This is a genomic window from Silanimonas sp. (genome assembly GCF_044377035.1).
In the GTDB taxonomy this organism is placed as follows: Bacteria; Pseudomonadota; Gammaproteobacteria; order Xanthomonadales; family Xanthomonadaceae; genus Silanimonas.
The window spans coordinates 1-54348 of the sequence record NZ_JBILJW010000018.1 but is presented as its reverse complement, the minus strand read 5'-3'; the positions used below and the strand labels follow the sequence as shown (position 1 = coordinate 54348).

Annotated in this window: 56 protein-coding genes and 1 tRNA gene (1 of these 57 only partly in view); 41 read left to right on the top strand and 16 right to left on the bottom strand. The window is 69.2% G+C overall.

The features are described 5' to 3' along the window. Both aroB and ACIQ6S_RS10930 read right to left on the bottom strand, forming a co-directional pair. Nucleotides 1-329 carry the start of a 3-dehydroquinate synthase gene (gene aroB / locus ACIQ6S_RS10935; RefSeq protein WP_397608396.1) on the bottom strand. 745 nt of this gene lie to the left of the window's left edge, so the window shows 329 of its 1074 coding nt (coding positions 1-329); the start codon lies at nucleotides 327-329; its stop codon lies off the left edge, out of view. Further along, nucleotides 329-868 carry a shikimate kinase gene (locus tag ACIQ6S_RS10930; RefSeq protein WP_397608395.1) on the bottom strand — a complete coding sequence of 180 codons (540 nt, stop codon included), beginning with the start codon at nucleotides 866-868 and terminating at the stop codon, nucleotides 329-331. Before ACIQ6S_RS10930 ends, aroB begins: the two co-directional genes overlap by 1 nt. A gap of 55 nt (nucleotides 869-923) precedes the next feature. On the opposite strand from ACIQ6S_RS10930, the gene ACIQ6S_RS10925 reads away from it, so the two are divergent. Next, a complete protein-coding gene (locus ACIQ6S_RS10925) occupies nucleotides 924-1739 on the top strand; it encodes an NAD-dependent epimerase/dehydratase family protein (RefSeq protein WP_397608394.1) in 816 nt (271 codons plus the stop codon). Nucleotides 1740-1819: 80 nt separating this feature from the next. Beyond that, complete coding sequence (locus ACIQ6S_RS10920; protein ID WP_397608393.1) at nucleotides 1820-3595, top strand: acyl-CoA dehydrogenase; 1776 nt, start codon at nucleotides 1820-1822, stop codon at nucleotides 3593-3595. Nucleotides 3596-3598: 3 nt separating this feature from the next. On the opposite strand, the gene ACIQ6S_RS10915 is transcribed toward ACIQ6S_RS10920, so the two are convergent. Both ACIQ6S_RS10915 and pdxH read right to left on the bottom strand, forming a co-directional pair. After that, nucleotides 3599-4510, bottom strand: coding sequence for a neutral zinc metallopeptidase (locus tag ACIQ6S_RS10915; RefSeq protein WP_397608392.1), 912 nt, complete (start codon nucleotides 4508-4510; stop codon nucleotides 3599-3601). A gap of 10 nt (nucleotides 4511-4520) precedes the next feature. After that, complete coding sequence (gene pdxH, locus ACIQ6S_RS10910; protein WP_397608391.1) at nucleotides 4521-5117, bottom strand: pyridoxamine 5'-phosphate oxidase; 597 nt, start codon at nucleotides 5115-5117, stop codon at nucleotides 4521-4523. Nucleotides 5118-5200: 83 nt separating this feature from the next. On the opposite strand from pdxH, the gene ACIQ6S_RS10905 reads away from it, so the two are divergent. Further along, nucleotides 5201-6031: a kinase gene (locus tag ACIQ6S_RS10905; protein WP_397608390.1), complete on the top strand. Its 831-nt coding sequence runs from the start codon at nucleotides 5201-5203 to the stop codon at nucleotides 6029-6031. A gap of 66 nt (nucleotides 6032-6097) precedes the next feature. Here ACIQ6S_RS10905 and ACIQ6S_RS10900 read toward each other — a convergent pair whose 3' ends face one another. Both ACIQ6S_RS10900 and lexA read right to left on the bottom strand, forming a co-directional pair. Continuing rightward, nucleotides 6098-6307, bottom strand: coding sequence for a hypothetical protein (locus tag ACIQ6S_RS10900; protein WP_397608389.1), 210 nt, complete (start codon nucleotides 6305-6307; stop codon nucleotides 6098-6100). 71 nt (nucleotides 6308-6378) lie between these two features. After that, nucleotides 6379-7038: a transcriptional repressor LexA gene (gene lexA / locus ACIQ6S_RS10895; RefSeq protein ID WP_397608388.1), complete on the bottom strand. Its 660-nt coding sequence runs from the start codon at nucleotides 7036-7038 to the stop codon at nucleotides 6379-6381. Nucleotides 7039-7252: 214 nt separating this feature from the next. On the opposite strand from lexA, the gene ACIQ6S_RS10890 reads away from it, so the two are divergent. Continuing rightward, nucleotides 7253-8059: a DUF3313 family protein gene (locus ACIQ6S_RS10890; RefSeq protein ID WP_397608387.1), complete on the top strand. Its 807-nt coding sequence runs from the start codon at nucleotides 7253-7255 to the stop codon at nucleotides 8057-8059. On the opposite strand, the gene ACIQ6S_RS10885 is transcribed toward ACIQ6S_RS10890, so the two are convergent. Continuing rightward, nucleotides 8046-8711 carry an energy transducer TonB gene (locus ACIQ6S_RS10885; protein ID WP_397608386.1) on the bottom strand — a complete coding sequence of 222 codons (666 nt, stop codon included), beginning with the start codon at nucleotides 8709-8711 and terminating at the stop codon, nucleotides 8046-8048. The two genes, ACIQ6S_RS10890 and ACIQ6S_RS10885, sit on opposite strands and share 14 nt — an antisense overlap. Before the next feature lie 73 nt (nucleotides 8712-8784). On the opposite strand from ACIQ6S_RS10885, the gene ACIQ6S_RS10880 reads away from it, so the two are divergent. The 9 genes from ACIQ6S_RS10880 (at nucleotide 8785) to ACIQ6S_RS10840 (ending at nucleotide 16695) form a co-directional block, all read left to right on the top strand. Next, on the top strand, nucleotides 8785-9252 hold the full coding sequence (locus ACIQ6S_RS10880; RefSeq protein ID WP_397608385.1) for a copper resistance protein NlpE N-terminal domain-containing protein: 468 nt from the start codon (nucleotides 8785-8787) through the stop codon (nucleotides 9250-9252). After that, nucleotides 9249-9641, top strand: coding sequence for a GFA family protein (locus ACIQ6S_RS10875; RefSeq protein WP_397608384.1), 393 nt, complete (start codon nucleotides 9249-9251; stop codon nucleotides 9639-9641). Before ACIQ6S_RS10880 ends, ACIQ6S_RS10875 begins: the two co-directional genes overlap by 4 nt. An 84-nt stretch (nucleotides 9642-9725) precedes the next feature. Then, nucleotides 9726-11210, top strand: a complete 1485-nt coding sequence (locus ACIQ6S_RS10870; RefSeq protein WP_397608383.1) for an MFS transporter — start codon at nucleotides 9726-9728, stop codon at nucleotides 11208-11210. A gap of 13 nt (nucleotides 11211-11223) precedes the next feature. Then, a complete protein-coding gene (locus tag ACIQ6S_RS10865; protein ID WP_397608382.1) occupies nucleotides 11224-12021 on the top strand; it encodes an ABC transporter substrate-binding protein in 798 nt (265 codons plus the stop codon). Between the two features lie 19 nt (nucleotides 12022-12040). Beyond that, complete coding sequence (gene dusA, locus ACIQ6S_RS10860; protein ID WP_397608381.1) at nucleotides 12041-13042, top strand: tRNA dihydrouridine(20/20a) synthase DusA; 1002 nt, start codon at nucleotides 12041-12043, stop codon at nucleotides 13040-13042. Next, nucleotides 13039-13950 (top strand): arginine deiminase-related protein, encoded by a 912-nt coding sequence (locus ACIQ6S_RS10855; protein WP_397608380.1) that lies wholly within the window; start codon nucleotides 13039-13041, stop codon nucleotides 13948-13950. The genes dusA and ACIQ6S_RS10855 overlap by 4 nt, the downstream gene beginning before the upstream one ends. A 106-nt stretch (nucleotides 13951-14056) precedes the next feature. Then, on the top strand, nucleotides 14057-14578 hold the full coding sequence (locus ACIQ6S_RS10850; RefSeq protein ID WP_397608379.1) for a PepSY domain-containing protein: 522 nt from the start codon (nucleotides 14057-14059) through the stop codon (nucleotides 14576-14578). A 38-nt stretch (nucleotides 14579-14616) separates the two neighbouring features. Next, nucleotides 14617-15297 carry a response regulator transcription factor gene (locus tag ACIQ6S_RS10845; RefSeq protein WP_297865358.1) on the top strand — a complete coding sequence of 227 codons (681 nt, stop codon included), beginning with the start codon at nucleotides 14617-14619 and terminating at the stop codon, nucleotides 15295-15297. A 6-nt stretch (nucleotides 15298-15303) separates the two neighbouring features. Then, nucleotides 15304-16695, top strand: coding sequence for an ATP-binding protein (locus ACIQ6S_RS10840; RefSeq protein WP_397608378.1), 1392 nt, complete (start codon nucleotides 15304-15306; stop codon nucleotides 16693-16695). A gap of 13 nt (nucleotides 16696-16708) precedes the next feature. Here the strand turns inward: ACIQ6S_RS10840 and ACIQ6S_RS10835 are convergent, their stop codons facing one another. Both ACIQ6S_RS10835 and ACIQ6S_RS10830 read right to left on the bottom strand, forming a co-directional pair. Further along, nucleotides 16709-17527 carry a zinc-dependent peptidase gene (locus tag ACIQ6S_RS10835; protein WP_397608377.1) on the bottom strand — a complete coding sequence of 273 codons (819 nt, stop codon included), beginning with the start codon at nucleotides 17525-17527 and terminating at the stop codon, nucleotides 16709-16711. A gap of 18 nt (nucleotides 17528-17545) precedes the next feature. Then, a complete protein-coding gene (locus ACIQ6S_RS10830) occupies nucleotides 17546-17821 on the bottom strand; it encodes a hypothetical protein (protein ID WP_397608376.1) in 276 nt (91 codons plus the stop codon). A 164-nt stretch (nucleotides 17822-17985) separates the two neighbouring features. Here ACIQ6S_RS10830 and ACIQ6S_RS10825 point away from each other — a divergent pair, with 164 nt between their 5' ends. The 8 genes from ACIQ6S_RS10825 to ACIQ6S_RS10790 all read left to right on the top strand — a co-directional run bounded on the left by ACIQ6S_RS10825 (nucleotide 17986) and on the right by ACIQ6S_RS10790 (nucleotide 23989). Next, nucleotides 17986-19836 (top strand): DegV family protein, encoded by a 1851-nt coding sequence (locus tag ACIQ6S_RS10825; protein ID WP_397608375.1) that lies wholly within the window; start codon nucleotides 17986-17988, stop codon nucleotides 19834-19836. Next, nucleotides 19833-20462: a glycerol-3-phosphate 1-O-acyltransferase PlsY gene (gene plsY / locus ACIQ6S_RS10820; protein ID WP_397608374.1), complete on the top strand. Its 630-nt coding sequence runs from the start codon at nucleotides 19833-19835 to the stop codon at nucleotides 20460-20462. The genes ACIQ6S_RS10825 and plsY overlap by 4 nt, the downstream gene beginning before the upstream one ends. Next, on the top strand, nucleotides 20455-21225 hold the full coding sequence (locus ACIQ6S_RS10815) for a biotin--[acetyl-CoA-carboxylase] ligase (RefSeq protein WP_397608373.1): 771 nt from the start codon (nucleotides 20455-20457) through the stop codon (nucleotides 21223-21225). Before plsY ends, ACIQ6S_RS10815 begins: the two co-directional genes overlap by 8 nt. Then, nucleotides 21212-21967, top strand: a complete 756-nt coding sequence (locus tag ACIQ6S_RS10810; protein ID WP_297875536.1) for a type III pantothenate kinase — start codon at nucleotides 21212-21214, stop codon at nucleotides 21965-21967. Before ACIQ6S_RS10815 ends, ACIQ6S_RS10810 begins: the two co-directional genes overlap by 14 nt. Nucleotides 21968-22012: 45 nt before the next feature. After that, nucleotides 22013-22666: an SPOR domain-containing protein gene (locus ACIQ6S_RS10805; RefSeq protein ID WP_397608372.1), complete on the top strand. Its 654-nt coding sequence runs from the start codon at nucleotides 22013-22015 to the stop codon at nucleotides 22664-22666. 40 nt (nucleotides 22667-22706) lie between these two features. After that, nucleotides 22707-22782, top strand: a tRNA-Thr gene (locus ACIQ6S_RS10800). A gap of 54 nt (nucleotides 22783-22836) precedes the next feature. Then, nucleotides 22837-23757, top strand: coding sequence for an arginase (gene rocF / locus ACIQ6S_RS10795; protein WP_397608371.1), 921 nt, complete (start codon nucleotides 22837-22839; stop codon nucleotides 23755-23757). Nucleotides 23758-23848: 91 nt separating this feature from the next. After that, nucleotides 23849-23989: an entericidin A/B family lipoprotein gene (locus ACIQ6S_RS10790; protein ID WP_298337258.1), complete on the top strand. Its 141-nt coding sequence runs from the start codon at nucleotides 23849-23851 to the stop codon at nucleotides 23987-23989. 7 nt (nucleotides 23990-23996) lie between these two features. Here ACIQ6S_RS10790 and ACIQ6S_RS10785 read toward each other — a convergent pair whose 3' ends face one another. After that, nucleotides 23997-24794 carry a hypothetical protein gene (locus ACIQ6S_RS10785; protein ID WP_397608370.1) on the bottom strand — a complete coding sequence of 266 codons (798 nt, stop codon included), beginning with the start codon at nucleotides 24792-24794 and terminating at the stop codon, nucleotides 23997-23999. A gap of 97 nt (nucleotides 24795-24891) precedes the next feature. Between ACIQ6S_RS10785 and ACIQ6S_RS10780 the strand changes: the two genes are divergently transcribed. From ACIQ6S_RS10780 to ACIQ6S_RS10760, 5 genes are all read left to right on the top strand, one after another. Beyond that, on the top strand, nucleotides 24892-26220 hold the full coding sequence (locus tag ACIQ6S_RS10780; protein WP_397608369.1) for a tryptophan--tRNA ligase: 1329 nt from the start codon (nucleotides 24892-24894) through the stop codon (nucleotides 26218-26220). Between the two features lie 25 nt (nucleotides 26221-26245). Next, entirely contained in the window at nucleotides 26246-26560 is a 315-nt protein-coding gene (locus ACIQ6S_RS10775) for a hypothetical protein (protein WP_297875542.1), read from the top strand. Between the two features lie 159 nt (nucleotides 26561-26719). Next, a complete protein-coding gene (locus ACIQ6S_RS10770) occupies nucleotides 26720-27295 on the top strand; it encodes a Crp/Fnr family transcriptional regulator (RefSeq protein WP_397608368.1) in 576 nt (191 codons plus the stop codon). 121 nt (nucleotides 27296-27416) lie between these two features. Next, nucleotides 27417-27605 carry a DUF2892 domain-containing protein gene (locus ACIQ6S_RS10765; protein WP_298337245.1) on the top strand — a complete coding sequence of 63 codons (189 nt, stop codon included), beginning with the start codon at nucleotides 27417-27419 and terminating at the stop codon, nucleotides 27603-27605. 102 nt (nucleotides 27606-27707) lie between these two features. Further along, the gene (locus tag ACIQ6S_RS10760; protein ID WP_297875545.1) at nucleotides 27708-28061 is read left to right on the top strand and encodes an HPF/RaiA family ribosome-associated protein; all 354 of its coding nucleotides are present in this window, start codon (nucleotides 27708-27710) and stop codon (nucleotides 28059-28061) included. A 21-nt stretch (nucleotides 28062-28082) separates the two neighbouring features. On the opposite strand, the gene ACIQ6S_RS10755 is transcribed toward ACIQ6S_RS10760, so the two are convergent. The 4 genes from ACIQ6S_RS10755 to ACIQ6S_RS10740 form a co-directional block, all read right to left on the bottom strand. Continuing rightward, nucleotides 28083-29546 carry a dihydrolipoamide acetyltransferase family protein gene (locus ACIQ6S_RS10755; RefSeq protein WP_397608367.1) on the bottom strand — a complete coding sequence of 488 codons (1464 nt, stop codon included), beginning with the start codon at nucleotides 29544-29546 and terminating at the stop codon, nucleotides 28083-28085. A 17-nt stretch (nucleotides 29547-29563) separates the two neighbouring features. Continuing rightward, nucleotides 29564-30562, bottom strand: a complete 999-nt coding sequence (locus ACIQ6S_RS10750; RefSeq protein ID WP_397608366.1) for an alpha-ketoacid dehydrogenase subunit beta — start codon at nucleotides 30560-30562, stop codon at nucleotides 29564-29566. Next, the gene (gene pdhA / locus ACIQ6S_RS10745) at nucleotides 30559-31635 is read right to left on the bottom strand and encodes a pyruvate dehydrogenase (acetyl-transferring) E1 component subunit alpha (protein ID WP_397608365.1); all 1077 of its coding nucleotides are present in this window, start codon (nucleotides 31633-31635) and stop codon (nucleotides 30559-30561) included. The genes ACIQ6S_RS10750 and pdhA overlap by 4 nt, the downstream gene beginning before the upstream one ends. A 150-nt stretch (nucleotides 31636-31785) precedes the next feature. Continuing rightward, complete coding sequence (locus ACIQ6S_RS10740; protein ID WP_397608364.1) at nucleotides 31786-35412, bottom strand: lamin tail domain-containing protein; 3627 nt, start codon at nucleotides 35410-35412, stop codon at nucleotides 31786-31788. Between the two features lie 173 nt (nucleotides 35413-35585). On the opposite strand from ACIQ6S_RS10740, the gene ACIQ6S_RS10735 reads away from it, so the two are divergent. The 3 genes from ACIQ6S_RS10735 to ACIQ6S_RS10725 all read left to right on the top strand — a co-directional run bounded on the left by ACIQ6S_RS10735 (nucleotide 35586) and on the right by ACIQ6S_RS10725 (nucleotide 39775). Next, nucleotides 35586-36452, top strand: a complete 867-nt coding sequence (locus ACIQ6S_RS10735; protein WP_397608363.1) for a tryptophan 2,3-dioxygenase — start codon at nucleotides 35586-35588, stop codon at nucleotides 36450-36452. A 73-nt stretch (nucleotides 36453-36525) separates the two neighbouring features. Beyond that, nucleotides 36526-38097 (top strand): AbgT family transporter, encoded by a 1572-nt coding sequence (locus ACIQ6S_RS10730; protein WP_397608362.1) that lies wholly within the window; start codon nucleotides 36526-36528, stop codon nucleotides 38095-38097. A gap of 175 nt (nucleotides 38098-38272) precedes the next feature. Further along, nucleotides 38273-39775, top strand: a complete 1503-nt coding sequence (locus ACIQ6S_RS10725; RefSeq protein ID WP_397608361.1) for a peptide MFS transporter — start codon at nucleotides 38273-38275, stop codon at nucleotides 39773-39775. 79 nt (nucleotides 39776-39854) lie between these two features. On the opposite strand, the gene ACIQ6S_RS10720 is transcribed toward ACIQ6S_RS10725, so the two are convergent. Further along, nucleotides 39855-40340, bottom strand: a complete 486-nt coding sequence (locus ACIQ6S_RS10720) for a MarR family winged helix-turn-helix transcriptional regulator (RefSeq protein ID WP_297875555.1) — start codon at nucleotides 40338-40340, stop codon at nucleotides 39855-39857. A gap of 103 nt (nucleotides 40341-40443) precedes the next feature. Between ACIQ6S_RS10720 and hppD the strand changes: the two genes are divergently transcribed. From hppD to maiA, 4 genes are read left to right on the top strand one after another with little or no spacing between them, the layout of a single operon-like run. Beyond that, entirely contained in the window at nucleotides 40444-41547 is a 1104-nt protein-coding gene (gene hppD / locus ACIQ6S_RS10715; RefSeq protein ID WP_397608360.1) for a 4-hydroxyphenylpyruvate dioxygenase, read from the top strand. 10 nt (nucleotides 41548-41557) lie between these two features. Further along, nucleotides 41558-42853: a homogentisate 1,2-dioxygenase gene (gene hmgA / locus ACIQ6S_RS10710; protein WP_397608359.1), complete on the top strand. Its 1296-nt coding sequence runs from the start codon at nucleotides 41558-41560 to the stop codon at nucleotides 42851-42853. Continuing rightward, nucleotides 42850-43848 carry a fumarylacetoacetate hydrolase family protein gene (locus tag ACIQ6S_RS10705; RefSeq protein ID WP_397608358.1) on the top strand — a complete coding sequence of 333 codons (999 nt, stop codon included), beginning with the start codon at nucleotides 42850-42852 and terminating at the stop codon, nucleotides 43846-43848. The genes hmgA and ACIQ6S_RS10705 overlap by 4 nt, the downstream gene beginning before the upstream one ends. 46 nt (nucleotides 43849-43894) lie before the next feature. Continuing rightward, a complete protein-coding gene (maiA, locus tag ACIQ6S_RS10700; protein ID WP_397608357.1) occupies nucleotides 43895-44563 on the top strand; it encodes a maleylacetoacetate isomerase in 669 nt (222 codons plus the stop codon). Here the strand turns inward: maiA and ACIQ6S_RS10695 are convergent, their stop codons facing one another. Then, nucleotides 44564-45685 (bottom strand): PilT/PilU family type 4a pilus ATPase, encoded by a 1122-nt coding sequence (locus tag ACIQ6S_RS10695; protein ID WP_397608356.1) that lies wholly within the window; start codon nucleotides 45683-45685, stop codon nucleotides 44564-44566. Nucleotides 45686-45772: 87 nt separating this feature from the next. Between ACIQ6S_RS10695 and ACIQ6S_RS10690 the strand changes: the two genes are divergently transcribed. The 8 genes from ACIQ6S_RS10690 to ACIQ6S_RS10655 form a co-directional block, all read left to right on the top strand. Then, complete coding sequence (locus ACIQ6S_RS10690) at nucleotides 45773-46144, top strand: hypothetical protein (RefSeq protein ID WP_397608355.1); 372 nt, start codon at nucleotides 45773-45775, stop codon at nucleotides 46142-46144. Between the two features lie 4 nt (nucleotides 46145-46148). Further along, the gene (locus ACIQ6S_RS10685) at nucleotides 46149-47120 is read left to right on the top strand and encodes an OmpA family protein (RefSeq protein WP_397608354.1); all 972 of its coding nucleotides are present in this window, start codon (nucleotides 46149-46151) and stop codon (nucleotides 47118-47120) included. Between the two features lie 327 nt (nucleotides 47121-47447). Beyond that, on the top strand, nucleotides 47448-47666 hold the full coding sequence (locus tag ACIQ6S_RS10680) for a YdcH family protein (protein ID WP_297865388.1): 219 nt from the start codon (nucleotides 47448-47450) through the stop codon (nucleotides 47664-47666). 126 nt (nucleotides 47667-47792) lie between these two features. Continuing rightward, entirely contained in the window at nucleotides 47793-49169 is a 1377-nt protein-coding gene (locus ACIQ6S_RS10675; RefSeq protein WP_397608353.1) for a pyridoxal-phosphate dependent enzyme, read from the top strand. 29 nt (nucleotides 49170-49198) lie between these two features. Continuing rightward, on the top strand, nucleotides 49199-50356 hold the full coding sequence (locus ACIQ6S_RS10670) for a cystathionine gamma-synthase (RefSeq protein ID WP_397608352.1): 1158 nt from the start codon (nucleotides 49199-49201) through the stop codon (nucleotides 50354-50356). Between the two features lie 70 nt (nucleotides 50357-50426). After that, nucleotides 50427-51233 (top strand): ABC transporter permease, encoded by an 807-nt coding sequence (locus ACIQ6S_RS10665; RefSeq protein ID WP_397608351.1) that lies wholly within the window; start codon nucleotides 50427-50429, stop codon nucleotides 51231-51233. Next, nucleotides 51223-52566 carry an ABC transporter ATP-binding protein gene (locus ACIQ6S_RS10660; RefSeq protein WP_397608350.1) on the top strand — a complete coding sequence of 448 codons (1344 nt, stop codon included), beginning with the start codon at nucleotides 51223-51225 and terminating at the stop codon, nucleotides 52564-52566. Before ACIQ6S_RS10665 ends, ACIQ6S_RS10660 begins: the two co-directional genes overlap by 11 nt. Next, nucleotides 52560-54348 (top strand): hypothetical protein (locus ACIQ6S_RS10655; RefSeq protein ID WP_397608349.1); only part of this gene is annotated, 1789 nt, incomplete at its 3' end. The genes ACIQ6S_RS10660 and ACIQ6S_RS10655, both read left to right, overlap by 7 nt.

Below are 54348 nucleotides of genomic sequence, written 5' to 3'. Positions count from 1 at the left end.
CCGGTCATGTCGCCGATGACGCCGCCGCCGAGGGCGATGAGGGTCGCGTCGCGGCTGGCCCCGAGGGCGGCCAGCGCCGACATCAGTTCGCCGAAGCGCGCCAGCGTTTTCTCCTGTTCGCCCGGCGGTAGCACGTGGCTGGCGACGCGCTTTCCGGCGAAGGCAGCCTCGACCTGCGCCAAGTAATGCGGCGCGACGTTCGCATCGCTGACGATGAGTACATGACGGCCCGGGACGAGTGCTGCGAGGCGCGGTGCGTCGTCGAGCAGCCCGGGGCCAATGTGGATCGGGTAGCGGCGTGCGCCGAGTTCGACATCGACCGTGCGCATCACGCGGCCCTCGCCCGCAGCCAACGGTCTCGCAATTGAGGCACCAGCTTTTCGCAGGCCTGCGAGGGCGTCAGTCCGCTGGAGTCGAAGCGCAAGTCGGCCACTTCGTCGTAAAGCGGCGCGCGCGTGGCGGCCATCGTGCGAAGCACGTCTTCGCGGTCGGGCCGTTGCAGCAGTGGGCGAACGCGGTCGTTGGCGAGGCGCTTGAGCTGCTCCTCGACCGACACCGCGAGGTGCAGCACGTAGCCGCGTTCGCGCATCAGGCGCCGGCTCTCCTCGCGCAGCACGGCGCCGCCGCCGGTGGCGACCAGCTTGTCCTCGCCATCGAGTTCGATCGCCAGCTGACGCGCCTCGCGCTCGCGGAAGCCCGCCTCGCCTTCGCGTTCGAAGATATCGGCCACGCGCACGCCGGTGGCCGCCTCGATGGCGTGGTCGAGGTCGACGAAGGCCAAGCCGAAGCGCTCGGCGAGGCGCTTGCCGATGGAGGTCTTGCCGGCGCCCATGGGGCCGACGAGCACGAGGTTCACCGCGGGATTCATTCGCGAACGGTAGCATCGGCCTCCCGCCAATTCATCGCCGAGCGATCACATCCGCATGCCTGCCCTGCATGACACCCGCCGCAGCCTGCTGATCGCCGGTGCGGGCGACACCGGCTCGCGTCTTGCCGCCCTGGCGGCCGCGAATGGGTTCGACGCGCTCGCGCTGCGCCGCCGGGATGTATCGATGGGGCCCGGCATCCGCGCCCTGCGCGCCGACCTGCGCAGCGGCGAGGGCTTCGCGGCGATCCCCAAGCGGCTGGACGCCTTGGTGTTCTGCGCCGCGCCCGACGAGCGCACCGAGGCTGCCTATCGCACGCTGTATCGCGACGGCCTGCGGCGCCTGCTGGATCGCGGCGAGATCGCTCGCGTGCTGTTCGTGAGCAGCACGGCCGTCTACGCCGAGGATGCCGGCGGCGTGGTCGACGAGGGCACGCCCGCCGACGCCACCGCCTTCAACGGCCGCGTGTTGATCGAGGCCGAGCGTGAACTCGATGCCCATCCAGACGCCGCGGCCTTCCGCGCCTCGGGCATCTATGGCCCGGGCCGCGAGCGGATGTGGAACCGCGCTCGCCGGGACGAACCCGGCGAGCCGCGCTGGACCAACCGCATCCATGTCGAGGACGTCGCCGGCGCGCTGCTGCATCTGCTTCAACCGCCGCGCATCGCCCGTGTTTACTGCGGTAACGACGACGCCCCGGCGCTCGAGCACGAGGTGGTCGATGGCCTGCGCGCGCGCCTCGGCCTGCCGGCGCTGGGTGCTGCTGACGGACCCACGACCGGCAAGCGGGTGTCGAACGCGCGGCTGCGCGGCAGCGGCTGGCAGCCTCGCTACCCCACGTGGCGCGAGGGCTACGCCACGCCCCCCGCCTGATCGGCGATGCTCGCGATGCCTTCGCGCCGCGCTCCCCAGACTCCGCGGTGCCCCTGGCCCGCCTTTACCGGAACTTCCCCATGCTCCCACCCCGCGACGATCTGCACTTCTGGCTCTACGACTGGCTGAAGGCCGACACCTTGGCCGCGATGCCGGCGTTCGCCCATGTCGACCGCGAGACCGGCGTCGCCATGCTCGATGCCGCGCTGGATCTCGCCGCATCGCATTTCCTGCCGCACGCCGCCGCGTCCGACCAGAATCCGCCGAAGCTCGTTGACGGCAAGGTCGAACTGATGACCGCCATCGCCGAAGCGCTCGCGGCCTATCGCGAAGCGGGCTTCTTCGGCATGGAGGCGCCAGCGGAGGAGGGCGGCCTCGGCCTGCCCTACACTTTCGTCGCCGCGCTGGGTGGGCTCTTCAGTTGCGCCAACGTCGCGACCAATGGCTACGCCTTCCTGACCCAGGCCGCGGCCAACCTGATCCGTGAAGTGGGCAGCGAGGACCAGAAGCGCCGCTTCCTGCCGGCCATGAACGAGGGCCGCTGGTTCGGCACGATGTGCCTCTCCGAGCCGCAGGCCGGTTCCTCGCTGGCTGATCTGCGCTGCGTCGCCGAACCGCTGCCCGACGGCCGCTACGCCATCCGCGGCAACAAGATGTGGATCAGCAGCGGCGACCACGAGATCGCCGAGAACATCGTCCATCTCGTGCTGGCCAAGATCCCGGGCGGCCCGGCGGGCACCAAGGGCATCTCGCTGTTCATCGTTCCGCGCCGTCACGTCGATGCCGAGGGCAAGGCCGGCGCGCGCAACGGCGTGCGCCTCATCGGCCTGAACCACAAGCTCGGCACGCACGGGCAGGTGAACTGCCTGCTCGGCTTCGGCGAGGAGGAACCCGCCATCGGCGAACTCGTCGGTTCCCCGCACGACGGCCTGCGCGGCATGTTCGTGATGATGAACGAGGCGCGGATTGGCGTAGGCATCGGCGCGGCCATGACCGGCTACGGCGGCTACCGCGCGGCACTCACCTACGCGAAGGAGCGCCGGCAGGGCCGCAAGCCCGGCGAGCGCGACGCCACCACGCCAATGGTGCCGATCATCGAGCACGCCGACGTGCGCCGCATGCTGCTGAAGGCCAAGAGCTTCGCGGAGGGCGGCCTCGCACTGTGCCTGTACGCCGGGCGCCTCGTCGACGAGGCTAAGCACGGCAGCGATGCGGAAGCGCAGGCGCTGGTCGATCTGCTCACCCCGATCGTCAAGGCCTGGCCCTCGGACTACGGACAGGAGGCGAACTCGCTGGCCATCCAGGTGCACGGTGGCGCCGGCTACACCCGCGACTTCCCGGTCGAGCGCCTGTGGCGCGAGAACCGCATCAACGCCATCCACGAAGGCACCAACGGCATTCAGGCGATGGACCTTCTCGGCCGCAAGCTGTTGGGTGATGGTGGCAAGGCCTTCGGCCTGCTGTCGAAGCGCGTGGAGGCGACGCTCGCCGCCGCGCGCGACGACGCCTCGCTCGCGCCCTTGGCCGACACACTGGCGGCACGCTGGAACGCGCTCGGGCCGGCGGTGTTGAAGGCCGGCAAGGTCGCCGCGACCGACCTCGAACTCGCGCTCGCGAACGCCTACCTGCTGCTCGACGCGATGGGCCACGCGGTGGTGGCTTGGCTGTGGCTCGACCAGGCCTTGGCTGCGAAGCGCGCGCTGGCGAACGGCGACGTGCGTCGCGCGATGCTCGAAGGCAAGGTCGCCGCGGCGCGCTACTTCATCGATTGGGAACTGCCGACCAAGGACGCGGTGCTGGCACGTTTCGCCAGCGTCGATCCGCTGTGCCGAGATCTCGATCCGGCGGTGCTCTGAGGACTACAGCGCCGTCGCCCCGAAGGTGTCGCAGTCGTTCGGCTGGCCGCCCTCGAAGCCACGGGTGAACCAGCGCACGCGCTGTTCGCTGGTGCCGTGCGAGAAGCTGTCCGGCACCACGACGCCGCGCGCCTGCCGCTGCAATGCATCGTCGCCGATGGCGGTGGCGGTGTTGAGTGCCTCTTCGATGTCGCCCGGCTCCAGCCACTGGTGCCGCGCCTGCGCGTGGTGTGCCCAGACGCCGGCGTAGCAGTCGGCCTGCAGTTCCTGCCGCACCAGCAGGCCGCCATCGCCCTCGACGTTCTCGCCGCGGCGCCGCGCGGCGTTCACCCGTGCCGACACGCCGGTGATCGTCTGGATGTGGTGGCCGACCTCGTGCGCGATCACGTAGGCCTCGGCGAAATCCCCGCCGCCGCCGAGCCGGGCCTGCATCTCCTTGAAGAAATCCAGGTCGATGTACACCTGCCGGTCGCCCGGGCAGTAGAACGGCCCGACCGCCGACGTCGCCTGCCCGCAGGCGCTTTGCACCGCGCCGCTGAAGAGCACGAGCCTTGGCGCGGGATAGGACTGGCCGTTCTGCTGGAACACCGCGCCCCACACGTCTTCGGTGTCGCCGAGAATGCTGGCGACGAAGGCGCGCTGCGGGTCCTCCGGAAGGGTCGCGGGGCCGTTCGCCGCGTCGGGGTCCGATGGGCGTTCCGGCGCGGATTGCGCAGGCAAGTCGCCTTGCTGCTGGTTGAGGAGCCCGAGCATTTCTATCGGGCTGATGCCCAGCATCCAGCCAATCAGCACGACCGCGATGAGGCCGCCGATGCCGAGGCCGCCGCCACGCACGGGAAGTCGGCCACCGCCGCGCCAGCCGCTGCCGCGGCGATCCTCGACGTTCTGGCTCTGCCGCGCGCGCTGCCACTTCATGGGGGGCTCCTCAGGGGTAGAGCATCCGCTTGGTCCAGCGGCCGTCCACGCGAGCATAGCGCTGGCGCTCATGCAGTCGGTACTTCGCGCCGTACCAGAGCTCGATCATCTCCGGCACCACGCGGAAGCCCGACCAGTGCGGCGGGCGCGGCACCGGGCCGCCGTCGAACTTCGCGGTGAATTCGGCGATGCGCGCTTCGAAGGTCTCGCGCGAATCCAGCGTCTGCGACTGCAGTGAGGCCCAGGCGCCGATCTGGCTCTCGCGCGGGCGGCTGGCGAAGTAGGCGTCGGCTTCGGCGGCCGTGACCGGCTCGACCGTGCCTTCGATCTTGGCCTGCACCTGCTCGCGCAGCGTCTTCCACAGGAACAGCAGGGCGGCCTGCGGGTTCGCCGCGAGCTGGCGGCCCTTGCGCGAATCGAAGTTGGTGTAGAAGACGAAGCCCTGTTCGTCGACATGCTTCAGCAGCACCGTGCGCGCGGAAGGACGACCCTTCGTATCGGCAGTGGCCAGCGTCATCGCGGTGGGGTCGGGGTCGCCGGCCGCGCCGGCTTCGGCCAGCAGCGCCTTGAAGGTGTCGATGGCTTCGGCGAGCAGGGGGTCGGTCACGGCGTTTCCTCGGGGACGATGGTGGGCCGCGCTATTCTCGCCGGCCCCGCGCGATGCGCGCATGACCTCGCTCAATCCCCTGCATGGCCGTGCTGAAACCCGTCGGAACCGGCTACCCCGACGCCTTCGTGGCGACGGTCCTCGAGCGCGCGCTGGCCTTGCCGGGCCCCTGCCGCGTGTTCGGCATCACCGGCCTGCAGGGCACGGGGAAATCGACGCTGTCGGCGCAGGTGGCGGCCTTGGCCGAAGCCCGCGGCCTGCGCCCCGTGGTGCTCTCGATCGACGACCTCTACCTGGACCAGCCGGAACGCCAGCGGCTCGGACGCGAGGTGCATCCGCTGCTGGCCACGCGCGGCGCGCCGGGTTCGCACGACCTCGCTCTCGGGCGCGCCACCGTCGACGCGCTGCGCGCGGGCCGCGCGCGGCTGCCGGCCTTCGACAAGATCAGCGACCGGCGCTTGCCCGAATCCGATTGGGCGCGCATCGACGGCGTGCCGGACCTCGTGCTCTTCGAGGGCTGGTTCCACAAAGTGCCGCCGCAGGCCGAAGCCGATCTGGCTGCGCCGATCAATGCGCTGGAGCGCGACGAAGACGCGGGTGGCACGTGGCGCCGTTGGTGCAATGCGGCTCTCGCCGACTACGCGCCGCTTTGGGCGGAGCTGGGCGCGCTGCTGTTCCTGCAGGGGCCGGGTTTCGAACAGGTGCCGGAGTGGCGTTGGCAACAGGAAGTCACGCTGGCTGCGGCGAACCCGGGCCGACGCACGATGACGCAGGCCGAGATCGAGCGCTTCGTACTGTTCTTCGAGCGCGTGTCACGCCAAGCCTTGGCGACCTTGCCCCGCATCGCCGACTGGACGGTGCGTGTGGATGCCCGGCGGCACGTGATTGAAAGGGTGCCCGGCGCGGAATCCTGATCCGCAGGGCCCCCATGCGGGGACGAGGCCGCATGGGGGCCGCTGCGGGCCAAGACGTTCCAAGGTTCAGTGCGGTGCGTGGGCCTGCCAGCGGCGACGCGACCCCGGCCGCGGCTCGTGCCGCTGCAGGCCGAGCGCGAATAGCCCCGCACCCACCATCGCGAAGCCGAGCCAGAAGGGCACGCTGAGCACCCAGGCGAACAGGCCGCCGAAAACCGCGCAGAGCGAAAGCGCGAACAGCAGGGTGGCGAGGTCTGGCGTGCGGACGAGGTGCATGGGGGTACTCCGGTGGCGTGCAGCGCGGTAGCGGATGGAAGAACAACGAAGCGGGAGCGGGGCGGTACGATTCAGCCGCGGCGCACGAGGCCGCAGTACAGGCCCTCGATGGCGAAATCGGCCTGTTCGGGGACTTCGATCGGGGCGTAGTTCGGGTTGCGAGGCATCAGCAGCACGCGGCCCTTGCCGCGCTTGAGGCGCTTCACCGTGACCTCGCCGTCGATGCGCGCGACGACGATCTGGTTGTTGTCGGCGTCCGGCGTGCGGCGCACGGCGATCAAGTCGCCATCGAAGATGCCGTCATCGACCATCGAGTCGCCCTTCACCCGCAGCAGGTAGTCGGGCTGCGGGAAGAACAGCGCGCGGTCGAGCAGCATCTGGCCTTCGTAATCGGCCTGCGGGTCGATCGGCCGGCCGGCGGCGACGCGACCGAGCAAGGGCAGGGTGAGCAGCTGCGGTGCATTCGCTGCGGTTCCGCCGCCGAAGCCCGCCGGGCCCACCGAAGCGGCGAGCGGCTCGCCGTCCTCGTCGAGCAGGCGGATGCCGCGTGCGCCGGGCACCAGCTCGATCACGCCCTTGGCCGCCAGCGCCTGCAGGTGGTCCTGCGCGCTACGGGCCTGGCGGAAGCCGAAGGCCTGGGCGATCTCGGCGAGCGTCGGGGGGCGGCCTTCCGCCGCGATGTGCTCGCGGAGGAAGTCGAGGATGGCCTGCTGGCGGTCGGTGAGCGTCATGCCACAAATTTGTGTGGTTCTTTGTCGGAATGCAAGAGGCGCGATGTGAAGGCCGGTATCGGCGGGCGGCGCGGTACCGGCCGGGAGGCATTCCCGCATGGCCCGTTCTCACGGACTGCGACAGCCGCCCGTTCACGACGCGGGCACGCGATCCGCACGTGCCCTGCATCGCGCGGCCGTCACTCTTTGGCCTTGCTCCTGTGGGTTCCATCTGATGCCGTTTCGCACGATTTTCCCGCTGCTCGCCACGTTGCTGCTCGCGGCCTGCGCTTCCGCGCCGAAGCCGGTCGGCACGGGCATCCGCACAGAGCAGCCGATGGCGGTGACGAAGGACGAGGCCTACGCGAAGACCGAGCGCTTCGTCGATCCCGAGGCCGTGCTCGCCGCCAGCAGCGTCGGGCTGCCGCGTGTGCGCATCGCCGACGGCGCGGTGGGCGAGGGCATCACGCCCGAGCAGGCCGCGCTGGTGGCCAATCGCGCGGCGCGCGATACCTGCGTGCAGCTGGCGCGGCGCTATCGCATCGATCCCGAGTCGCCGGACCTCGACATCGAGATCGTCGTGACGGCCATCGCCCCCACCTCGTCTGGCGCGGCGGGGGCTTCCGCATTGCTCGGCGTGTTCGTGCCCGGCCCGTTCCGCCTGCCCGCCGGGTTGGGGGGCTTCGCCGCCGATGGCGCCGTGCGTGCCGGTCTCGCGGATGTCGCGGTGCTGCGATGGGCTGAAGGCGCTGGCGCCATCACCGAGGACGCCAAGGTGTCGCGCGTCGGCGACGCCTACCAACTCGCCGGTGATTTCGCCGACGACCTCGCCAAGGCCTTGAACGACCCGTCGGGCGCGCAGGGAGACACGCGCGTGCTGCTCGAGGTCAGCGAACGCGAGGCCGGTGAAGCACGCTGCTGGGCCCGGTTTGGCCGGGCCAGCGTGGCCGGGCGCGGCGTGTCGATCCTGCTGCCGTTGTCGCCCGAGTCGATCGACGCCGGCGCCCCGGAACAGGGCGCCGATCCACTCAAGGCAGGGTGAATCGCACCGGCACGCGGGCGTAGGCCGGCACGGCGATGCCGTTCCGCAGCGAGGGTTCGAACACCCAGCGACGCAGCACGTGCTCGCGGGCGGCGCGGTCCAGCATCCCATGCCCGCTGCTCCGCGTGATCGTCACCGTTTCCGGGCGGCCGTCGATGCCGACCAGGATCAGCAGTTCGACTTCGCCCTCGAGGCGCCGCGACAGTGCCGACGGCGGGTAGCGCGGCGGCGTGCCTGAGCGCAGCTGCAGGCTTTCCTCCGCGGGCCCGCTGTCGATGCCGGTCGTCTCGCCGCTCGTGTCTGGCGCAACCGTGTCCAGCAGCGAAGGCATGTCGGTGGTGGGCGCGATCACGGCCTCCGGCACCGGCACGGGAACCACAGGTGTCGGCAGCGGCACGGACCGGGGCGGCGTGATGCTGCGAACCACGAGCCTCGGCGGTGGCGGGGCGATGGGCGGCGGGGGCGGTGGCGGCAGGAAATCCGCCCGCACGACGGTCGGCTCGGGCATTTCGACGTCGGGCGCGGCGATGGGCATGGCCAGCATCGCGGCGAGGCTCAGGTGCAGCGTCACGGCGGCGGCGATGGCGGCGCTGCGCGGCAGGCTGAAGCCAGTGGGCAGGGCGGAGGTCGGGACGGATGGTGCGGTTCGCATGGCGGGCTCCTGGGTGGGGCCACGCTTCCAACGCATGACGCCGCGCGACGGGGTTGGGGGCTACCATCAAGGCATGGTCGTTTCCTTTCGCCGCCTCGCGCCGTTCCTGATCACCGTCGCACTCGCCACGGCGCTGGCCGGCTGCACGCGCGGTGGCGAGTCGTCCGATGCCCCGGCCGATGCGCCCGCCGAAGGGGGGCTCGCGGCCCTGCCGGAGTATTTCGAAGGAGCATGGGCTGGCGTGCTGCCCTGCGCCGACTGCGAGGGCATCGATGTCGTGCTCGAACTGCAGCGCGAGTCCGGTGCCGCGGGTCGTTACCGTCTTGTCGAAACCTACCTCGGTGCCGTCGATGCAGTGGGTTTCGAGATCGCGGGCGAGTGGCGCGAGGAGGACTGCGGCGTCGGCGAGGTCGCCGGCAGCTGCCTCGTGCTGCTCGAATCCGGCCAGCGCTGGTTCCGCCACGCCGACGGTTCGCTGCAGGCGGTGGATGCCGAGGGCCGTGCCCTCGACTCCGAGGATGCCCGGCTGCAGCGGTCATGACGGCGCTCCTTTCCCACCATGGCGGCTGCCACTGTGGTGCCGTGCGCTTCGAGGTGGAGGCGCCGGCCGACCTGGTCGTGCAGGACTGCAACTGCTCGATCTGCAGCAAGGCCGGTTTCCTGCACCTGATCGTCCCGGCAGCGCGCTTCCGCCTGCTCTCGGGTGAGGATCGGCTGGTCGACTACCTCTGGAACAGCGGCGTGGCGCGCCATCGCTTCTGCGGTGTGTGCGGCATCAAGAGCTTCTACGTGCCGCGCAGCAATCCCGACGGCATCGACGTCAACGTGCGCTGCCTCGACGAGGGCACGATCGCATCGATCACCGTGGAGCCCTTCGACGGCCGCAACTGGGAAGCCAACGCCGATGCGTTGGCCCACCTCTCGCGCTGAGGCGAGGCGCGGGGCGCGGCAACCCCTGTCGCCGCGGCCCCCCGACCGGTAGGCTCCGCCGACGCCTCGGGAGGGATCGCTCCAATGCTGCAGATGCAACAACGGCTCTCGCTGCCGTTCCTCGTGCTGCTCGGCCTGCCGTCGACGGCGATGGGCTTCGCGCTCGCCGTGCAGATTTCCGCGCTGAGCTGGCTGCTTCGCACCAAGTACGACCTCGACATCCACGAGATCGGCATCGTCTGGGCCGCCGGTCCGCTGGCCGGCATCCTCGGCCAAGTGCTGATCGGCATCGTCAGCGACAAGGTGTGGTTCTGGGGCGGCCGGCGCCGGCCCTTCATCCTCGTGGGCGGCCTGCTCACCGCGCTGTCGCTGATGGCCTTGCCCTCCATCGGCCTGATCGACGAAGTGCTCGGCCTCGACGCGATCCTCGGCGTGGCCATCGCCGTCGCGCTGGCGCTCGACCTCTCGATCAACGTCAGCTTCAACCCGACCCGCTCGCTGATCGCCGACGTCACCCCCGAAGGCCCGCAGCGCACCGCGGCCTACACCTGGATGCAGACGGTCTCCGGCACCTTCGGCGTGCTGGCCTACGCCGTCGGCGCGATCTTCGGCAACGTCGCCCTCATCTACTTCGGCACCTTGCTGGTCCTGCTGTTCTCGCTGGTGCCGCCGATGCTGATTGCCGAGCCGCGCGCGCTGGCCGGCGCCGAGGCGGAAGCCGCGGACGCCCGAGCGCCGAAGCTCGGTCTTGGCACCGTGTTGCTGCTGATGCGCCCGCTGTGGCCCTTCGCGATCTACGCGGTGGTGGCCATGGGCCTGAAGCTCACCGGCAATGCCAGCCACTCGATGTGGATCGAAGTGGGATTCGCCGCGCTGGCTGTCGGTTTCCTCGTGCATGCCCTGATGGAGCCGCAGCCCGCACCGAACACGGCGCGCGAGGACCTGCCGGCCTTCCGCAAGGTGCTGGCCGCGCATGCGCTGTCGTGGATCGGCGTGCAGACGATGTTCGTTTACATGATCGCCTTCGTGCAGCAGCGCTTCCCCGGGCTCGACGATGACGGCACGGGCCGCCTGATGTCGACGGCCTTCCTCGTGCTCAACGCCGTGGGTGCGCTGGTGCCCGCCCTGCTGCTGAACCCGCTCGCGCGGCGTTTCGGCGAGGTGCACGTGCACGCCGCCAGCCTTGCCTTGATGGCGCTGGGTTTCGCCTTCGTCTACTTCGCGGGGCACAGCGCCACGGCCGTCTACGTGGGCATGGCGGTGATGGGCCTCGGTTGGGGCGCCATCGTCAGCCTGCCGTTCGCGATCTTCTCGCAGTGCGTGGCCCCGGCCCGCATCGGCCTGTACATGGGCGTGTTCAACCTCAGCGTGGTGCTGCCGCAGCTGGCCGTCAGCCTCGGCGTCGGCATGCTGATCGAGCACCTGCCGGACAAGGGCAGCGTGTTCCTGGTCGGCGCGGCCACCGCCGCCCTGTCGGCAATTGCCTGGATGGCGGTGAAGCGCGTGCCGTTGGCCGGTGCGCCGGCTGGCGCGAGCACGTCCGTGATGCCGTCCTCCGGCGGGCACTGAGGCGCTCACCTTCGTGCGAGGCCCCCGCCGCATCGTCTGCTTGGTCGAGGAACCGACCGAGGTGCTCTACGCCCTCGGTGAGGACTCGCGGATCGTCGGCATCAGCGGCTTCACCGTGCGCCCGCCGCGGGCCCGCAAGGAAAAGCCGAAGGTCAGTGCGTTCACCAGCGCGAAGGTCGACCAGATCCTCGCGCTGAAGCCCGATCTCGCCATCGGCTTCTCCGACATCCAGGCCGACATCGCCGCCGAGCTCGTGCGCCGCGGCGTCGAGGTGTGGATCAGCAACCACCGTTCGGTGGCCGGCATCCTCGATTACGTGCGCCGCCTCGGCGCGATGGTCGGGGCGGCGGCCAAGGCCGAGGCCTACGCCGACGCGCTGGAGCGCGGTGTCGAGGCGGTGGCCGCGAAGGCCGCGGCCTTCCCGGTGCGGCCGCGCGTGTACTTCGAAGAATGGGACGAGCCGCGCATCAGCGGCATCCAGTGGGTGGCGGAGCTGGTGCGGATCGCCGGCGGCGACGACATCTTCCCGGAGATTGCGACCGAATCGCTCGCCAAGCAGCGGATCCTTGCGAACGACAGCGAGATCCTCCGGCGCGACCCGCAGGTCGTGTTCGGCTCGTGGTGTGGCAAGAAGTTCCAGCCCGGCACCGTCGCTGCGCGCCCGGGTTGGGCGGGCGTCTCGGCCGTGCGCGACGGCCGGCTGTTCGAGATCAAGTCGCCGGTGATCCTGCAGCCCGGGCCGGCGGCGTTGACGGATGGGCTGGCGGAAATGCACGCGCACATCACCCGCTGGGTGGCGGCGCGGGGCTGATCCGCCCCAGACTTCGCGCATGACGTCTTCCGATACCCATCCGCCCGTCACCGGCTCGCGCCTCTCGGTCGCGCCGATGATGGATTGGACCGACACCCACTGCCGCAGCTTCCATCGCGTGCTGTCGCCGGGCGTGCTGCTCTACACCGAGATGGTCCACGCGCAGGCGGTGATCCACGGTGACCGGGCGCGCCTGCTCGGCTTCGATGCCAGCGAGCACCCCGTCGCGCTGCAGCTGGGCGGCAGCGACCCGGCGGCGCTGGCCGAGGCCAGCCGCATCGGCGCCGACTGGGGCTACGACGAGATCAACCTCAACGTGGGATGCCCCTCGGACCGCGTGCAGGCCGGCCGCTTCGGCGCCTGCCTGATGAAGGAGCCGCCGCTGGTCGCCGAGTGCATTGCGGCCATGCAAGGCGCGGTGCGGGTGCCGGTCACGGTGAAATGCCGGCTCGGCGTCGACGAGGTGGAGGACTACGACGTCTTCCTGTCCTTCATCGACGCGGTGGCCGCCAACGGCTGCCGGCGCTTCATCGTCCATGCCCGCAAGGCCTGGCTGCAGGGCCTCTCGCCGAAGGAGAACCGCGAGATCCCGCCGCTGCGCTACGACTGGGTGCATCGCCTGAAGCGCGAGCGGCCGGAGCTGATCGTCAGCATCAACGGCGGCCTGCGTGAGCTCGATGACGTACAGGCGCAGTTGGCCCACGTGGACGGGGTGATGATCGGCCGCGCCGCGTACCACGAGCCCTACCGCCTGCATGAGTACGCCGTCGCGCTCGAAGGCGAGGCGCCGCGAAGCCGCGAAGCCCTGCTGCGCGCCTGGTTCCCCTACGTCGAGTTGAAGCTCACCCGCGGCGTTGCGTTGAAACACCTCACGCGCCACATCCTCGGCCTGTTCCACGCGCAGCCCGGCGGCCGCGCCTTCCGGCAGGTGCTGAGCGAAGGTGCGCCCAAGGCCGGCGCGGGTCTCGATCTGCTCGAACGCGCGCTCGCCGTCACCCGCAGCCACGAGGCCGCCGCATGATCACCCGCGACCCCGCGCGTTTCTTCGCCTTCGCCGCGCACGCCGCCCCGAATCCGGCGCGGGCCACGCCGAAGGCGGTCTTCCTCGTCGCGCCGGAGGGCATGTCGCTGGCCGCCGAGTCGGCGCAGGACAACAGCTACATGGCCATGGCCGACCGCATCGACGCCGCGGCTGCCCTGGCCGAGCACCGCGCGCTGGCCAAGGCGCTGTCGGCCCACGTGCCGGTCATCACCTTCCCGGGCGATGCCGCCACGCCGGATGCCGTATTCCCGAACAACGTCTTCGCCACCGCGCCCGGCCGCCTCGTGATCGGCCACATGAAGCACGCCGTCCGCCAGCGCGAAGCCACGCGCGCCGACATCCGCGGCTTCTTCACCGAAGCCCTGGGCCGGCGCGAGATCGACCTCTCGCGCCAGCCGGGCATCGCGGAACTCACCGGTTCGCTGGTGATCGACCGCGCCCGCAACATCGGCTACTGCGGACTCTCCGAGCGCTGTGACGAGACCGGCGCCGCCGCCATGCACGCCGCCTTCGGCCTCGACGCCACCCTGATCTTCGATCTCGCGCCGGGGGAGTACCACACGAACGTCCTGCTGCAGATCTATGCCGGGCGCCTCGCCGTGGCCTGCCCGGACGGCTTCGCCGACCCGGCCGTGGCGCGCGCCATCCTCGAATTCCATGCGCCGCATGCGCTGGCGCTCGACGAGCGCGCGCGGCAGGCCTACGCCGGCAACGGCATCGCCGTCTCGGGCGATGCCGCCTTCCTCAGCGCCCGGGCCGTGGACGCGCTGTCGGCCGCCGAGCGCGCCGCCTTTGCTCGCGCCGGCTTCACCCTGCATGCCGTGCCCCTGCCGGAAATCGAGAAAGCCGGTGGTTCGCTGCGCTGCTGCATCGGCGAGATCTTCTGAACCGCCGTTGCGCGGCAATCCGGGGTTAAGAGGCAATTCACCCCCCCGCAACCAGACTTCGCCGCATCGCTGGCCCCTGCCGCGCCTGCCCCGCTATCCTCCGCCCATGATCCTTCGCCGCCCACTGTCGCTCGTCGTCGTCCTGGCCCTCGCGGCCGGATCGGCGTATGCGCAGCAGGACGCGCCGCCGCCGCCGGCCTTCGATCCCCCGTCGCCGCCGCCAGACGAGATGCGTCGGTCGGAGTTGCCGGAATCGGTGCTCCGCGCGGAGCGCCAGACCGGTGGCGAGGTGCTGCGCGCCGAGTCCATGCAGCGCGACGGCCGCGAGGTCTACCGTCTCAAGGTGCTGACGCCCGACGGCCGCGTGCGGATCATGCGCGACGACCCGCACGAGCGCCGCCGCGAGGCCTGGCGCGAGGCGCGGGCCGATGCCCTGCGGGATCCCTTCGCCGAACCGGACCTCGGCTCTGGAAGCCCGGCCATCGACGCGGATCGCGCTGCCCTGCCGCGCGAAGACCGTTTCCGCGATCGCCGCGAGGAACGCTTTGAACGCTTCGAGGCGCCGCCGCCGGCCGACCTCGACGTGCCCGAAACCCTGCCGCCCGTCGAACGCGGCGACCGTGACTGATCACCGGCCCTGAGCGCCGGCTTGCCCAAGGAGAGTCCATGCGCATCCTGCTGGTCGAAGACGAAGCCCCGCTGCGTGAAACCCTCGCGGCCCGACTGAAGCGCGAAGGCTTCGCCGTGGACGCCGCCGGCGACGGCGAAGAGGGCCTCTACAACGGCCGCGAAGTGCCGTTCGACATGGCGATCATCGACCTCGGCCTGCCGAAGATGTCGGGCATGGACCTCGTCCGCGCGCTGCGCGCCGAGGGCAAGAAGTTCCCGATCCTGATCCTGACCGCCCGCTCCTCGTGGCAGGACAAGGTGGAAGGCTTGAAGTCCGGTGCCGACGACTACCTCGTCAAGCCCTTCCACGTGGAAGAGCTGCTGGCGCGCATCAACGCCCTGCTGCGCCGCGCCGCCGGCTGGAGCAAACCCTCGCTCGAGTGCGGCCCGGTCAAGCTCGACCTCTCGGCGCAGACGGTCACCGTCGGCGGCAGTTCGGTCGACCTGACGAGCTACGAGTACAAGGTGCTGGAGTACCTGATGCTGCATGCGGGCGAGCTGGTCTCGAAGGCCGACCTCACCGAGCACATCTACCAGCAGGATTTCGACCGCGACTCGAACGTGCTCGAAGTGTTCATCGGCCGCCTGCGCAAGAAGCTCGATCCGGACGGCGAGCTGAAGCCGATCGAGACCGTGCGCGGCCGCGGTTACCGCTTCGCGATCCCGCGCAACGAGTAAGCACGCTTGGGCGTGGTGCGCCGCCGCCTCTCGCTGCAGGCGCGCCAGTTGCTGGCCGCCGGCCTCGCGCTGGTGTCCTTCCTCGGCTTGACGGGTTACGCGCTCGACCGCGCTTTCACCGAGGCGGCGCTGAACAGCCAGCGCGAGCGGCTGGAGAACTTCGCCAAGGCCTATCTCAACGGCGCCGAGGTGCTGCGCTCCGGCGCCATCGTCATGCCGCAGGTGCCGCCGGACCCGCGTTTCGACCGGCCGGGCAGCGGCTTGTACGCCGGCGTCGTCGGCGAGGGCCTGCGTTGGGAATCGGCTTCCGCGCTGGGGCGCATCCTGCCGCCGCCGGAAACCGGCACCCCCGGCGCCGGGCGTTTCGATGGGCCTCTCGAGGCCACCGACTCCAGTGGCAATGCGCTCGCGGTCTACCGCTACTCGCTCACCACCATCTGGGAAACCGGCCGCGGCGACCTCGAGCTCACGCTCGCGCTTTACGAGGATGCCGGCTACGTCGCCGGGCAGGTCGGGGTCTTCCGCCGCACGCTGTGGGCTTGGCTGGGCGCGGCCGCCATCGTGCTCGCGCTGGTGCAGGCGCTGGCACTGCGCTGGAGCCTTCGGCCCGTCGCCGGCGTCGAGCGGGCGCTGGCCGACGTGCAGCAGGGCAGCGTCGCCCGGCTTGTCGACGAGCACCCGCGCGAGCTCCAGCCGCTGACGGAGAGCATCAATGCGTTGATCGACTCCGAGCGTCGCAACCTCGAGCAGGTGCGACGCACGCTCGGCGACCTCGCACATTCGCTGAAGACACCGCTCGCGGTGCTGCAGAGCCGCCTCGAGGCGGGCGCCACCGGTGACGAGCTGCGCGAGGACGTGCGCACGCAGGTGCAGCGCATGAACGACATCGTCGGTTACCAGCTTTCCCGGGCCGCGCGTTCGGGCCACGTGCTGTATGCCGCGCCGCTGAAGATCGAGGGGACCGCCGAGGAGATCGTGCTCGGCCTCGAGAAGATCTATGCGACGAAGGGCGTGCTGGCCGAGTTCGACATCGACGCGGCGGCGCGTTTCCACGGGGAGCTCGGCGACCTGCAGGAACTGCTCGGCAACCTGCTGGAGAACGCCTTCAAGTGGGCGAAGCGCCGGGTGGCGCTGCAGGTGACGACGCTGCCGGCTTTGCCGGGCAAGCGCGCCGGCGTGGAATTCGCAGTGGAGGACGACGGCCCCGGCATCGCCGAGGACCAGATCGACCGCGTTTTGCAGCGTGGTGTGCGCGGCGACGAACGCGTGCAGGGCCACGGCATCGGCCTGTCGATCGTCCAGGACATCGTCGCCGCCTACCAGGGCGTGCTGGCGGTGGAGCGCTCGACCGAGCTGGGTGGCGCGCGCTTCGTGGCGAGGTTCCCGCCGCAGGGGTGAGGTGTGGTCCGGCTCAGGCCGGCGTCGGATCGTCGTCGCGGCACAGCGCGGGCGCGGGCCCATAGAACCGCTCGAGGTGCGCCGCCACCGCCGGGAAGGCCGCGCGCAAGCGCTCCGGGTCGGTGAAGTGGTATTCGCTGCAGACGGCGAAGAACTCTTCGGGGGCTTCCGCGGCGTAGGGATCGATGGCCGGTTCGGCCTCGTCGTCGCCCGCCTCGTGGAGGGCATCGAGCTCGGCGTTCAGGGCCTCGAAGGCAGCGCCGAAATCGCGCGCCCATTCGCGCTGCCAATCGCGCGGCAGCGGCGGCGTGCCATCCATGACGCCATCCAGTGCGTCGAGCTTGTGCGCCATTTCGTGCACCACCAACTGGTAACCGGCCTCGGGCTCGGCGATCTCGGCGGCGAGGTCGGCCCAGCTCAGCACCATGGGCCCGTACTGCCAGCTTTCGCCTTCCCGGTCATCGAAGCCGCCTTCGACGACTTCGAGTTCGTCCATCTCGTGCGGTGCACCATGCCGTCCATGCTCCACCCGGAAGGCCCCGGGGTGGACGATCACTTCCGACCAGCCGCGAAGGCCGGTCTCGCCGATGCCCAGCAGGGGCAGACAGGCGTGTGCGGCCAAGGCCAGCCGGTCGCCGTCGTCGAGCCTCAGACCGTGGGCCGGGGAGATCGCCTTACGGTCGAGGAAACGGGCGGTCAGCCCACGCAGGCGGTCCTTGCGGAGCGGGTCGAGGCCTCGAACCAAGGGGGCACGGGCCAGCAGGGCGGCCCAGTGCGCGTCGTCGATCTCAGGGGGTGGCTTGCGCCAGCGTCGCCACCAGGCCCAGGGCATGCCGGTGCGCGGCGTGGGTCAGCGGAACATGCCCGGCAGCAGGCGGTTCCAGCGCGGCGTGGCGGTACGCACGCTGCCCGGGCTGCGCGCGCTGGCCGGACGGGCCGGCGCGGCCTCGGCATGCCGGGCCGGGGCGTCGGTCGGTGCCGCGGCTTCGGCGGCCGGCGCGGTGGCCGGCTTGGCGTCGCAGGCGCTCGCTGCTTCGGCGGCGGGCGCTTCCGCCACCGCTTCGGCGGCGACGCCGGCCATCGGCAGGGCGAGCAGGGCGAGCGACAGGAGGGCAGCGCGGATCATGGCGGTTTCCGTAGGGGGCAGGCCCGGAGAGAGATGCGGCACCGGGCAAACGCGTCGCAGGATCATACGCCGCCAGTGAAGGCCACGCATGGGAGCGCCTTGCCAGCGGCCCATGCTGTCACGCAGCATGCCCAAAGGTGGGGAGTTCCCCCAGACTCCGGCGTATGTCCGCGACCACGCCCTTCGCCTCCCCGCTGCCGTCTTCCGGTCCCATCCGCGCCGCGGCCCTGCGCCATGCGCTGATCGCCGGCGTACGCCGGGTCATCGCCCGCCGTGATGCGCTGAACAAGATCAACGTGTTCCCCGTTCCCGACGGCGATACCGGCAACAACCTCGCACTGACGCTCGGCACCGTGCTCACCGGCGCGCTGCACCGACGCGCCGGCGGCGTGGGCCGCCTGCTGCGCCGGGTTGGCGACGAGGCTATCGACGGGGCGCGCGGCAACTCCGGCGCCATCCTCGCGCAGTTCTTCAGCGGGCTTGCCGATGCGGTCGGTTCGCGGGCCTCGCTCGACCGGCGTGGCCTCGCCGAGGCCGCCCGTGCCGCGTCGCGTTCGGCGCGTTCGGCGATGGCCGATCCGAAGGAGGGCACGATGATCAGCGTGATCCACGCCTTCGCCGAGGCGCTGGTGCACGCGGCCGAGCAGGGCGAACGGCAGGAGTTGCGGGCGTGGTTCGAGTCGGCGCTCGCGCAGGCGCGGCTCGCGCTGCAGCGCACGCCCGACCAGCTGCCGGTGCTGCGCAAGGCCGGCGTGGTGGATGCCGGGGCGCAGGGTTTCGTCGACTTGCTGGAAGGCATCGGCGATTTCATGGCGCGGCGCGCTGCTCCTGGCCCTTCCGACGGGGCGGAGGATCGCTCCGACCTCGACATCAGCGGCGTGCACGACGCGCTGCACGCGGAACTCGACGACATCGATCCGCGCCATCGTTGGTGCACGGAATGCCTGCTGGTCGGCGAGGGCCTCGATCGCGCTGGGCTGCAGGCCGCGATGTCCGACCTCGGCGCTGACTGCGTCGTCGTCGCCGGCAGCGCGCACCGCGTGAAGGTGCACGCGCACGTCGCGCGGCCGGCGGCCATGTTCGAGGCGCTGGGCCGGTTCGGTCGCGTCGAGTCGACCAAGGCCGACGACATGCTGGCGCAGGCGCGCACGGCCAACGCGCCGGGCGGCTGCGTGGTGGTCACCGACAGCTCCGCGGACCTGCCGGAAGGGCTCGCGGATGCCCTCAACCTGCATGTCATCCCGCTGCGGGTGAACTTCGGCGAGCAGGACTACCTCGACCGCGTCGGCATCAGCCCCGCCGAGTTCTACGCGCGGCTGCGCCACGAGCACCTGCTGCCGCGCACCAGCCAGCCACCGGTGGGCGATTTCCGCCGGCAGTTCGAATTCCTGCTGTCGCACCACGCTGAAGTCGTCTACATCGGGCTGTCGCGCGCGGTGTCGGGCACGCTGCAAGCGGCCGAGGCGGCCGCGCAGCGTGGTGATGCTTCGCGAACCCACGTGTTCGATACCGCGAATGCCGCGGGCGGGCAGGCCCTGCTCGCCATCGCCGCGGCGGAGAAGGCAGCGACCGGCGCCGCCGCGGCCGAGGTGCTCGCCCACGTGGCCGCGTTGAGGCCGAAGACGCTCACCTTCGCCCTCGCCCGCGACATCCGCCACGCCGTGCGCGGCGGCCGTGTGCCGCGTTGGGCCGGATGGATCGCTTCAGTGCTGCGCGCCACGCCCATCGCCAAGGTCGTTCCCGAAGGGCGGCTCAAGCCCTGCGCCGCGCTGTTCGGTGCGACGCGCGCCCCGGAGCGCTTCGCCGCCTATGTCGCGAAGCAGGCGCCTCCGAACACCCGTTGGCGCCTGATCGTCGGCCACTGCGATGCGGCCGATGACGCCACGGCGCTGCTCGCTTCGCTGAAGGCGCGCCTCGACATCGCCGAAGGCTGGCTGGTGGAAACCGGCCCCGCGGTGGGTGCGCATGCCGGCCCTGGGGCGCTGGTCGCCTGCCTGCAGCCGGTGACGTCGTGAGCCTCGCGACGATTCTGGCGGCGGGCGCCGCGGCCTACCTGCTGGGTTCCATTTCCGGAAGCCTGTGGCTCGGTAAGCTGCGCGGCGTCGACATCCGCACCCAGGGCAGTGGCAATGCCGGGGGCACCAACGCCTTCCGCACGCAGGGCTGGGCCTTCGCGCTCGGCACCGTGCTGATCGACATCGGCAAGGGTGTGGCCGCGGTGGCGCTGATGCGCTGGGCTGGCGGCGATCTCGTATTGCAGATGCTGGGCGCGCTCCTCGCCGTGGCCGGCCATGTGTGGCCGGTGTTCCACGGATTCCGCGGCGGCAAGGGCGCGGCGACGCTGGTGGGCGGCCTCGCCCTTCTGTGGCCGTTGGCGCTGGCACCGCTGCTGGGCCTCTGGCTGCTGGTGCTGCTCTCGACCGGCTACGTCGGGTTGGCGACCGTGCTGGCCGGGGTCGCCTTACCGGCGTGGGCGCTGCTGGAAGGCCGCGACGGCGCGTGGCTGGGCTTCGCCGTGGCGGTGGCCGTCCTTCTCGCGTGGACGCATCGCGCCAACCTGCAGCGTCTTCGGGATGGCAATGAGCACCGTTTCGAGAAGGCGCGGATCTTCGCGCGACTGTGGGCCCGTACCGATGCCTGAGGCGTTCGGCGAACGCGACCTCGCGCTCGATGAGGCGGCACTGGGTGAGCTGGCCGCATTCCATCACGCCGATGCCGTCGATTCGACGCAGGACTGGGCGCTCGGCAGCCCGCTGCCGATGCGTGGCGCCGCGGTATTCCTCGCCGACCGCCAGTCGGCCGGTCGCGGGCGGCGGGGGCGCGCTTGGCAAACCGATCCCGAGGGTGCGCTGGCCTTCACCGTGCTCCGACGTTTCACGTTGCCGCCGATGCGGCTGGCGCCGCTCGGGCCCGCCGTCGGCGTGGCGGTGGCGCGCGCCCTGCACGATGCCGGTGCCTCCAACGTGCGCCTCAAGTGGCCGAACGATCTCGTGGTCGATGACGCCAAGCTCGCGGGCCTGCTCATCGAGGCCCGCGGCGAGGCGGTCGCCATCGGCATCGGCTTGAACCTGGCCGTCGACGCGGTGCCGGGCGTCGAACAGTCGTGGACCGACCTGCGTCGCGCCGGCGTGGCCGACGTCGCGCGCCCCCGCATCCTCGGCGTCCTGCTACGCGCCCTGCTGCCGGCGCTCGCCGAATTCGAGCGCGAGGGATTCGCCGCGTTTGCCGAGGATTGGACCCGCTTCGATGCGCTGGCCGGTCGGCCGGTGCGGGTGCTTGCGGGCGAGCGCGTCGAGGACGGTGTGGCGATCGGCATCGACGCGGGAGGTGGCCTGCGCGTGCGCCACGCCGATGGCGATCGCGTGCATTACGCCGGCGAGGTGAGCGTCCGTGTGGCTGCTTGACCTCGGCAACACCCGGCTGAAGCTGGCGCGCGCCGATGCCTCGGGCCTCGGGCCCGTGACGGCGCTGGCTCATGGCGATGCCGGCTTCGATGACGCCCTCCGCGACGTATTGGGCCAAGGCGCGCCGGGTGAGGCGGCATGGCTGGCCAGCGTCGCGCCGGAGGCCCTGCGCCTTCGCGTGGAGGCCGCGCTCGAAGCCAGCGGACAGCGGCCGCGGCGCGCCGCCACGCGCGCCGAGTGCGCCGGCGTGCGCATCGCCTACGCCGACCCGGGACGTCTGGGCGTCGACCGTTTCCTCGCCCTGCTGGCGGCGCGGGACCTCGGCGGCGACCAGCTGGTGGTGAGCTTCGGCAGCGCGATCACCGTCGATCTCCTCGACGCCCGCGGAATCCACCACGGTGGCCTCATCGGGATCGCTCCCGCGCATGCGCGCCAAGCCTTGGCGGCGCGGTTTCCGGCGCTGGATCGCGGCGAGGCGCCGACGCCAGCCGCCGTGGCCTTCGGCACCGATACCCCCGAGGCCGTCGCCGCCGGCGCGCGCGGGCAGGCCCTCGGCCTCGTCCTTGCCGCGTGGGACGACGCCTGCGCCGTGTTGGGCCGACCACCGTCCCTGCTGGTCGGCGGCGGCGATGCCGCGGCGTTCGCCGATGCCTTGGCGAGACGCCTGTCCACCAGCGTCGTTCATCACGAAGCGATGGTGCTGGAGGGGCTGCGCGTCTACGCGGCGGCCGGATGCGCTTGATCGCGGGATGAGCGAAGCCGCATTCCGCGCGGCTACACTGCGCGCATGCTTTCGCGCGGTGCCCTGATCATCCTGCTGTGCCTCAACGTCGCGGCGGCCCTCTGGTGGGGGCTGCACGCGCCGTCGCACGCCGCCGCGCTGCCGGCGACCGAGCCCGGCGTGCCGGGCCTCACCCTGCTGGCCGAAGCCGAGCCTGACGCCTTGCCGGCCTCCGCGGAACTGGCCGTAGCGCCGACGCTCATGGACGCCGCCATGGCCTGCCTCTCCGTGGGCCCCTTCGACACGCCCTCGGCCCTGCGCCGGGCGGTGGACGTGCTTGGCGCGAGCGTCGGCAAACTCCAATACCGCGAAGCCCAGGTCCAGAGTTCACGCGGCTGGCGCGTGTACGTGCCGGCCGCCGCGACCCGCGGCGACGCGCTGGCGAAGGCGCGCGCGCTGGCCGGGCAGGGCATCCGCGATTACTACGTGGTCACCGCCGGCCCGGGCGAGAACACCGTCTCGCTCGGCCTGTTCCGCGAACAGAAGAACGCCGAGGCCCGGCTGGCCGAGGTGAAGGCGCTGGGCATCGAGGCCGTGATGGAAGCGGCCAGCGAGGATCGCCCGCAGTGGTGGCTCGAGATCGCCGTCGCCGCCGATTACGACTGGCGCACGCCGCTGGGTGCGGGCAACTGGCAGGCGCGGCCCATTCCCTGCTTCTGATCGCCCGATCGCCGGGCTGGTTTACACTGCCGCCCCCAGCGCCGGCATAGCTCAGCTGGTAGAGCAACCGCCTTGTAAGCGGTAGGTCGTCCGTTCGATTCGGACTGTCGGCACCACCTCCGCCGTAAGCGCCGTCCGGCCGAACGACGACGCACACGAAGGAGTTGTGCATGAGTCGTTTCCCGACCGTCGCGCTGATTGGCGCACCCACCGACATCGGCGCCGGCCACCGCGGTGCCGTGATGGGCCCCGAGGCCCTGCGCGTCGCACGCATCGCCGAGGCCCTGCGCGAGCGCGGCGTCACCGTTGAGGACCGCGGCAACCTCACCGGCCCGATGAACCCGTGGCTGCCGCCGCTGAACGGCTACCGCCACCTGCCCCAGGTGGTCGAGTGGAACGAGGCGGCGATGCGCGCTGTCGAGGCCGAGCTCGATGCCGGCAACCTGCCCGTGTTGATGGGTGGCGACCACTGCCTCGGCCTCGGCAGCATCACCGCCGTGGCGCGCTGGTGCCGACGCACGGGCAAGAAGCTGCGGGTGATCTGGCTCGACGCCCACGCCGACTTCAACACCTCGGACGTGACGCCCTCCGGCAACATCCACGGCATGCCGGTGGCCTGCCTTTGCGGCCTTGGCCCGAAGGAGCTCACGCACCTCGGCGGCAGCGCCCCGGCGATCACGCCCGACGTCGTGCGCCAGATCGGCATCCGCTCCGTCGACGAGGGCGAAAAGAAGCTGGTGAAGGAATACGGTCTCGATATCTACGACATGCGCTACATCGACGAAGTCGGCATGAAGCGAGCGATGGACGAGGCGCTGGCCGGCATCGACGCCGATACCCACGTGCATGTCAGCTTCGACGTCGATTTCCTCGACCCGGGCATCGCGCCGGGCGTCGGTACCACGGTGCCGGGCGGCCCGAACTACCGCGAGGCCCAGCTGGTGATGGAGATGATCGCCGACACCGGCCGGATGGGTTCGCTCGACATCGTTGAACTGAACCCGGCTTTCGACAAGCAGAACAAGACGGCGCGACTCGCGGTGGACCTCGTCGAGAGCCTGTTCGGCAAGTCCACCCTGATGCGCGATTGAGTCGTCCGCCCCGAGGCGTGAAGGCCCGCTTTCCGCCGGTCTTCACCCGCCGTGACGCTAGAATCCGGCCACGTTCCAAGGGAGACCTTCCATGACCAAGTTCCGCCTGCTCGCCGTCGCCCTGCTGGCCCTCGTCGCGCTTTCCGCCTGCAACACCGTCTCCGGCTTCGGCAAGGACGTGAAGAAGGTCGGCGAAGTGATGACCCGCGAAGCCGACGAAGCCAAGGACTGAACCCGGCTCACGGGTCCGGCACGAAACCGCCCGGAAAGGCCCGCGGCTTGCGGGCCAGCCACGGCTGCCGTTCGAATCGGATGACGCCGCGCGCCACCAGTGCCTCGTGGCGGTCATAGCGCAGGGCGATGAGTTCATCGGCCCGGGCGCTCGCTCGTTCGAATCGCGTCCGCGCGCTGGGTGACCAGCGCCGCTCGCCGTGCGCCGTGCCCAGCGGCGAGACCGGTGAAGGCGCGCCGGCAGCGGCATCGGCCAGCGCTTCGGCGGCGGGGGCCGCTTGGGCACGTTGGCGTTCGGCGATCGGCGGGGTGGGCATCGGCCACTGTTCCTCGACCCTCGCTTCGCGGAACACCGCCGCGCCGATCACGCCGAGGTCGAACGGCCTCCCGGTGCGCGCCGCGTAGCTGTCGCCGGCGTGGCTGAAGCGGAAGGCCGCGACTTCCTGCATCGACTTCCGCCAACCGTCGATCTCGGCGCTCGCATACGGCGCGAGCACGTAGCCGGATTGCGCCGGATCGGCCGATTCACCGGTCACCACATTGACGCCATCCACGCTGAGCACGACCAGCACGCGCGCGCCCGTCATGTTGGTGAGGCGCAGGGTGTAGGGCTGGTCGTCCTCGCCGGACACCCAGGCCTCGCGCCGGTGTCGGTGCTGCAGCAGGACGCCGCCGGTGTCGCGATCGACCACCTCGAGCCGCACCATGTGCGCCGCCTCGGGCGTCGTGGGGCGTGGATGGGCGCAGGCGGTCTGGGTGGCCATCAGCAGCGCGACGGCGGCGAGGGTGCGGGGCAGGGTGGGCATCGCGGTTCTCCGTGGGGTTCGGAGCCCAGAAACGCGCGGCGGCGTCCAACGGGGTTGGACCCATGGGCCCGGCCCGCCCGCAGGCTAAAATCGCGGCATGACCGCTCCCGTCCGCATCCTCACCGGCATCACCACGTCCGGCACCCCGCACCTCGGCAACTACGCCGGCGCCATCCGCCCGGCGGTGGCCGCCAGCCGCCAGCCCGGCACCGAGAGCTTCTACTTCCTCGCCGACTACCACGCCCTGATCAAGGTGCAGGACCCGGCGCGCGTGCAGCGCTCGACGCTGGAGATCGCCGCGACTTGGCTGGCCTGCGGGCTCGATCCGGACAAGGTCTGGTTCTACCGGCAGTCGGACGTCCCGGAGATCCCCGAGCTCACCTGGTTCCTGACCTGCGTCGCCGGCAAGGGCCTGCTGAACCGCGCGCACGCCTACAAGGCGGCGGTCGACGCGAACACCGCGCAGGGCGAGGACGCCGATGCTGGCGTGACGGCGGGGCTGTACATGTACCCGGTGCTGATGGCCGCCGACATCCTCGCGTTCAAGGCGCACAAGGTGCCGGTGGGCCGCGACCAGATCCAGCACATCGAGATGGCGCGCGATTTCGCCGCGCGCTTTAACCACACCTATGGCGAACACCTCGTGCTGCCGGAAGCGGTGATCGAGGAACAGGTGGCCACGCTGCCCGGCCTCGACGGCCGGAAGATGAGCAAGAGCTACGACAACACCATCCCGCTGTTCGCGCCGCCGGCGCAGCTGAAGAAGCTGATCGCGTCGATCGTCACCGATTCACGCGCGCCGGGCGAAGCGAAGGATCCCGACAACAGCCACCTGTTCACGCTGTACCGCGCCTTCGCCACCGAGGCGCAGGCGGCCGAGATGCACGCCGCCCTGCGTGGCGGCCTCGCTTGGGGCGAGGCGAAGCAGGCCCTGTTCGAACTGCTCGACGGCCACCTCGCGCCGATGCGCGAACGCTACGAGGCGCTGATGGCGAAGCCTGCGGATATCGAAGCCACGCTGCAGGCCGGTGCCGCGAAAGCGCGCGCCATCGCCACGCCGCTGTTGCGCGATCTGCGCGCGGCGGTGGGCCTGCGGCCGCTGACGGCGGCGATGGCCGAGACGCCCAAGGCCAAGGTGGCGAAGGCTGCGCAGCCGACGTTCAAGCAGTACCGCGAGAGCGACGGCCGCTTCTACTTCAAGCTCGTTCATGCCGACGGCCGCGTGCTGGTGCAGAGCGAGGGCTATGCCTCGCCGAAGGACGCCGGGCAGCTCATCGCGAAGCTCAAGGCCGAGGGCGCGGCGCTGGTGCATCGCGCGGACGAAGGCCTGCACTTGGCCGGAGCGATGATCGGTCGTCTCGAGGACGGCATCGAGCTCGCCGAGGTGCTGGAATCGCTCGCCGCCTTCGCCGAGGACGCGGCCTGAACATCGCGTTCGGCAGACTGCGCGCATGAGTCTCCTCGCCGTTCTCCTCCTCGCCCCGTGGTTCGCCGTGCTCGGCTGGATCTACTGGCGCACCGCGCCCGCCCGCTTCGCCAGCGCCCGTGGTTTCGACATCGCGGCGCTGGCCGGCGCCATCGCGCTGTCGGTCGCTGGCATGGTGGCCGGCCTGCAAGTCGAGCCCGCCGGCCACCATCCGATCATCCGCGAGATCGTTGCGTCGCTGATCGCCTACAAGGGCTTCCTGCTCGTCCTTGTGGCGGCGTGGTTCTGGCGACGTCGCGGGTCCGCATCGGTCCCGGCGTCCGCCGCGTCGCGTGCCTGAGGCCCGCCGGCCCGTCGGGCTGGCGCGGCGCCGCGTCCAGACTGGCATGCTGGCCCCATGGCCCTCGACCCGACTGACCTGAGCCGACTCTCGGCAGCCTATCCATCACTGTCCGGGCTACCACCCTCCCTCGGCGCTGCATTCGCCGCGGACGCCCGGGTGATCGATCTGCCGGCCGGCCTCGTCGTGTTCCAGCCTGGTCAGTCCTGCCCCGGCCTGCCGCTGCTGCTGGAAGGGCAGATCAAGGTCAGCCAGACCTCGTCGAATGGCCGGCAACTGGTGCTGTACCGCGTGCGACCCGGCGAAACCTGCGTCGTGAGCACTGGATGCCTGCTGGAATCCAGTACCTACAGCGCCCTTGGCGAGGTCGAGCGACCGACACGCGCGGTGGCGCTGCCGCCGCTGCTTTTCCGCCGCCTGCTCGATGAGCACGCGCCCTTCCGCGCGCTCGTGTTCGGGCAATTCAGCCGGCGCCTGCAGACCCTGATGGCGGTGGTCGATGACGTGGCCTTCCATCGGCTCGACGAGCGTCTGGCCGGATGGTTGTCGGAGCGCGCCCCACGAGTGGCGATGACCCACCAGGCCATCGCTGACGAGTTCGGCAGTGCCCGCGAGGTGGTCACCCGCGTGTTGCGCCAGTTCGTCGAGGAGGGCCTCGTGGACGTCTCGCGCGATGGCATCGTCGTGATCGATGCGGCGGGATTGCGCCGCCGGGCGCAGCCTCCCAGCGGCTGACCGGTCCGCCTCGGCCACGATGCCGCGCTTTGATCGAGGTCATCGCCGGTGACTCCGGTCACCGACAGGCTGTACGGGCGCGCCGACACTGGCCGCACACCCCAAGCGAGGAGTCTGCGTCATGAAAGCGAATGTCGGTGGCATCGATCGGATCCTGCGCGCCGCCGCAGGCCTGGGACTGGTGGGCTGGGCCGCCTTCGGCGGACCGGTCTGGGCGTGGGTCGGCGTGGTGCCGCTGGCGACGTCCGCCATCGGCTTCTGCCCGATCTATCCGTTGCTTGGCCTGAACACGTGCCCCGTGAAGGGCTGAGCCCCTTCAGCGTCGTCAAGGTTCGCTGAACGCCGCGCGCGACGCGGGAACCTCCCGCCCGCCGCGGCACTCTGTCGTTGCCCAACCGCGGAGGAACGAACGATGCACATCGCCCTGCTCAGCCATCGCGACATCCACGGCACCGACACGCTCGACGCCCTGCAGCGCCGCGCGGAACGGCATCTCAGCCGCATCGCCCACCTGATCTCGGACCTCGTCGTCTCGCTGGTCGACCTCAACGGGCCGAAGGGCGGCATCGACCGCCAGTGCCAGGTGCAGGCCAAGCTGCACGATGGCCGCCTCGTCGTGGTGAAGGCGCGCAGCGAGGGCTTCGGCCCTGCCATCGACGGCGCGCTGCACAAACTGCTAAAGCGCCTGATCAAGCAGCGCAAGCGCGCGGTGGAGCAGCGTCGTTCGGCGCTGCCGTTCGGGCGACTGGCTGCGGCGGTCGGGTAAACGCTTACTGCGGCGGGCGCCTCACCGCGCCCTCTGCAGGTCGTCGATCATCGCTTTGAGGAATCGCGCCGCCTCGCCGCCCGTGGCGGCGCGGTGGTCGAAGGTGAGCGAGAGCGGCATCAGGCGGTGCGTCTCGATGCCGCCGAGTACCGGCACCACGCCGTGATACAGCCGGCCCGCCGCGACGATGCACACGCAGGGAGGCACGACGACCGGCGTGGCGTACTTGCCGGCGAACTTGCCGAAGTTGCTCAGCATGATGGTGTAGCCGGAAAGCTCTTCGGCCGGCAGCGAGCGGTCCTTGAGGCCATCGCGCAGGCGCGAGATGCCGGCGCGCATCGCGCTGGCGTCCATCCGGTCGGCGCCGCGCAGGTTGGCCACGAACAGGCCGTCGGCGTGGTCGATGGCGATGCCGACGTCGACGCGCGCGTGGCGGCGCAGCGTGCCCTCCTTGGCGTTGAGCCAGGCGTTCATCGCCGGCTCGGCCGCGCTGGCGACCACCAGGGAGCGGATCAGGCGGACGGTGATGTCCTCGCCCGGCGACCACGCGTGCAGGTCGGCATCGTCCATCAGCGTGGTCGGCACCACTTCGGCATGCGCGGCGGCCATGCTGCGCACCATGTTGCGGCGAACGCCGCGGATCGGCGCGTCGGTATCGAAGCCTGCGTCCGTGGCGCTATCCCGACGCGTTTCCGTGCGCGCGGGGCTCGCCGACGACGCGAAGGCCGCAGGCGGCGTGGAAAGCGCGATGGGTTGCGCGGTGGAGACGGCGGGCGCGCTGCCCAAGCGGGCCTCGCCGCGTTCGGCGGCGCGCTTCACGTCGGCGAGGGTTACCACGCCTTCGGCGCCGGTCGGCGTGATGCGCGCGAGGTCGACGCCGAGCTTCTTCGCCAGCGCGCGCACCGCCGGCACGGCCTTGATGCCACCAACGGCGACCGCTGCCTCGCGGCGGACTTCGCTCGACACCTGCATGGCACCGACGACGGTGCCGGCGTCTTCGCGTTGGGTTGGCGCGGGCGGTGCCGGCGTGGGCGCCGCTAGCGCCGGTATCGCGTTCTTGAAGCCGCCACCGAAGGCGGGCGTCACGCCTTCTGGCAGGTCGTTCGACAGGTCCGAGGCGGAGAGCGAAGGCATCGGCGGCATGACCGCGACGGGGCTCGCTGCTGCGGCCGGTGCCGGCGTGTGGCCCGCACCATGCGCATGCCCGGTGTCATGGCCCGCAGCGCGCTGCGGCAGGTTCGGATCGAGTTCGAATTCGGCCAGCCACGCGCCGGTGGTGATGACATCGCCGGCCTTGCCGGCCACGCGCAGCAGGGTGCCGGAGCAGGGCGCCGGCACGTCGACGACGGCCTTCGCCGTCTCCATCGATACCAGCGGATCATCGAGGCGGACGACCTGGCCGACGGCGACATGCCACTCGACGATCTCGGCATCGGGCAGGCCCTCGCCGAGGTCGGGCAACAGGAACAGCTGCGTGGTGCTCATGCGGGGGGCGTCCTGGGTCAGGAGACGGCGAGCGTGCGCTTCGCGGCGGCCACGATCTTCTCGACCGAGGGCAGGTACTTCATCTCGAGGCGGAACAGCGGGATCGGCACGTCGTAACCGGTGACGCGCTCGACCGGCGCGACGAGGTCGTACATCGCGTGCTCGGCGAGACGCGCGGCGATCTCCGCGCCGAAGCCGGCGGTGCGGCAGGCCTCGTGGACGATCACGCAGCGGCCGGTTTTTTTCACCGACTCGTGGATGGTGTCGAAATCCAGCGGCTTGAGCGTGGCGACGTCGACGACTTCGGCGCTGATGCCCTCTGTCGCTAGTTTTTCGGCGGCTTCGAGGCACTCCTTCACCTGTGCGCCCCAAGTGACGAGGGTCACGTCGGTGCCGTCGCGCAGCACGAAGCAGACGTCTAGCGGCAGGGCCTCGCCGTCGTCGGGCACCTCCTCCTTGTACTGGCGGTAGATGCGCTTCGGCTCCATGTAGATCACCGGGTCCGGGTCGCGGATGGCGGCGAGCAGCAGGCCGTAGGCGCGCTGCGGCGAGGAGGGCATCACCACGCGCAGGCCGGGCACGTTGGTGAACATCGCCTCGTTCGCTTCCGAATGATGCTCGGGCGCGCGGATGCCACCACCCCAGGGCACGCGCAGCACCATCGGGCAGGTGAGCCGGCCGCGCGTGCGGTTGCGGAAGCGCGCCGCGTGGCAGATCAGGTGGTCGAGCATCGGATAGACGAAGCCGTCGAACTGCACTTCGGCCACCGGCTTCATGCCCTGCGTGGCGAGGCCGACGGTGAGGCCGGCGATGGTGGTCTCGTCGAGCGGCGTGTCGAGCACGCGGTCCATGCCGAAGCGCATCTGCAGGCCGGCGGTGGCGCGGAACACGCCGCCGTTCACGCCGACATCCTCGCCGAGCACGAGCACGCTCGGGTCGTTCGTCATCTCGTAGGCCAGCGCCTGCGTGATCGCTTCGATCAGGGTGATCGTAGGCGTGGTCGTTTCAGCGCTCATCGGCGGTTCTCCCAGTCGATGGCGTCCTCGCGCTGGGCGGCGAGGTCGAGCGGCAGCGTCTCGTAGAGGTGGTCGAACATGTCGGTGACGGGCGGCGGCGGCACGGCGAGGTAGGCGTTTACCTCCTCGTCGACGCGGGCGTTGCACACCTCGCGCCACGCCAGCTCTTCGGCCTCGCTCCACACCCCGAGTGACGTGAGATAGGTGCGCAGGCGCACCAGCGGTTCGCGGGTCCAGGCCGCTTTCACTTCCTCGTCGGGGCGGTAGCGGCGGGCGTCGTCGGCGGTGGTGTGGTCGGCGAGGCGATAGGTGACCAGCTCGATCACGCTGCCGCCGTGGCCCGTCCGCGCGCGCTTCAGCGCGTGGTCCATCGCGGCGCGCACGGCGATCAGGTCGTTGCCGTCGACCTGCACGCAGTCGAGGCCGCCGGCCAATCCCTTCTGCGCCAGCGTGCGTGCGCCCGTCTGCGCCTTTCGCGGCACCGAGATCGCCCACTGGTTGTTGATGATGCACAGCACGAAGGGCAGGCCGTAGGCGCCCGCGGAGTTGATGGCGGCGTAGGTGTCGGTCTTGGAGCTGCCACCGTCGCCGACGCAGGCCACGGCCACGCGCGGTTCGTCGCGAAGCTTGAAGGCCAGCGCCGCGCCGGCCGCGTGCAGGCACTGGGTGCCGATCGGCACGCACCACGGGTAGTCGTGCGCGGGGCCGGAGAAGTGGTTGCCGCGCTCGTCGCCGCCCCAGTACATCAGCACTTCGCGCGGCTTCACGCCGCGGACGAACTGCGCACCGTACTCGCGGTAGCTCGGCGCCAGCACGTCGTCGAGCTGCATGGCGCTGCCGATGCCGATGTGCGTGGCCTCATGGCCGAGGCAGCTGGCGTAGGTGCCGAGCTTGCCGGTGCGCTGCAGCGCGACCGCCTTGGTGTCGAAGGCGCGCACCAGCAGCATCTGCTTGAACAGCGCGACGAGGGCCTTGGGGTCCTGCGCGAACTCGGGCAGGTCCTCGCGGAGCAGGCGCCCGTCCTCGCCGAGGAACTGGACGTAATCGATCTCGAACGTCGCTGCCGTGCGCATCCGCGGGCTCCCGTCGAAGGGACCTGCTTGATAGCAGGGGCGGCCCCGAGGCGGCAAGGGTCCTTGGGCGTGGGTGGCGCCCAAGGTGCCGCGTCGCAAAAGAAGACGCCGGCGCGAGGCCGGCGTCTTCGGGTCTCCGGGAGCGTCGGCTTACTGCCCGCGACGGCCCACGGTGGCGGTGGCCTGGTCGGCGTTGTTGCCCTGCACCACGTCCGGCGTCGTCGCGGCGATTCGGGCCTCAAGACCCACCGACACCGGGCCGGCGAGATCGCGCGGCACCACCTGGATGATCACCGGCGGCAGGATCGAGACGCGCGGCGAGTAGAGCAGGCGGCAGCCGATCACCACGCCTTCCGCATTGCCGGGCAGCGGCGAGCGCGTGCAGTTCCAGCCGGCGGTGACCACGCGGCTCAGCAGGCGCTCCGGGCCGCGGAACACGACTTCGAGCCGGACGTCCTGGGCCGTCGCCGGGCCGCGGTTGGCCGAGGCGATGACGAAGCCCGCCACGGGCCACTTGCCGGCCGTCTGGCCCGAGGACAGCACCTCGATGGCGAGGTCGGCGGGGTTGGCGATGGTCGTTGCCACGGCGGCGCTGTTGTTGGCCGTGGCCGGGTCGGCGCTGGCGGCCTCGGCGCTGGCCCGGAAGCCGAGCGTTCCCGGCGTGCCGAGGACGGTGGCCGGCACGGTGACGTCGAACGTCGCGGTGCTGCCATTGCTGAAGCGGTCGGCACGGCACTCGGCTTCGGCGCCGGTCGCGCTGGCCGTGAAGGCCGAGCAGGTCCAGCCGCTCGAAGCGCGGACGGTCGTGCCGTCCACCGCGCGGTCGAACGCCAGGCGCACGCGCGCATTCACCGCTTCGTCGGGGCCGCTGTTGCGGAGCACCACACGGATCGGCAGCGGCCGGCCGGTGGCCGAACTGTCGGAGGACTCGATCGAGACGCCGAGATCGGCCGAGCGGAACGCGCCTTCGATGAGGCGCACCACCACCGGGTCATGGTCGGAAGTGCGGACCGCCGACTGGCCGAAGCGCGTTTCCGAGAAGTCGGCGTTGATCGCCGCGTGCTCGGTGACCACGTCCAGCGCCGAGGCGAACACCGCGTCGTTGGCGACGACGTGGTCGAGCGACTGCGCATTGCCCTCGAAGCTGAAGGAATAGCGGTCGGCCTGCGCGATCAGCGTCGTCAGCGTGGTGAGCGGGCGCGACACCGGGCTGTCGGCGTATTCCAGCACGGTGCCAGCGCCAGCTTCGCGGCCGGTGATGATGCCCATGGAATCGACCAGGCCGTCGCTGAACTCGAAGGCGTTGAAGTCGCCGACGAGGATCATCCGCTCGTTCGCATCGGCCTGCTGGCGCGCTTCGATCCACTGCGCCAACTCGATGGCCTGCGCTGCGCGCTTGGCGCGGACGCGCTGGCCGCTGGTGGCCCAGCCGGCCGAGCCTGCCGCGGTGTCGTTGACGCCGTTCAGTGAACGCAGGTGGTTGACGACCACCGTGAGCGGCGCGCTGTTGCCGTTCGCCGAGGCGATGCGCGCGCGCACGGCCAGCGACGGGCGGTCGTTCAGCAGCTCGGTGGCGCCGCTCGGGTTGGTGAAGAGGCTGGCCTTGCCGACTTGTTCGACGTCGAGCACGGTCACGCGCGGCGTGCCGGGACGCACTTCGCGCTCGCTGACGAGCACGCCGACGTCGATGCCGCCGACGTCGTTGCCCTCGAGCAGGCGGGCGACGTACTGCGGGTTGCTGCCGCAGGCGCCGGAGACATTGCTGTTCACCGCATCAGCGAGGCGCTGCAGCGTCGCGAGGTTCTCGACTTCGACGATGCCGAGCACATCCGGGGTCTTCAGGAAGCGGCAGATCGCCTCGCTGGTGTCGACGAGGCGCGCCTCGAAGGCCGCCGTCGTCAGCACCGGCTCGCCGATGGCCGGGTCGTTGACGTTGTCGAAGAAGCGCAGCAGGTTGAAGCTGGCCACGCTGATCGCGTCGGCCGGTGCATCGGCGACGGGCTTCGGTGCCGGGCCGCCCGGCAGCAGGCCGGTGGCGTCGCCCACCAGTTGGTTCGGATCGGGGAGCAGCGTGTAGACGCCGCTGCCGTAGTCGAGCACGCCGGTGAGCGAGGGCAGCGCGGTGCCGGCATCGGCGGCCACGCGCGCGGCGCCGAGCTGGGCGTCGCTGTCGATGCGGATCCGCTCCGGGTTGGTGTCGAAGCGCGGCACGCCGGCCGGGGCCGTCGCGGCAAGCACGTCGGTCACGGCGATGCCCGGTTCACGGAACGGGCGCGGCACGCCCTGCAGCACGGCATGGAAGACGCCGTCGGTGCCGGTGACCGTCGCATTGGCTTCGCTGAGGAAGGCGCCCGAGGCCGCCACCGTCACCAGCGGGCCGGTGCTGACGCGCATGCCTTCGTAGCGTTCCAGCGCTTCGAGCGCGCTGGTGGGCGCGGCAAGGGCGGGATCGACGGCGACCGGGGTCGGCAGCGCGACGCCGGCGGCACGCAGGCTGACCTGCACGGTCACGCCACCGCCACCGGTGATCTCGGTGAGCGGGCGCTGGTTGAGGTTGCTGCTCGGGGTGAAATCGACCACGCGGCCGGACACGCGCACGCGGTTGCCCACGGCCACGGCCGGGAGGACCGTGCTGCCGGTGAACACGAACAGGCCTTCCGAGGTTTCCGGGTTGCCGTCGTCCTCGCCGTCGGCGGTCTGCACGAAGAAGCCGTTGCTGCGGCGCGCGGTGATGACGCCTTCGGTCACGACGACCTGGCCGTCGAGCGGCGAGGTGGTGCCGCTGCCCTGGATGGCGTGGATCGGCACGACGACGATGTCGTCGTTGCGGATCGTGCCCGTGGCTTCACTGTCGCCGACGTCGGCGCCGGTGACGTTGGTGATGCGGACGACGAAGGATTCGTCCGGCTCGGGCGTGGTGTCACCGGTGAGCGCGACGTCGAACGTGGCGCTGCGTTCGCCCGCGGCGATCACGAGGCCGGTGGCCGAGGCGGCGGTGTAGTCGCTGCCGGCCAGCGCGCTGCCGTCCGCGGTGGCGATGTCGAAGCGCACGCCGCCGGCCGGGGCCGGAGCGCTCAGCGTGACGGTGAAGCGCAGCGTGCTTCCCGTGGCGTCGCCCTCCTCGATACCGGCATCGGCGATCGTCAGCACCGGGATGGCCGGGCCGCTGCAGGGCGCGGCGGCGACCGCGGTGTTGCGCGGCGCGGGGGCGGCGAGGTCGAAGTCGGCGCTGTTGCTGCCGGTGTCGGTGCAGCCGGCCGCCTTGCGGATCGCAGCGGTGGTGTTCGAGAGCGCGGCGGTCGGGGCCGTTTCCGAGCAGTTCGCGCTACCGAAGCCGACGAAATCGAGCACGCCGTCGGCCGAGCCCGGGCAGGCGCCGGCCAGCGTCACTTGGGTGCCCACCAGGGCCACCTTGCCGGCGGTGCCGGACATGGCGATCGTGCCGGTAGCGTCCGGCGTCGGCAGCGCCGCGGCGGCCGCGTTCGTGCCGGCGGCCTGCTGGACCAGGTAGTACTGGCCGGGTTGAAGGGTGCCGGTGAGATTGGTGCGGCTCCAGGCCGTGCCGGTGCTGCTGGCGTACTGGACCGAATAGGTCGAGAGGTTCACCGCCGTCGGACCGGCGTTGTAGAGCTCGATGAAGTCGTTGCGCAGCGGGGCGCCGGTGTTGCCGCCACCGCCGTAGACCTGGCTGATGACGACCTGGGCGCCGGCGGTGCCGGAAAGGGCAAGGGCAGCGGCGCAGAGCGCGGCAAGGGGACGAAGGCGGGTGGGCCGCATCGTGGGGTCCTGGAGAGAGAGGGAAAGGGGGGCGGCGGAACGTGCCGGGGGTCACGAATTGTACGATTTCCCATGACGTTTTGTTTACATCCGGTTCATCGATTTCCTGACGGCGGCCCCCGCCGTGTCTTCACAGGGCCTAGACTCGGCGCCTTCCCAAGCGCCTGCGTCCCATGTCGAGTCCCGCCGCCCCGTCCGAGACCCGCGCCCTCGAGGCCGGCATCACCACCGACCTCCGGGATCGCCTCAGCTATTCGGGCTACCTGCGGCTGGACGTTCTCCTGGCCGCCCAGCAGCCGCGCAGCGCGCCGGACAACCACGACGAGCTGCTCTTCATCGTCCAGCACCAGACCTCCGAGCTGTGGATGAAGCTGGTCATCGCCGAACTTCAGGCGGCCATCGGCCACCTGCGGGCCGACCGCCTGGACCGCGCGCTGAAGGGCATCGCCCGGGTCAAGCACGTGCAGAAGCAGCTGAGCGAACAGTGGAGCGTGCTGGAGACCCTCACGCCGAGCGAGTACGCCGGCATCCGCCCGCACCTCGGGCCGTCGTCGGGCTTCCAGTCGCTGCAGTACCGGATGATCGAGTTCCTGCTCGGCAACAAGAACGCCGCGATGCTGGCGGTGTTCGCGCACGAGCCGGGCGACCACGCGGCGCTGGCGGCGGTCTACGAGGCGCCCAGCCTGTACGACGAGGTGCTGCGCTTCCTCGCCCGCCGCGGCCACGCCGTGCCGGCCGACCTGCTGGCCCGCGATGTTCGGCTGCCGCATGCCCGTCGCCCCGACCTCGTGCCCGTGCTGGTCGGCATCTATGCCGACACCACCACCCACTGGGACGCCTACCACCTGTGCGAATCGCTGGTGGACCTCGAGGTGAACTTCCAGCTCTGGCGCTTCCGGCACCTGAAGACGGTCGAACGCATCATCGGCTTCAAGGCCGGTACCGGCGGCAGCTCGGGGGCCGGCTTCCTGAAACAAGCCTTGGACCTCACCTTCTTCCCGGAGCTGTTCGACGTCCGGACCGCGCTCGGGGCGGCCTGACGACACGATTTTCACGGGCCGCTGACAGCGGCCCGGCTGTAGTCGCGCGTCCTCCCCATCCGGTGATCCCCGCGTGACCACGGCTGTTCCTGCTCCCGATGCGCCGCGTGGCGCCATGATGCGTTTCCTCGACGGCGTCGAGAAAGTCGGCAACAAGCTGCCCGACCCGGCGCTGTTGTTCATCCTCCTGATGCTGGTGGTGTTCGGCCTGAGCTGGGCGCTCTCCGGCGTGACCTGGGAGGTCGTCGACCCGCGCACCAAGGCGCCGCTGGTCATCAACAACCTGCTCGGCGGCGATGCCCTCGTGGGCTTCCTTTCGAACATGGTCAACGCCTTCGTGAACTTCCCGCCGCTGGGCGTGGTGCTGGTTTCAATGCTTGGCCTCGGCATCGCCGAGCACACCGGCTTCATCAACGCCGTCCTGCGCGCGCTGATGGCGATCACCGTCAAGCAGCTGATGACGCCGATGGTCGCTTTCGTGGCCATCCTCTCCCACTACGCCGTCGATGCCGGCTACGTGTTGGTGATCCCGCTGGCCGGCGTGATCTTCCACGCCGCCGGGCGCCACCCGCTCGCCGGCATCGCCGCCGCGTTCGCGGCCGTCTCGGGCGCGTACAGCGCGACCTTCTTCCTGCCTACCAGCCTCGACCCGATGCTGGCCAACATCACCATGGCCGGCGCGCAGATCCTCGACCCCACGCACCAGGTGGGCTCGGCCAACAACCTGTACTTCACCTTCGCCTCGGCGGGCCTGGTGATCGCCATCGTCTGGGCGCTCACCGACCTGATCATCGAGCCGCGCCTGAAGCGCACGGCCAGCATCGACGGCGATCTCTCCGCCATCGAAGCCTTCCAGCCGCTCGCCCCGCAGGAACGCACCGCGATGTGGGCGGCGCTCGGTTCGATGCTGTTCGGCCTCGTGGCCCTGGCGCTGACGGCTTTGCCGGAAACCTCATCGTGGCGTTCGCCCACTACGGGCGCGTTGGAATCGACCGACGCGCCGCTGATGAAGTCGATCGTGCCGCTGATCTTCGTGCTGTTCCTGTTGCCCGGCGTCATTTACGGGATGATGGCCGGCACCGTGAAGTCGCACCGCGACATCATCGCCGGCATGAGCAAGGCGATGAACGGGATGGGCTACTACCTCGTGCTGGTGTTCTTCTGCGCGCAGTTCATCGCGGCCTTCGGGCAGTCGAACCTGGGCGTGCTGCTGGCCCTCGAAGGCGCTGAAGTGCTGAAGGCCGCCGCGCTGCCGGCCGGCGTCACGATGGTGGGCATCATCCTGCTGACCGCCTCGGTGAACCTGGTGATCGGCTCGGCCTCGGCCAAGTGGACGCTGCTGGCGCCGATCTTCGTGCCGATGCTGATGCAGCTCGGCATCTCGCCGGACCTCACCCAGGCCGCCTACCGCGTGGGTGACTCGAGCTCGAACATCATCACCCCGCTGATGCCGTACTTCCCGCTGGTGGTCGTGTTCTGCCAGCGATACGTCAAGAACACCGGCATCGGTACCGTGGTCGCGATGATGCTGCCCTTCACGATTACCTACCTCGTGCTTTGGAGCGGCTTCCTGCTGCTTTACTGGAGCCTCGGCATCCCCCTCGGCCCGGGCGCCAGCTACGTGTACCCGACGCCGGCTGGCTGATCCCCCAGCTCGGTCGCCCTAGGACGCCCCGCCCCGTGCGGGGCGTCTTTTTTCGTGGGCTGTCCGAAGCCATGCCGCAACGCGGTTTGACCTCCGCCTTCACAAACGGTACACAGTCGCGGCCCCGGCGCCTGTTGTCGGGCTTCACTTTCCTGACGAATCAAGGGGATACCGCATGAGCGGTGCTGCAACCTCGGCGACGGCCACGCCGCCGCCCGCCTACGACCAGTTGCTCGGACACCCGAAGCCGCTGTGGATGCTGTTCATGTCGGAGTTCTGGGAGCGCTTCGCGTTCTACGGCATCCGCTGGGCCCTCGTGCTCTACATCGTGGCGCAGTTCCACGGTGGTGATGCGGCAGGCCAGCAGCCGGCCGGCCTGATCTACGGGTCCTACCTCGCCCTCGTCTACGCCGCTGCCATCTTCGGCGGCCTCGTGGCCGACAAATACCTTGGGTACCAGCGCTCGATCCTCGTCGGCGCAGTGTTCATGGCCGCCGGCCTCTTCATGATCGCCGTCCCCAACGAGACGGTGTTCAAGCTGGGTCTCGCCACGATCGTCGTCGGCAACGGCCTGTTCAAGCCGATCATCTCGACGCTGGTCGGCAAGATCTACACCACGGGCGACGATCGCCGCGATTCCGGCTTCACGATCTTCTACATGGGCATCAACCTCGGCGCGATGATCTCGCCGATCCTCACCCAGATCCTCGCTGCCAAGGTGTTCGGCACCGAGGCGATGCCGGCCTACAAGGTCGTGTTCATCGCCGCGGGTATCGGCATGGTGATCTCGCTGTTCTGGTTCTACCTCGGTCGCGCCCAGCTCAAGGGCGTGGGCGAGGCGCCGGAAGGCGCCGGCGGCATCGGCCGGATCGTCACCGTGTTCGTCGGCTGCACCATCGCGGTGCCGGTGGTCTACGCCTTGCTGGCCATGGGCGCAGCGACGCTGCAGATCATCCTCACCGTGATGTTCGTCGTGTTGGCCGGCATGTTGCTCGTCGAAGGCATCAAGAACGGCGCGCAGGCCCGCGACAAGGTGATCGCCATGCTGATCATCTTCGCCTTCAACATCCTGTTCTGGATGTTCTTCGAGCAGGCGGGCAGTTCGTTCACCTTCCTCGCCGACCAGATCGTCAACCGCGACCTCGGCTTCATGACCTTCCCGACGGCGTGGTTCCAGTCGGTGAACTCGGTGGCCATCATCGTGCTGGCGCCGATCATCGCCTGGGGCTGGGTGAGGATGGGTTCGTGGAACCCCTCGATCCCGCGCAAGTTCGGCCTCGGCATCCTCTTCAACGGCCTCGCTTTCCTGCTGCTGATGATCGCCTTGGGCAGCATGGTCGATCCGGAAACGATGAAGATCCCGTTCTGGACGCTGTTCGCCGTTTACTGGATCCAGTCGATCGGTGAGCTCTGCCTGTCGCCGATCGGCCTCTCGATGGTGACCAAGCTGGCCCCGCTGCGCCTCGTCGGCTTCGGCATGGGCGGCTGGTTCCTCTCCACCGGCATCGGCAACAACCTGTCGGGCATCTTCGCCGGCCACGTCTCGGGCGAGGGCGGCATGACCGCGGCCTCGGCGCTCTCGGGCTATACCTTCGGGTTCTGGGCGCTGGTGATCGGCGGCGTTTCGCTGTTCCTGCTCGCTCCGCTCATCCAGAAATTGATGCACGGCGTGAAGTAAGCGCCGCGGCAAACGCTGCAACGCAAACGGCCCGGATCGCTCCGGGCCGTTTCGTTTCCGGGCGCTGTTCGCGGCCGCGTCAGGGCATCGACGCTGCGGCGTTGGCCGCCGCGCGGGCGGCGCGTTCGGCGCGGTCCGCTTCGGCGGTGAGCTGCTCCATCCGCGCGAGCAGGCGGTCGAGGGCCTGGCGCTCGTCGGTGCGGAGGGCGCCGAGCAGGCGCTGTTCGTAGGCGAGGGCCTGCGGTGCGATGTCCTCGTAGACGGCCTTGCCGGCGTCGGTGAGGCGGAGCACGCTCTTGCGGCGGTCGTCGCTGTCGATGTCGCGCTGGATGCGGCCGGCGTCGAGCAGGGACGAAACGGCGCGGCTCACCGCCACCTTGTCCATGGCGGTGCGCTGGGCCACTTCCGTGGCCGAGAGGCCGGGGCGCTTCGCCAGCACGGCGATGACGCGCCACTCCGGGATGGCCATGCCATAGCGGGTCTCGTAGAGCTGGGCGATGTCGGCGCTGATGCGGTTCGACAACACGGACAGGCGGTAGGGCAGGAAGCGTTCGAGGTCGAGCATCGGATGCTGCAGTGCGGCGCAAGTTGCGCGTGGTTTCAAATGAAACTATAACGGGCGGCGAACCATCCCCTGTGCCGTCCCGTCCCCAGCTCCGGAGCATGCCATGAACGCTTCTCCCGCAATCGCCGCGCCGAACCTCGGCATGAGCGTCACCACGTTCGAGAACCCGATGGGCATCGACGGCTTCGAGTTCGTCGAGTTCGCGGCACCGGCGGGGCAGGGCGAGATGCTTCACGCCTACTTCCGCGCGATGGGTTTCACGGCCGTGCGCAAGCACAAGGCGCGCCCGATCACGCTGTACCGCCAAGGCGGCGTGCACTTCCTCGTCAACGAGGATCCGGACAGCTTCGCGGCGGATTTCGCCAAGGCGCACGGCCCCTCGGCCTGCGGCTTCGCCATCCGCTTCCAGAAGAACGCCCACGAGGTGCAGGCCGCGGCGCTGGCCGCTGGCGGCGAACACGTGGCCCGCGAGGGCACCAAGGCCATCGACCGCCCGGTCATCCAGGGCATCGGCGGCTGCATGCTCTACCTCGTTGACGACTACGGCAGCGTCGACAGCATCTACCGCGATTTCGTGGCGATCCCAGGCGTCGATGCGAACCCGGTCGGCTTCGGCCTGACCTTCATCGACCACCTCACGCACAACCTCTACTTCGGCAACATGCAGAAGTGGTCGGATTACTACGAGAAGCTCTTCAACTTCCGCGAGATCCGCTACTTCGACATCAAGGGCGCGAAGACCGGCCTCGTCTCGAAGGCCATGACCGCGCCGGACGGCATCGTCCGCATCCCGCTGAACGAGTCGTCGGACCCGAAGTCGCAGATCAACGAGTACCTCGACGCCTACCACGGCGAGGGCATCCAGCACATCGCCTGCTTCACCGACGACATCTACGCCACCATCGAAGCGATGCGCGGGCAGGGCATGCAGTTCCTGAACACGCCCGACACCTATTTCGACGTGATCGACGCGCGCATCCCCAACCACGGCGAAGACGTGGCGCGCCTGCGCGAGAACAAGATCCTGATCGACGCCGACCCGGAGACGAAGTCGCGCAAGCTGCTGCAGATCTTCACGCAGAATGCGATCGGCCCGATCTTCTTCGAGATCATCCAGCGCAAGGGCAACGAAGGCTTCGGTGAGGGCAACTTCCAGGCCCTGTTCGAGAGCATCGAGCGCGACCAGATGCGTCGCGGCGTGCTCTGAGGGCGCGGCCATGACCCTCGCCTACCAATCCGGTTTCGGCAACGAGTTCGCCACCGAGGCCCTGCCCGGCGCGTTGCCGGTGGGGCGCAATTCGCCGCAGCGCTGCCCCTACGGCCTCTACGCCGAGCAGCTCTCCGGCACGGCCTTCACCGCGCCGCGCCACCAGAACCACCGCAGCTGGCTCTACCGTATCCGCCCGAGCGCCATGCACGGCGCGTTCGAGCTCTTGCCCGAAGGCGCGTTCCACAACGTCTTCGGTGATGGCCCGGTCTCGCCGGAGCAGATGCGCTGGAACCCGCTGCCGGCTCCGGCCGCGCCCACCGACTTCCTCGATGGCCTCTACACCATGGCCGGCAATGGCGGCCCCGGGGCCGGTGCGGGCGTGGGCATCCACCTGTACGCGGCCAACCGCTCGATGCAGGGACGCTACTTCTACGACGCCGACGGCGAGCTGCTGATCGTCCCGCAGCAGGGCCGCCTGGTGATCCGCACCGAGTTCGGCGTGCTCGAGGTCGAGCCGCAGGAGATCGCGCTGATCCCGCGCGGCATCCGTTTCGCGGTGGACCTGCCGGACGGCGAAGCGCGCGGTTACGTCTGCGAGAACCTCGGCGCCGGCCTGCGCCTGCCGGACCTCGGTCCCATCGGCAGCAACGGGCTCGCCAACCCGCGCGATTTCCTTGCGCCGGTGGCCGCTTGGGAGGACGTGGAAGGCAACTTCGAACTGGTGGCGAAGTTCGACGGCCGCCTGTGGCGCGCCGCGATCGGCCACTCGCCGCTCGACGTGGTCGCGTGGCACGGCAATCACGTGCCCTGCAAGTACGACCTGCGCCGCTTCAACACCATCGGCTCGATCAGCTACGACCACCCGGACCCGAGCATCTTCCTCGTGCTCACCTCGCCCAGCGACACGCCCGGCGTGGGCAACATGGATTTCGTGATCTTCCCGCCGCGCATCCTGGCGATGGAGGACACCTTCCGCCCGCCGTGGTTCCACCGCAACGTCGCCAGCGAATTCATGGGCCTCGTGCACGGTGCCTACGACGCCAAGGCCGACGGCTTCGTGCCCGGTGGCGCCTCGCTGCACAACAGCTTCACCGGCCACGGCCCGGACGCCGAGACCTTCGAGAAGGCGAGCGCCGCCGACACCAGCAAGCCGCACTACATCCGTGACACGATGGCCTTCATGTTCGAGTCGCGTGCGGTGCTGCGGCCCACGGCCCAAGCGGTCGCGGCGCAACACCGGCAGCGCCAGTACGTGGCCTGCTGGCACGGCCTGAAGAAGCACTTCAACCAGGACAAGCGATGAAACTCGGATCCCTGAAGGAAGGCGGCCGCGACGGCACGCTGATCGTCGTCTCCCGCGACCTCGCCCGTGGCGTGCGCGTGCCGCACATCGCGCCGACACTGCAGCGTGCGCTGGAGGACTGGTCGAACGTGGCGCCGCGCCTCAACGGCGTGTCGGAAGCCCTGAACGGCTCGGCCGCGCAGACCATCGATGGCCATGAGGTGTTCGCCCTCGACATGGCGGCGCTGGCCGCCCCGCTGCCGCGCGCCTACGAGTTCGTCGACGGCTCGGCCTACCTGCCGCACGTCGAGCGCGTGCGCCGCGCCCGCGGCGCCGAGGTGCCGGAGAGCTTCTATTCCGACCCGCTGATGTACCAGGCGGTGAGCGCCGGCTTCTACGGCCCGCGCGACGCGGTGCTGGTGCGCGACGAGGCCTTCGGCATCGACCTCGAGGCCGAAGTGGTCATCGTCACCGACGACGTGCCGCACGGCGTCACGCCCGAAGCCGCGGCCGAGCACATCCAGCTCGTCGGCCTGGTCAACGACGTCTCGCTGCGCAACCTGATCCCGAACGAGCTGGCCAAGGGCTTCGGCTTCCTGCAGAGCAAGCCACGCTCGTGCTTAAGCCCGGTGTTCGTCACCCCGGACGAACTCGGCGACGCGTGGAAGGACAGCAAGGTGCATCGCCCGCTGCTCACCCACTTCAACGGCCAGTGGTTCGGCGCGCCGGAGGCCGGCGAGGACATGCAGTTCAGCTTCGCCCAGCTGGTCGCCCATGCCGCCAAGACGCGGCCGCTCTCGGCCGGCACGATCGTCGGCTCGGGCACGGTCGCGAACCAGAGCACCGACAAGGGCGCCAGCTGCTTCGCCGAGCAGCGCACCATCGAGACGCTCCGCGACGGCAAGCCCTCGACGCCCTTCATGAAGTTCGGCGACACCGTGCGCATCGAGATGCTGGACGCCGAGGGGGCATCGATCTTCGGTGCCATCGAGCAGGTGATGAAGCGGCAGGATTGAGCGCGCCGCGCTAGGCTGGCGGGGAAACACCCGGGAGGGCGATGCCATGGTGAGCGGCGGATTGCGGCTTTATTCCTACTGGCGCTCGAGCGCCGCGTACCGCGTGCGCATCGCGCTGAACCTCAAGGGGCTCGATTACCAGCTCGCGCCGGTGCATCTGGTGCGCAACGGTGGCGAGCAACACGGCGCGGCGTTCCGCCAGATCAATCCGCAGGGCCTGGTTCCCACGCTGCAGCACGGACAGCGCCTGATCCGGCAGTCGATGGCGATCATCGAGTACCTCGACGAGACCTTCGCCGAACAGCCGCTACTGCCGTCGACCGCGCGCGAACGCGCCCTGGTGCGAGGGCTGGCCCAACTGATTGCTTGCGACATGCACCCCTTGGGCAACCTGCGGGTGCTGCAGTACCTCGAGCGCGAGTTCAAGGCGACGCCGGAACAGCGTGAAGCCTGGATCCGCCACTGGCTGGCGCTGGGTTTCGAAGCGATCGAGGCCTTGCTGGCGGAGAACCCGTCCACCGGGGCCTTCTGCGAGGGAGACCATGCCGGCCTCGCCGACTGCCTGCTGGTGCCAATGGTGTACAACGCCCGCCGGTTCGCGCTCGACCTCGCGCCCTATCCGACGGTGCGGCGCATCGACGCGCACTGCCTCACGCTGGAGGCCTTCCAGCGCGCGACGCCCGAAGCCCAGCCGGATGCACCGCCGCCGGGCTGATCAGCCGAAGGCGCCGCCCGCACCGCCGAACACGTCGGCGTAGGGGTCGTGCTCGCTGGTCGCGCCTTCCGAAAGGCGGATGCGGAGGGCGAGGCCGTCGCGCGAGTCGGCCTTCCGCAGCGCTTCCTCGAGGTCGATCTTGCCTTCCTTGTAGAGCTTGAACAGCGACTGGTCGAAGGTGTGCATGCCCGCTTCCAGGGACTTCTCCATCGCCTCCTTCACCTCGTGGATCTGCCCGCGGCGGATCAGGTCGCGGATCATCGGGGTGTTGATCAGGATCTCGGAGGCCGGCAGGCGCTTGCCGTCCTTGCCGATCACGAGGCGCAGCGAGACGACCGCCTTAAGGTTCAAGGACAGGTTCATCAGGATGTTCTTGTGCGCGGCCTCGGGGAAGAAGTTGAGGATGCGCTCCAGCGTCTGGTCGGCGTTGTTCGAATGCAGCGTCGCGAGGCAGAGGTGGCCGGTCTCGGCGAAGGCGATGGCCGATTCCATGGTCACGGAATCGAGGATTTCGCCGATCAGGATGACGTCCGGCGCCTCGCGCATCGCGTTCTTCAGCGCGTTGTGGAAGGCGTGGGTGTCGAGGCCGACCTCGCGCTGGTTGACGATGGACTTCTTGTGCGTGTGCAGGAACTCGATCGGGTCCTCGATGGTGAGGATGTGGCCGGTCGAGTTGGTGTTGCGGTAGTCGATCATCGAGGCCAGCGCGGTCGACTTGCCCGAGCCCGTGGAACCCACCACGAGCACCAGGCCGCGGGGTTCCATGATGATGTCCTTCAGCACGTGGGGCAGCTGCAGCTGTTCGAGCGTCGGCACCGTGCTCTTGATGGCACGGATGACCATGCCGACCTCGCCGCGCTGCTTGAACACGTTGACGCGGAAACGCCCGGCGTCCTTCACGGCGATCGCCATGTTGTATTCGAGGTCGCGCTCGAACTGGGGCACTTGGCCCTCGTCCATCAGCGAATAGGCGATCTTCTTCACCATGCCGGCCGGGAGGCCGGTGTTGCCGAGCGGGTAGAGCTTGCCCTCGACCTTGATGTACACCGGCGCGCCGGTCGTGAGGAACATGTCGGAGGCGTTCTTCTCCGTCATCAGCTTCAGGAAATAGCCGATGTCCATGGGGATGGGCTCCTCAGCGCCATTGCGTAACCGGGTCAGGCTTTTGAGAATAGCCGCGTTCCGCCACCAAAAGCGACCCGTATCCCCATGAGCCGAAACGTCCCCTCCGGCCTTGCCGCCGGCCTCCTCCTCGCGGCGCTGCTGGGCGGCTGCGCCAGCGTCCCGCCGCCCACCGCCGAACTCGACGCGGCTGACCGCGCCATCCGCAGTGCCGACGCCCTCGAGCCCCGCGGCGCGGCCCAGCAGGCGCTCGACGAGGCCCGCCAGCGCCTCGCCACGGCCCGCGATGCCGCATCGCGCAAACGCCATGCCGACGCTCTCGTCGCCGCCCGGGAAGCCGAGGCCGCGGCGGCGGTCGCCGCCGCAGAAGCCCGCCGCGCCACGCTCGAGGCCGAGGTCGATTCCAAGGCCGCGCGCAACGCCGAGCTGCGCCGCCGCCTGCTGGTCCAGGGAGATTGATCCGATGCGTCCTTTCCGCAGTGTCCGAATCCACACCCTGGCCCGTGGCCTCGCCTTCGCCGCCGCCGTCGCGCTGGCCGCGCCCGCCCTGTCCGCCGATGAAGAGATCGATCCCGTCGTCGCCCGTCTCCAGGCCCAGCTCGCCCAGCTCGATGGCGACACCCAGCTCGCTGGCATGGGCGGTGTCGAGCGTCTGAAGGCCCAGCAGGCCGTGCAGGCCCTCGCCCTTGCGAAGTCGAAGGAATACGCCTCGGCCCAGTTCGTGGCCGAACGGCGCGTGCGCGCGGCCGTGGCCGCAGCGCAGGCCGACGCCTTGGCCCGGCAGTCGACCGACCTCGATCGCGAGCGCGACCAGATCATGGTGGCGGCCGCGCGCCGCGATGCCGATGCCGCCCGTCGCGACGCCGAGCGCCTGCGCATGCAGAGCCTTGCCCGCCAGGAAGAGGCCGAGCGTGAGCGCACGGCGGCTGCCGAGACCTTCGCGCTGGCCGAGCAGGCCAAGGCCGATGCCGAACAGGCGCGCCGCCTGGCCGCCAGCCGCGGCCGCGAGGCCGCGCTGGCCCGCGAGGAAGCCGAACTGGCGAACTCGCTGGTGGCCGAAGCGCTGGCCGCCGATGCGCCGCTGCCGCCCTCGCGCAGCGTCGGGCCGGCGACGGTCTACACGCTGGCGGGTTCGGCCTTCGCCAGTGGCCGCGCGGCCCTGACCACCGAAGCCAATGCCAGCCTGCGTCGCCTCGCCATGGAGATCGGCGGCCGCAACGTCGAGGTCGTCGGCTACACCGACAGCCAGGGCGCCGCCGCCGCCAACCAGGCCTTGTCGCTGCGCCGCGCCGAGGCCGTCGCCGCCATCCTCAAGGAGTCTGGCGTCAGCGGTTCGATCCGCACCGACGGCCGCGGGGCCGCCGATCCGGTGGCCGACAACGGCTCGCCGGAAGGCCGCGCGGCCAACCGGCGGGTGGAAATCACCGTCCGCTGAGGCCGGCCCGCCTTCACCCGGCTGAACCCCGTTAGGGGCGGGTGAGGACTTCCGAGCGGTGTCGTTAAGTGGGGTTTCCGGGGCGGAAAAAGGCCTTGCCGCCCCGCGGCGGCGGGCGTAGCGTCGTTTTCCCGAGGGGGCTGTTCCCTTCGGGAGAACGAGCCAGGCCGATGACCGCTGACCTCATCCCGTCCCCGCTGCCGCGTCCCGCCCGGGATGCGCGTGGCCCGCGGCCCGAGGCGGCCAGCCTTCCCGACCTGACCCCAGTCCAACCCCAACGCCCCGCGCCTCAGAGCCGGGGCGTTCGCGTTTGAGGAGGTCGCTGAAATGTTCGAAGGTCAATCCACCGCCGATGTCGAAGCCTTGATCAAGTCCGATCCGGAGTTCCGCCAGCTCTACCGCCACCACCAGCAGCTCAACAGCAAGGTGATGGACGCCGAGCTCGGCGTGCTGCCGATCGATGACATGACGCTGGCCCGGATGAAGAAGGAAAAGCTGCTGGCGAAGGACCGGCTCACCCGGTTGTTCGCCCGAACCCGACATTGACGGTGGCGGCGACGGAAGGAAGGCGGCCCGCTGCGTGCGGGCCGCGTTGTCTTCGGGGGGCACCCCTGCCGGGGAGCTCAGACATGCGGCTGGTACAATCCGCCACCCTTTTGACCGCCTCTCCCCATGCCCGTCCACCACAGCGTCCTCGAACTCGTCGGCAAGACGCCCATCGTCAAGGCCCGCAAGCTCGACACCGGCTTGTGCGAGCTGTACCTGAAGCTCGAGTGCATGAACCCGGGCGGTTCGATCAAGGACCGCATCGGCGTGACGATGATCGAGGCCGCCGAGAAGGCCGGGAAGATCCAGCCCGGTGCCACCCTTGTCGAGGGCACCGCGGGCAACACCGGCATCGGCCTCGCGCTGGCCGCGCAGCAGAAAGGCTACCGCCTCGTGCTCGTGGTGCCCGACAAGATGAGCCGCGAGAAGATCTTCAACCTCAAGGCCATGGGCGCCGAGGTGATCCTGACGCGCTCCGACGTCGCCAAGGGCCACCCCGAGTATTACCAGGACCTCGCCGCGAAGATCGCCGCCGACACGCCGGGCGCCTACTTCATCAACCAGTTCGGCAACCCGGACAACCCGCTCACGCACGAGACGGTGACCGGCCCCGAGATCTGGGGCCAGATGCAGGACGTGGGTGGGATGGACGCCATCGTCTTCGGCTGCGGCAGCTCGGGCACCATGACCGGGCTGTCGCGCTACTTCGCCCAGACCGCGCCGCACGTCGAGCTGGTGCTGGCCGACCCGGTCGGCTCCATCCTCACGAAGTACATCAACGAGGGCATCCTCGACACCAAATCGGGCAGCTGGCTCGTCGAGGGCATCGGTGAGGACTTCCTGCCGGACATCTCCGACTTCACCCGCGTCAAGAAGGCCTACGCCGTCTCCGACAAGGACAGCATGCTCGCCGGCCGCGAGCTGCTGGCGAAGGAGGGCGTGCTGGGCGGTTCTTCTTCCGGGACCTTGTTGGCCGCGGCGCTGCGCTACTGCCGCGAGCAGACTACGCCGAAGAAGGTGGTGGTGTTCGTCTGCGACACGGGCAACAAATACCTGTCGAAGATGTACAACGATTACTGGATGCTCGACCAGGGCTTCCTCGACCGCCCGCAGCACGGCGACCTGCGCGACCTGATCCTGCGCCCCTACGCGGCGCGCGACACCATCGTGGTCAGCCCGAACGACCTGCTGACCGTCGCCTACCAGCGCATGAAGCTCTACGACGTGTCGCAGCTGCCGGTGATCGAGAACGAGCGGATCGTCGGCATCCTCGACGAGAGCGACGTGCTGATGCACGTGCACGCCGACGAGGCGCGCTTCCGCGACCCGGTGTCCACGGCGATGGTCACCAAGCTGGAACTCGTCGACATGCGCTCGCCGATCAACAGCCTGATGGGCGTGTTCGAGCGTGGCCACGTCGCCATCGTGATGGACGGGCCGAAGTTCCTCGGCCTGATCACCCGCATCGATTTCCTGAACTACCTGCGCCGTCGCGTACAATGACTGCGCCACTGGACGGCAAGACCCCCCCGATGAACGAACACGATTACGGCTTCGGCACCAAGGCGATCCATGCCGGCCAGAGCCCCGACCCCTCGACCGGTGCCGTGATGGTGCCGATCTACGCAACCTCGACCTACGTGCAGGAAAGCCCCGGCGTCCACCAGGGCTACGAGTACTCGCGCAGCCACAACCCGACGCGCTTCGCCTACGAGCGCTGCGTGGCGGCGCTGGAGGGCGGCAGGAACGGCTACGCCTTCGCCTCCGGGCTTGCGGCCACCTCGACCATCCTCGAACTGCTCGATTCCGGCAGCCATGTAGTGGCGATGGACGACGTCTACGGCGGCACCTACCGCCTGTTCGAGCGCGTGCGCCGGCGCAGCGCCGGGCTGGACTTCTCGTGGGTTGACCTCTCCGACCTCGAGGCCTTCGAGGCGGCGATCCGCCCGAATACGCGGATGGTCTGGATCGAGACGCCGACCAACCCGACCTTGAAGCTGGTCGACATCGCCGCGGTGGCCGAGCGTGCCAAAAAGCGCGGCCTGATCGTGGTGGTGGACAACACCTTCTGCTCACCGGCCTTGCAGCGCCCGATCGAGCTCGGCGCCGACATCGTCATGCACTCGGCCACGAAGTACATCAACGGCCACAGCGACATCGTCGGTGGTCTCGCCATCGTCGGTGAGCGCGCCGACCTCGCCGAACAGATGACCTTCCTTCAGAACGCCGTCGGCGCCGTGCAGGGGCCGTTCGACAGCTTCCTGGCACTCCGCGGCTTGAAGACCCTGCACCTGCGGATGAAGGCGCACTGCGAGAACGCGCAGGCCATCGCCGAGTTCCTCGAACACCACCCGGCGGTGGAGCGCGTGGCCTACCCGGGACTCAAGGCGCATCCGCAGTACGCATTGGCGCAGCGCCAGATGAAGGGTCCGGGCGGCATGGTCAGCGTATGGCTCAAGGGAGGCTTCGAAGCCGCCAAGCGCTTCATGGAGCGCACGGAGCTGTTCGCCTGCGCCGAGAGCCTGGGCGGCGTCGAGAGCCTCGCCAACCACCCGGCGGTGATGACGCACGCGAGTGTGCCGGAAGAGCGACGAGCGAAGTTGGGCGTGACCGACAACTTGGTGAGGTTGAGTGTGGGTATCGAGGATTTCGAGGATCTCTTATCGGAACTGAACGAGGTGCTCCAGTGATCTGTTCTTCACTTCGCCTAATCGCCTTCGCGAAGCGGGAAGAGTGGGCGTAGCGCGAATGAAACAGCTTATGCAGAACCACCCGGCGAGGGCGTTCGCCGCGTTATGGAGGAACAGGTTTCTCATCGAGCAGCTCGTTAGGAAGGAGCTTAGCTCCAAGTACCGTAAGTCATCCTTGGGCGCAGCGTGGATCATCCTGAATCCTCTGCTTCTTGTCGGTGCATACACGCTCGTCTTTGGCGTCCTGCTCGGAGTTCGTTGGGGTGGTGCTGGAAGCACTCTCGAGTTCGCTTTGGTGTTGCACGCCGGCGTGATGTTCTTCATGTTTTTCAACGAGATCATGAGTCGGTCCACGACACTCGTGGCAAGTAACCAGTCCTATGTCACAAAGATGGTTTTTCCGACCGAGGTGTTTCCCGTCGTGATTACCCTTGTGGCGGGCGTTTCCTTCGTCGCGACATTGCTGATCTGGACCGTCCTTAGCGTCGCGATCCGTGGTGAGTTTCCGGTCGGAATCATTTGGATCCCGTTCGTTTTCTTCCCGTTCCTTATGTTCTGTCTGGGCCTTTCTTGGTTTCTGTCGGCGCTTGCCGTGTTTAAGCCCGACGTTGAACATGCGATGCCGATGACTTTGTTGGTGTTGATGTACCTCTCCCCCCTGCTGTTTCCCGCCGAGCGTATGCCCGAAGCGTTCCGTTGGGTAATCGCCTTCAATCCACTTAGCTGGGTTCTTGAGCCCGCTAGATCAGCATTGATCCACAACGTTGCTCCCGACATCGTCGTCGTGGGTGTGGGTTCGATTGTGTCGCTGGTAGTGTTCTGGGTCGGTTACGCTTCGTTCAAAGGCAATCAGAGGAATTTCGCGAATGTCCTCTGAGTACCCGGACTGGGCAATCGATGTTTCGGCGGTCTCAAAGCGCTACCAATTCGGTGCGAAAGGAGGGTGGTCGATCTTCGGGAAGTCCGAGTCACCATCGTCTGTCGCAGGCCATGACGCGCTGAAGGATATAAGCTTCAGGATCGCCCGTGGAGAGGCGGTTGGTGTGCTGGGTCGCAACGGCGCGGGAAAAAGCACTCTCCTCCAGATTCTCACCGGGGTGCTGCAGCCGACCGAAGGTTGTGTCACTGTGGCCGGCCGGATCGGTGCGCTCCTCGAGCTTGGTTCAGGCTTCAATCCAGAGCTATCGGGTCGGGAGAACATTTTCCTCAGCGCTGCAGTGCTCGGGATGTCGCTTGCTGACGTCAAGGCGAAGCTTTCCGAGATTGAATCGTTTGCAGAGCTTGGTGAATTTATTCACCAGCCTCTGAAGACGTATTCAAGCGGGATGTTTGTACGTCTTGCTTTCTCGGTGCAGGTGCATCTTGATCCTGAGATTCTCATTATCGACGAGGCGCTCAGTGTTGGGGATATGTTCTTTCAGCAGAAATGCATCGCGCGCATCCGCGAGCTGATCGCGCGCGGCGTCACGTTGCTCTTCGTTTCTCATTCGGTCAACGCGGTGAAGAGTATTTGCGGAAGGGCGATCCTTCTCGAGCGCGGAAGGCTCGTCGCGGATGGGCCTGCAGACGAGGTTTGCGAGCATTACCAGAACTCGATGTCGAGCACCGCTGTCGCAGACCTGCGTGCGGCACTGGCGGCTCGGTCGGCCGAAGGTGTTCCCAATGGAGTGATTGAGGCTAGCCCCGTTCCAAGTGAGCGGGAGGTGTTGTGCGATGGATTCGCGGAACGGCTCTCAAGTCGCTCGGGAGGCGGCGAGGTCCAGTTCACCGGTTTTGAGATCGTTGTTCCGGGTCGCGGTGCCGTTGCCACTATTGAGCAGGCAGGGCTGGTAACTCTCCGAATACAGTTCGACACCTCTAAGTCCATACCCGAGGGAAGCGTCCTCGGCCTGCTGATACGTGACGCGCACGGCATCGATATCGTTGCCTACAATCTCAACTTCTACGGACGGCATTTGCCGATACTCGATGCTGCAACACGATACGTACTCGAGTATGCGGTCGAGCTGCCGTTGGCGAAGGGGCGCTACTCGTTCCACGTCGGACTTAAGCCGGCTCCGGAAAGTCCTTACTTCTATGACCGATGCTTTACAATTGGCGTGTTGGACATCGAGGCGAATCCGTTGTCTTGGGGTGAGTACGGCGGACGTTTGCTGGCTTCGCCGAGGTCAGTTGAACTGCTGAAAGTCGTCTCCCCAATGCGATGCTGATTTCCTTTTTGCTCCCGGATGTGGATCGCGGCAGCGGCCCCCTTCACGCTTGGGTAATGCTGGCGCAGATGGCGGCATTCGGGCCTGAGGAAATAGGCTTCATCGGTGATGACCGCTACTTTGCGGAGGATGGCATACCATTTGGTGAACGCCTCATCGTCGGCGGGCACTCCTTCGTGGTGCCATCGAGAGGCCGATTTCGTAGATATCGCAAGCGATCAGTGGACCTCCCCAAACACTGGAAGGCCCAGGGCCATGGGCTGCCCCTTTTCCGGCGTGCGATAACGGCGAGCGATCCTTCCGTTGCTAAGCAATTGACAACGCTTGCGTGCGATATCGCGCACGGGCGCCGGATCGCAGCGTTTCTCTCTTGGATTAATTGCGCCTCGCTTGACTTGGCCGCGAAGACGTTGGGGGTTCCCGTCATTCACAACGAGCTCGGGCCACTCCGTGCGCCCGACTATGGTGGCACCGTCTACTTCGATTTCTTGGGGGTCAATGGTCGAACGACCCCTTCGACATGGCGTTCAGGCAATACAGTCGGTTCCGCGCTGCGTGGGATTCGTCTAGTGCCGGAGAAGCAGCTCCGCGTCTTGGTTTCCGGTGAGGAGTCACTTGAGCGTGTTTCGGACGCCACAGACGTCGGCGTTGCGATGCAAGTCGAGGACGACTCTAACCTCGTTGCCTTTGGCAATGGAACGAGTTCAATCGACCTTATCGACGCGGCTCGTAGGGATAATCCCGGGGCGAGGCTCCGAGTCAGGAATCACCCGGCCTCGCATTTCAAGTTTTCGGGAGGTGGTCTCGGAATCGTCGATGATTCCGCCAACGCACGTGAGTTTCTTGGTCGAGTTTCGAGCGTCTACGCCGTCAACTCAAGTGTCCTGACGGAAGCCATGCTCTGGGGTGTGCCGTTTCGGGCATTGGGGGACTGCCCCACGAGGCCTTTTGCTGATGACGGTGCATTGGCCCCCTGGGCTCGCGATAATCGCGACTTGGCGATCAACGCCTTCATGTTGGGCTATCTGGTGCCATCAGCGTTGCTTTTCAATCCAGACTACTACGGATGGCGTTTGGCGGGCGGGCGTTCGCTTGCCGCATGCCACGAGCGCCATCTTGCCCAATGGCAGGCAACGTCGGTGCAACGCAAGCGCATTGGTCCCGCCTCGATGCCATCCGCCCCCAAGGCGCTCCTTGCTGTCGCTACGGGTGGCGGTTCGGACTGGCTGGGAAATCGTCGAGTCGAGTTGCTGGTTCAGGACTTGCATGAGCGGTTGCTCAGAGCCACTCGCGAAATGCATGGTTTGGCATCCGCCGCTTCGGAGCGCGAAGCGGCGGTGGCGTGGCTCGAGGGCCAGCGGACGTCGCTGCAGGCGGCGCTATCGGAGCGGGAAGGGGCCGAGCAGGCGCTGCGCGAGCATCTGTCGGAGCGCGAAGCGGCGGTGGTGTGGCTCGAGGGCCAGCGGACGTCGCTGCAGGCGGCGCTATCGGAGCGGGAAGGGGCCGAGCAGGCGCTGCGCGAGCATCTGTCGGAGCGCGAAGCGGCTGTCGCGTGGTTGGAAGGCCAGCGATTGGCCCTTCAAACCGCACTGGGCGAGCGGGAAGGGGCCGAGCAGGCGCTGCGCGAGCATCTGTCGGAGCGGGAAGCGGCTGTCGCGTGGTTGGAAGGCCAGCGATTGGCCCTTCAAACCGCACTGGGCGAGCGGGAAGGGGCCGAGCAGGCGCTGCGCGAGCATCTGTCGGAGCGCGAAGCGGCGGTGGTGTGGCTCGAGGGCCAGCGGA

Excerpts from the sequence above, each read along its gene's own strand:
- ACIQ6S_RS10845 (WP_297865358.1), top strand. The coding sequence starts at position 14,617 with ATGCGCATCCTGCTGGTCGAAGACGAAGCCCCGCTGCGTGAAACCCTC.
- ACIQ6S_RS10835 (WP_397608377.1), bottom strand. The coding sequence starts at position 17,527 with ATGCCCTGGGCCTGGTGGCGACGCTGGCGCAAGCCACCCCCTGAGATC.
- ACIQ6S_RS10755 (WP_397608367.1), bottom strand. The coding sequence starts at position 29,546 with ATGAGCACCACGCAGCTGTTCCTGTTGCCCGACCTCGGCGAGGGCCTG.
- ACIQ6S_RS10740 (WP_397608364.1), bottom strand. The coding sequence starts at position 35,412 with ATGCGGCCCACCCGCCTTCGTCCCCTTGCCGCGCTCTGCGCCGCTGCC.
- ACIQ6S_RS10915 (WP_397608392.1), bottom strand. The coding sequence starts at position 4,510 with ATGAAGTGGCAGCGCGCGCGGCAGAGCCAGAACGTCGAGGATCGCCGC.
- ACIQ6S_RS10665 (WP_397608351.1), top strand. The coding sequence starts at position 50,427 with ATGCAGAACCACCCGGCGAGGGCGTTCGCCGCGTTATGGAGGAACAGG.
- ACIQ6S_RS10705 (WP_397608358.1), top strand. The coding sequence starts at position 42,850 with ATGAAACTCGGATCCCTGAAGGAAGGCGGCCGCGACGGCACGCTGATC.
- ACIQ6S_RS10880 (WP_397608385.1), top strand. The coding sequence starts at position 8,785 with ATGGTCGTTTCCTTTCGCCGCCTCGCGCCGTTCCTGATCACCGTCGCA.
- rocF (WP_397608371.1), top strand. The coding sequence starts at position 22,837 with ATGAGTCGTTTCCCGACCGTCGCGCTGATTGGCGCACCCACCGACATC.
- pdhA (WP_397608365.1), bottom strand. The coding sequence starts at position 31,635 with ATGCGCACGGCAGCGACGTTCGAGATCGATTACGTCCAGTTCCTCGGC.
- ACIQ6S_RS10815 (WP_397608373.1), top strand. The coding sequence starts at position 20,455 with ATGCCTGAGGCGTTCGGCGAACGCGACCTCGCGCTCGATGAGGCGGCA.
- ACIQ6S_RS10875 (WP_397608384.1), top strand. The coding sequence starts at position 9,249 with ATGACGGCGCTCCTTTCCCACCATGGCGGCTGCCACTGTGGTGCCGTG.
- ACIQ6S_RS10765 (WP_298337245.1), top strand. The coding sequence starts at position 27,417 with ATGAAAGCGAATGTCGGTGGCATCGATCGGATCCTGCGCGCCGCCGCA.
- lexA (WP_397608388.1), bottom strand. The coding sequence starts at position 7,038 with ATGACGCTCACCGACCGCCAGCAGGCCATCCTCGACTTCCTCCGCGAG.
- ACIQ6S_RS10900 (WP_397608389.1), bottom strand. The coding sequence starts at position 6,307 with ATGCACCTCGTCCGCACGCCAGACCTCGCCACCCTGCTGTTCGCGCTT.
- ACIQ6S_RS10780 (WP_397608369.1), top strand. The coding sequence starts at position 24,892 with ATGACCGCTCCCGTCCGCATCCTCACCGGCATCACCACGTCCGGCACC.
- ACIQ6S_RS10890 (WP_397608387.1), top strand. The coding sequence starts at position 7,253 with ATGCCGTTTCGCACGATTTTCCCGCTGCTCGCCACGTTGCTGCTCGCG.
- ACIQ6S_RS10760 (WP_297875545.1), top strand. The coding sequence starts at position 27,708 with ATGCACATCGCCCTGCTCAGCCATCGCGACATCCACGGCACCGACACG.
- ACIQ6S_RS10725 (WP_397608361.1), top strand. The coding sequence starts at position 38,273 with ATGAGCGGTGCTGCAACCTCGGCGACGGCCACGCCGCCGCCCGCCTAC.
- ACIQ6S_RS10790 (WP_298337258.1), top strand. The coding sequence starts at position 23,849 with ATGACCAAGTTCCGCCTGCTCGCCGTCGCCCTGCTGGCCCTCGTCGCG.
- ACIQ6S_RS10675 (WP_397608353.1), top strand. The coding sequence starts at position 47,793 with ATGCCCGTCCACCACAGCGTCCTCGAACTCGTCGGCAAGACGCCCATC.
- ACIQ6S_RS10850 (WP_397608379.1), top strand. The coding sequence starts at position 14,057 with ATGATCCTTCGCCGCCCACTGTCGCTCGTCGTCGTCCTGGCCCTCGCG.
- ACIQ6S_RS10855 (WP_397608380.1), top strand. The coding sequence starts at position 13,039 with ATGATCACCCGCGACCCCGCGCGTTTCTTCGCCTTCGCCGCGCACGCC.
- hmgA (WP_397608359.1), top strand. The coding sequence starts at position 41,558 with ATGACCCTCGCCTACCAATCCGGTTTCGGCAACGAGTTCGCCACCGAG.
- dusA (WP_397608381.1), top strand. The coding sequence starts at position 12,041 with ATGACGTCTTCCGATACCCATCCGCCCGTCACCGGCTCGCGCCTCTCG.
- ACIQ6S_RS10870 (WP_397608383.1), top strand. The coding sequence starts at position 9,726 with ATGCTGCAGATGCAACAACGGCTCTCGCTGCCGTTCCTCGTGCTGCTC.
- ACIQ6S_RS10695 (WP_397608356.1), bottom strand. The coding sequence starts at position 45,685 with ATGGACATCGGCTATTTCCTGAAGCTGATGACGGAGAAGAACGCCTCC.
- ACIQ6S_RS10905 (WP_397608390.1), top strand. The coding sequence starts at position 5,201 with ATGGCCGTGCTGAAACCCGTCGGAACCGGCTACCCCGACGCCTTCGTG.
- ACIQ6S_RS10775 (WP_297875542.1), top strand. The coding sequence starts at position 26,246 with ATGAGTCTCCTCGCCGTTCTCCTCCTCGCCCCGTGGTTCGCCGTGCTC.
- hppD (WP_397608360.1), top strand. The coding sequence starts at position 40,444 with ATGAACGCTTCTCCCGCAATCGCCGCGCCGAACCTCGGCATGAGCGTC.
- ACIQ6S_RS10925 (WP_397608394.1), top strand. The coding sequence starts at position 924 with ATGCCTGCCCTGCATGACACCCGCCGCAGCCTGCTGATCGCCGGTGCG.
- ACIQ6S_RS10785 (WP_397608370.1), bottom strand. The coding sequence starts at position 24,794 with ATGCCCACCCTGCCCCGCACCCTCGCCGCCGTCGCGCTGCTGATGGCC.
- ACIQ6S_RS10660 (WP_397608350.1), top strand. The coding sequence starts at position 51,223 with ATGTCCTCTGAGTACCCGGACTGGGCAATCGATGTTTCGGCGGTCTCA.
- ACIQ6S_RS10885 (WP_397608386.1), bottom strand. The coding sequence starts at position 8,711 with ATGCGAACCGCACCATCCGTCCCGACCTCCGCCCTGCCCACTGGCTTC.
- ACIQ6S_RS10750 (WP_397608366.1), bottom strand. The coding sequence starts at position 30,562 with ATGAGCGCTGAAACGACCACGCCTACGATCACCCTGATCGAAGCGATC.
- ACIQ6S_RS10920 (WP_397608393.1), top strand. The coding sequence starts at position 1,820 with ATGCTCCCACCCCGCGACGATCTGCACTTCTGGCTCTACGACTGGCTG.
- ACIQ6S_RS10930 (WP_397608395.1), bottom strand. The coding sequence starts at position 868 with ATGAATCCCGCGGTGAACCTCGTGCTCGTCGGCCCCATGGGCGCCGGC.
- ACIQ6S_RS10825 (WP_397608375.1), top strand. The coding sequence starts at position 17,986 with ATGTCCGCGACCACGCCCTTCGCCTCCCCGCTGCCGTCTTCCGGTCCC.
- ACIQ6S_RS10670 (WP_397608352.1), top strand. The coding sequence starts at position 49,199 with ATGAACGAACACGATTACGGCTTCGGCACCAAGGCGATCCATGCCGGC.
- ACIQ6S_RS10720 (WP_297875555.1), bottom strand. The coding sequence starts at position 40,340 with ATGCTCGACCTCGAACGCTTCCTGCCCTACCGCCTGTCCGTGTTGTCG.
- ACIQ6S_RS10830 (WP_397608376.1), bottom strand. The coding sequence starts at position 17,821 with ATGATCCGCGCTGCCCTCCTGTCGCTCGCCCTGCTCGCCCTGCCGATG.
- ACIQ6S_RS10735 (WP_397608363.1), top strand. The coding sequence starts at position 35,586 with ATGTCGAGTCCCGCCGCCCCGTCCGAGACCCGCGCCCTCGAGGCCGGC.
- maiA (WP_397608357.1), top strand. The coding sequence starts at position 43,895 with ATGGTGAGCGGCGGATTGCGGCTTTATTCCTACTGGCGCTCGAGCGCC.
- ACIQ6S_RS10685 (WP_397608354.1), top strand. The coding sequence starts at position 46,149 with ATGCGTCCTTTCCGCAGTGTCCGAATCCACACCCTGGCCCGTGGCCTC.
- ACIQ6S_RS10680 (WP_297865388.1), top strand. The coding sequence starts at position 47,448 with ATGTTCGAAGGTCAATCCACCGCCGATGTCGAAGCCTTGATCAAGTCC.
- ACIQ6S_RS10690 (WP_397608355.1), top strand. The coding sequence starts at position 45,773 with ATGAGCCGAAACGTCCCCTCCGGCCTTGCCGCCGGCCTCCTCCTCGCG.
- ACIQ6S_RS10805 (WP_397608372.1), top strand. The coding sequence starts at position 22,013 with ATGCTTTCGCGCGGTGCCCTGATCATCCTGCTGTGCCTCAACGTCGCG.